Genomic DNA, 57128 nt, shown 5'->3' with positions numbered 1-57128 from the left:
CGCAAGCTGGCACGGATCGCGTTTTCACTCCTGAAAAATCAGAGTGAGTACAAGTCAAAAGCGGTTTTGGGGACTTCCCCTCAACCATAGAATCTCCCACATTTGTTCTGCATGCAATCAGATAGAACTTCTCAAGTCCTGCTTCCCTCCTAACTGATAAGCCCATCGCCCCAGGCACGCCCATGGACCTTGTCATCGCCCGTCCCGAAGGCCTCTACTGCCCCGCCGGCGACTTTTACATCGACCCCTGGCGCCCAGTGGAGCGCGCGGTGATCACCCACGCCCATGGCGATCACGCTCGCACCGGCAACCAGCACTACCTGGCCGCTGCCCCCGGCGAAGGCATCCTGCGCTCGCGCTTGGGCCAGGACATCAACCTGCAAACCCTGGCCTACGGCGAACGGTTGGAGCATCACGGCGTCACCCTGAGTTTCCATCCAGCCGGGCATGTCCTGGGCTCGGCCCAAGTGCGCCTGGAATACCAGGGCGAAGTCTGGGTGGCGTCCGGCGACTACAAGGTCGAACCCGATGGCACCTGTGCGCCCTTCGAGCCGGTGCGCTGCCACACCTTTATCACCGAATCCACCTTCGGCCTGCCGATCTACCGCTGGCAGCCCCAGGCGCAGATTTTTGCCGGGATCAACGCTTGGTGGCAGGCCAATATCGCCGCGGGCAAGGCCAGCGTGTTGTTCTGTTATTCCTTCGGCAAGGCCCAGCGCATCCTGCATGGCATTGATGCCAGTATCGGCCCGATCCTCAGCCATGGCGCAGTCGAGCCCTTGAACCGGGTATACCGCGAAGCGGGTATCTATATCCCCGAAACCCTTTACGCCGGGGACTTCCAAAAGACCGACCCACTGCTGCGCCAAGCCTTGATCATCGCCCCGCCCTCCGCCGGCGGCAGCAGTTGGATCAAGCGCTTCGGCGACTACAGCGATGCCTTTGCCAGCGGCTGGATGCGCCTGCGCGGGACTCGGCGACGGCGTGGCGTGGACCGCGGTTTCGTGCTGTCGGACCACGCCGACTGGCCAGGCCTGCTGTGGGCCATCGAGCAAACCGGCGCCGAACGAGTCATGGTTACCCACGGTTCTGTGGGTGTACTGGTGCGCCACCTGCGGGAAAAAGGCCTGGATGCCCAGGGTTTTACTACCGAATACGGCGATGACGAAGAAGAGGCCAACGTATGAAAGCTTTCGCCGAGCTGTACGCCAACCTCGACGCCACCACCTCCAGTAATGCCAAGCTTGCCGCGTTGCAGGCCTATTTCCGCCAGGCGCCGCCGCAAGATGCCGCGTGGGCGGTGTACTTCCTCTCCGGCGGACGACCTCGGCAACTGGTGCCTACGCGCTTGCTACGGGACATGGCCACCGAAGCGTCCGGTATCGAGCCGTGGTTGTTTGAAGAGAGCTATCAGTCGGTCGGTGACCTGGCAGAGACCATTTCACTGCTGTTGCCGGAATCCCCCTACACCTCAGACGACGGCCTGGCGGTGTGGCTGGAAGAAAAACTACTGCCCCTGCGCGGCCTGCCGCCCCTGGAATTGGCCGAGCGCCTGCCCGCGCTGTGGGCACAGCTGGATCAACCGAGCCTGATGGTGTGCATCAAATTGATCACCGGCAGCTTTCGCGTGGGCGTGTCCAAACTGCTGGTGACCCGCGCCCTCGCCGCCCTGGCCGACCTCGACAGCAAGCGCGTGGCCCAACGACTGGTGGGCTACACCGATTTGTCCAACCGCCCCACGGCTGAGGGTTACCTCAAGCTGATCGCCGCTGAATCGCCCGACGAGCATGCGCAACGGGGCGGGCAGCCTTATCCGTTTTTTCTTGCCCATGGGCTGGCCCAACCCGTGGAGCAGTTCGACACCCTGCTTGGCTCCCCCGCCGACTGGCAGGTGGAGTGGAAGTGGGACGGTATCCGTGCGCAGCTGGTCAAGCGCGAGGGCCGCCTATGGATCTGGTCCCGTGGCGAAGAACTGGTGACCGAACGCTTCCCCGAACTTCACAGCCTGGTCAGCGGCCTGCCGGATGGCACAGTGATCGACGGCGAAATCGTGGTGTGGAAAGACGCGGTGCAACCCTTCGCCCTGCTGCAACAGCGGATCGGGCGCAAGACGTTGAGCAAGAAAGTCCTCGAAGAAGCCCCGGTGATCGTCCTGGCCTATGACCTGTTGGAGCATCAAGGCGACGACTGGCGCAGCCATCCCCAGGCCGAACGTCGCACCCAGCTTGAACAGGTGATTGCCCAGTGCAAGCAACCGGTGCTGCAACCCTCGCCACTGTTGAGCGGCGCAACCTGGGACGATCTGGCCGAACAACGCGAAGCCTCCCGTAGCCTGGGCGTGGAAGGCATGATGCTCAAGGATCGCCAAGGCCTGTATGGCGTGGGCCGCACCAAGGACATGGGCCTGTGGTGGAAGTGGAAGGTCGACCCCTTCAGCGTCGATGCGGTGTTGATCTACGCCCAACGTGGCCACGGTCGGCGCGCCAGCCTCTACAGCGACTACACCTTTGCCGTATGGGACGGCCCACCCGGCAGCGAGCGGACATTGGTGCCGTTCGCCAAGGCGTATTCCGGGCTGACCGATGAAGAGATGCGCAAGGTCGACGCCATTGTGCGCAAGACCACCGTGGAAAAATTCGGCCCGGTGAGCAGTGTCACGCCAAGCATGGTGTTTGAACTGGGGTTTGAGGGGATTGCCCTGTCCAAGCGGCATAAGAGCGGGATTGCGGTGCGGTTTCCGAGGATGTTGCGCTGGCGGCAGGATAAGGCGGTGGAGGAAGCGGATAGCCTGGCCACACTGCAAGACCTACTGACCTGATATAGCCACCTCCCACAATTGATCTTCATATGATTCAGATTGGTGCACTGAATTTTCAGTGCCCGCTTTCGGGCATCTCCTACACTCAGCTTTCCTTATTCCCACCTTTTAAAACGCTTATTCGGAACTACTTTCGGAACTATGGTGCAGAAATTGCTACCTGTGTTGCGTCTGACACCGTTCAGTAACAGTCCTAAACGCGCCACAAGCGCATATCTTGGTTTTTAGGGATTACATAATGAAAAAAGCATTGCTGACCCTTTCTGCACTGGCTCTGTGCATGGCTGCTGGTGTTGCCACGGCCAAGGAATACAAGGAATTGCGTTTTGGTGTCGATCCGTCCTACGCGCCGTTTGAATCCAAAGCCGCCGATGGCAGCCTGGTGGGCTTCGATATCGACCTGGGCAATGCCATCTGTGCCGAGCTGAAAGTGAAGTGCAAGTGGGTCGAAAGTGACTTCGACGGCATGATTCCGGGCCTGAAAGCCAACAAGTTCGACGGTGTGATCTCGTCCATGACCGTGACCCCGGTGCGCGAAAAGGCCATCGACTTCTCCAGCGAATTGTTCTCCGGCCCAACGTCGCTGGTGTTCAAGAAAGGCGCCGGCTACTCGACGCCAGAGTCCCTCAAGGGCAAATCCGTGGGCTATGAGCAAGGCACCATCCAGGAAGCCTACGCCAAGGCCGTGCTGGATAAAGCCGGTGTGACCACCAAGGCCTACGCCAACCAGGACCAGGTGTACGCCGACCTGACCTCCGGCCGCCTCGACGCTTCCGTGCAAGACATGCTGCAAGCCGAACTGGGCTTTTTGAAGTCGCCAGCCGGCGCCGGCTACGAAGTCAGCGCTGCGATCGATGACCCATTGCTGCCGTCGAAAACCGCTATCGGTATCAAAAAAGGTAACACTGAACTGAAGGCACTTTTGGATAAAGGTATCAAAGCGTTACACGATGATGGCACCTACGCCACCATCCAGAAGAAACACTTTGGCGATCTGAACCTGTACAGCGGCAAGTAATGCCTGGGCGCCCTTCCTTGGAGGGGCGCTTTTTTATCGCCATAGGTCCTGATTTATGTTCGAAGAACTGTTGCAAACCCTCGGGTTGAGCGCGCTCAGCTTGAAGGGTTTCGGCCCGCTGTTGCTGCAAGGCACCTGGATGACCATCAAGTTGTCGGTGCTGTCGCTGGCCGTCAGCGTGTTGCTGGGCCTGCTTGGCGCCAGCGCCAAACTCTCCAGCCTGGCCCTCCTGCGCGTCCCCGCCCAGCTCTACACCACCTTGATCCGCGGTGTGCCCGACCTGGTGCTGATGCTGCTGATTTTCTACAGCCTGCAAACCTGGCTGACCGGCCTTACCGATTTTATGGAATGGGAGTACATCGAGATCGACCCATTCAGCGCCGGGGTGATCACCTTGGGCTTTATCTACGGTGCGTATTTCACCGAGACTTTTCGCGGCGCGATCCTCGCCGTGCCCCGTGGCCAATTGGAAGCCGCCACGGCCTACGGCCTCAAGCGTGGGCAACGGTTTCGCTACGTGACCTTCCCGCAGATGATGCGCTTTGCCCTGCCAGGCATTGGCAATAACTGGATGGTGATGCTCAAGGCCACGGCGCTGGTGTCGATCATCGGCCTGGCTGATCTGGTCAAAGCGGCCCAGGATGCGGGCAAAAGCACCTACCAACTGTTCTACTTCCTGGTGCTCGCCGCGTTGATCTACCTGTTGATCACCAGCGCCTCCAACTTTGTGTTGCGTCGTCTTGAACGCCGCTACGCCGCAGGCTCACGGGAGGCGGTGCGATGATCGAACTCTTGCAGGAATACTGGCGCCCGTTCCTTTACAGCGACGGCCAGCACATCACCGGCCTGGCCATGACCATGTGGCTGCTCAGTGCTGCCCTGGTCATCGGTTTTTTAGTGTCGATCCCGCTGTCCATCGCTCGTGTATCGCGCAATCGCGCCATACGTTGGCCGGTGCAGTTCTACACCTACCTGTTTCGTGGCACACCGCTCTATATCCAGTTGCTGATCTGCTACACCGGCATCTACAGCATCGCCGCCGTGCGCGAACAACCGCTGCTGGATGCGTTCTTTCGCGACGCGATGAACTGCACCATCCTGGCCTTTGCCCTCAACACCTGCGCCTACACCACGGAGATTTTCGCTGGGGCGATCCGCAGCATGGCCCACGGCGAAGTGGAAGCGGCCAAGGCCTATGGCTTGAGTGGCTGGAAGCTGTATGCCTACGTGATCATGCCGTCGGCGTTGCGCCGCTCGCTGCCCTACTACAGCAATGAAGTGATCCTGATGTTGCACTCGACCACGGTGGCCTTCACCGCGACGATCCCCGACATCCTCAAAGTGGCGCGGGACGCCAACTCGGCCACCTTCATGACCTTTCAATCATTTGGCATCGCCGCGTTGATCTACCTGACCGTGACCTTTGCGTTGGTCGGGCTGTTCCGCCTGGCGGAGCGCCGCTGGCTGGCCTTTCTCGGGCCGAGTCATTAAGGAGCGTGTATGCGTCATCAGGTCCATGAACTGATCGCGCCGGTGCCAGGTACGGCGCGGCAGATTCACAGTTTTCACTTCGGCCCGGAGCAGGCCACGGGCAAGATCTACATCCAGTCGTCGCTGCATGCCGATGAGCTGCCGGGCATGCTGGTGGCGTGGCACTTGAAGGTGCGCCTGGCCCAGTTGGCGGCGGCCGGGCGCCTGCGCAGCGAAATCGTGCTGGTGCCCATCGCCAACCCAGTGGGGCTGGAACAGGTGTTGATGGATATCCCGCTGGGGCGTTATGAGCTGGAGAGCGGGCAGAACTTCAATCGCCTGTTTGTCGACCTCAGTGAAGCGGTGGGCAATCAGGTCGAAGCCTTGCTCGGCGATGATCCCCAGCGCAACGTCGAGCTGATCCGCGACGCCCTCTGCACTGCACTTGCCGCGCAAACCGCCAGTACTCAATTGCAATCCCAACGCCTGGTGCTGCAACGTCTGGCCTGCGACGCCGATATGGTGCTGGACCTGCACTGCGACTTCGAAGCCGTGGCGCACCTGTACACCACGCCCGAAGCCTGGCCCCAGGTGGAACCGCTCGCGCGTTATATCGGCTCGGAGGCGAACTTGCTGGCCACCGATTCCGGCGGGCAATCCTTCGATGAGTGTTTCACCCTGGTGTGGTGGCAGTTGCAGCAGCGTTTCGGCGAGCGCTTCCCGATTCCCATGGGCAGCTTTTCGGTGACTGTCGAGCTGCGCGGCCAGGGCGATGTGAACCACGGCCTGGCCGCCCTGGATTGCCAGGCGATCATCGACTACCTGATTCACTTTGGCGCCATCGCTGGCGACGCCGCACCTTTGCCCGACCTGCCCTACCCGGCCACGCCGCTAGCAGGCGTTGAACCGGTTGCCACGCCAGTGGGCGGCCTATTGGTGTTCAGCGCCCTGCCCGGGGAATACCTGGAGGCCGGCCAACTGATCGCCGAAATCATCGACCCCATTACTGATCGCGTAACGCCCGTGCACTGCCAGAAGGCCGGCCTGCTTTACGCCCGTTCGCTACGCCGCATGGCCACTGCAGGGATGGTCATCGGCCATGTCGCGGGCAGCCAGGCCTACCGCAGCGGCTATCTACTTTCGCCTTGAGGATGCATGCCCCATGTACAAATTGACCGTTGAAGGCCTGCATAAGAGCTATGGCGACAATGAGGTGCTCAAAGGCGTCTCGCTCAAGGCCAAGACCGGTGATGTGATCAGCCTGATCGGTGCCAGCGGCTCGGGCAAAAGCACCTTCTTGCGCTGCATCAACTTCCTGGAAACCCCCAACGACGGCGCCATGACCCTCGACGGCCAGCCGATCCGCATGGTCAGCGACGGCAATGGCATGCGTGTGGCCGACGACGCCGAGTTGCAGCGCCTGCGCACTCGGCTGGCGATGGTGTTCCAACATTTCAACCTGTGGAGCCACATGAGCGTGCTGGAAAACATCACCATGGCCCCGCGCCGGGTGCTGGGTTGCAGCAAGAAGGACGCCGAAGACCGCGCCCGTCGCTACCTGGATAAAGTCGGCCTGCCGGCCCGCGTGGCCGATCAATACCCGGCGTTTCTCTCCGGCGGCCAGCAGCAACGAGTGGCCATCGCCCGTGCCCTGGCGATGGAGCCAGAGGTGATGCTGTTCGACGAACCCACCTCGGCCCTCGACCCGGAACTGGTGGGCGAAGTGCTGAAGGTGATCCAGGGTTTGGCCGAGGAAGGCCGCACCATGATCATGGTGACCCATGAGATGAGCTTTGCGCGCAAGGTGTCCAGCCAAGTGCTGTTCCTGCACCAGGGGCTGGTGGAGGAGCAAGGCGCGCCCGAGGATGTGTTGGGCAACCCGAAGAGCGAACGCTTGCAGCAGTTTCTCAGCGGGAACCTCAAGTAAAGGCAATACAGGCGCGAAAGGTGTGGCGCGTGCGCCGCGTCTCGAGCGTCCAGCCTGAATGAGCACAAGCGCGGGCGACGATCTCCAGGCCAAATCCGAAGCCTTGTGATGGGTGCGACTCTGCACGGTTGTTCATGATCACCAAGCGTTGCTCGGTGAGGACTACGCGGATCTTCCCGGCGCCATGCTGGGCGGCGTTACCGAGCAGGTTTTGCACCACGCTGCGTGCGATGGCTTCGTTGACTTGCCGCGCGCTTGCCCCTGCCTGCGCAAACACCAGGTTGCCTGCCGTGCGGGGATAGAGCAGTTGATGCTTTTCGATTTGCTCAACGACGATGGCGGCCAGTCCAACCCTTTGATCGTGTAACGGCCGGGGCTCACGGGCGAGGTACAGAAACAGTTCGATCGTCATCTTCATTCCGGCCAAAGCGCCTTCCATGCGCAGCAGGCTGCGAGCGTTTTTTTCGGCATTGCAACCCGGCAAACGCAGAATGGCCAAGCAGTTATGCAGGATGCTCAGGGGCGTTCGCAATTCATGGCTGACGTGTCGGGTAAATGCCTGCTCCCTAAGCAGCACCGCGTGTTGCTGCGCGACCAGCGATGAGAGCGTACGGCTCAACATTCCAATTTCATCCCTGCGGCCAGCGCCGCTGAACTTCGATGCCCTGCCCGTCGCCTGGGCCACCTCTGCCGCTAAGCGGCTGAGCGGCCGAGCGAGCGCCCGGGCAATCACAATGGCCAGGATCGCCCCCAGGATCAGGATCAAACCGGCAACCGCACAGAGCAGGCCGACAATCTGCGCGCCGTAGCCCTCGGTCTGGCTGAGTTCAGACTCGTTGAGTACCAGAATCAAACGTTGCGACGCCCCTGGCACCTGGCTCACCAGCACATGGACATCCTCGCCTTTGAGTTCGTGGTGACCTACGGGCAATTGGCGCATGGCCTCGGTCACGCCAACGTCCCCCGACCAGTGGCCTTGAAGGTAAATGCTGTTGGGCATCGGGGTCGTGGCTCCTTGCCGGGCGTACCGCTCCTCGAACGCCTGGGTTTCAAGCTTCAAATAGCTGGCAATGATGTAGTCCTCCGTTACGTTGACAGCGAGCCAGACCAGCACGCTGTAAAACAGAGTGATCGTTGCCATGAACGGCAGCAGCGCAGAAAGGATTCGCGCAAAGAAAGAATCAGTGGGGAATGGCAAGACGATAGCCCTTACCGTGGACAGTTCTTATCAAAACATTGCCTAAGGGTTTACCCAGGGCTTGTCGAAGGCGGTAGATATAGGTGCGCAATGCATCACTGTCTGGCGGGTCGCCATCGGGCCACAGCGCGGCCTCAAGTTTGCGTCGGCTGACCGGTTCCGGTGCCACATCGGCCAGCAGGTTCAGCAGCCTGAACTGAAGCGCAGGCAGCACCGTGAACGCACCGTTGCGACACAAGGACTGCGACGCCGGGTCGATCACCAGGTCCCCCAACTGCCTCGGGCTGCGTGGCAGGCGCCCCACACCCCGACGCATCAATGCCCGGATGCGCCACAGTAACTCTTGGGGTTCAAAGGGCTTGATCAGGTAGTCGTCACCGCCTGCGTCATACCCCTCTTGCTTGTCGGTGAGTGCATCGCGCGCAGTCAAGAATATGACTGGGGTTTGGTTCTGCTCGCACCGCAGCAGCCGACAGGTTTCAAAGCCATTGATACGAGGCATCGCGACATCCATGACGATGAGGTCGTACTCATGCTGGCGCACCCGTTCCAGACAACCTGGCCCATCGCGGGCGAAGTCTACGTCGTAGCCAAACTCGCCAAGATAGTCCCCCAGCGACCCTGCCAATTCACAATCATCTTCAACTAGTAAAATTTCAATCATGAATAACTCCACTTTCTTACATACGAAAGTAATTACTCCGCCAAACATTCAGAAAAGCCTTAAACATGTACCGTTACGCTATGTGACATTTGCTTCACGTTTCATCTTATACATTTCGGGCATGCCAAAAACACTCAGATTATTCGCTCGTTACTTGGGGGCTGGAACCTTCTCCACGCTGGTCCATTTCATGCTGTTTGCCTGCCTGCTGCCTTACCAAGGCCCGGCATTTTCAACACTGTATGCCGGCGTCGCGGGAGCGCTAACCGCCTATTACCTATCCCGACACTGGGTATTCGCCCAGCGCCGCTGTGCAACTTCACGCTTCGTCATCACCGTTGCCAGCCAACTTTGCTCCAACATTTTCATCGTCGCCGTGCTCACCAAGTGGGGTATGCATCCCTACCTCGCTCAAATGACGGCAACGGCAACTGTGACCGTTCAGGGGTTTACCATTAATCACTTCTGGGTATTTAAACATGACATGTAGCGCACGCCTGTCCGGGGAAACTTCGCAAACAACGGAACTTTCCATTCTGGTGCCTTGCTTCAACGAGCAATGTGTACTGGCTGAGTTTCATCGGCGCTTGATGGCCATCACCAGCCGTTTGGAATTACCCATCGAAGTGCTCTATATCAATGACGGCAGTCAGGACCGAACCGCGCAAATACTCGACACGTTTGCGCAAACCCCAGGCGTTCGCAGGTTGCATCTAAGTCGCAACTTCGGCAAAGAAGCCGCGATGCGTGCGGGTATCAACAGCGCAAAAGGGCGCGCAGTGATCATTCTGGATTGCGATTTGCAGGACCCACCCGAGCTGATCCCCTTGATGGTGCAGGAATGGCACAAGGGTTTTGAAATCGTCAACATGCAGCGCCGCTCACGGCACTGCGACCCCTGGGTAAAGCGCACGGCCGCCCGTTGCTTCTACGCCGCCATAGACCAGTTGATCGATGATTTTGATGTACCCAGCCAAGTCAGTGATTTCAGGCTGATCGGCCCCCATGCGCTGGCAGCTATTCGGTCCATGGACGATAACGCCGGCGTATTGAAAATACTGGTCAGTTGGCTCGGCTATCCCAGTACCGAAGTCAATTACGACCGCGGACCGCGCCAGGCAGGAGTGACCAAATGGACCTCACTCTCATTGCTGAACCTGTGTGTGGATTCAGTCCTGGCGTTCTCGACTCGCCCCTTGAGGATGTACAGCTACCTAAGCGCCGCCAGCTTTCTGGTCGGCTCAGTGTGGATCGTGGCCACTGCGATGTTCGGCGAGTTGACCCACCTGCACCTTCTCATCCAATCCATCTTGCTGTTGTGCCTGGGCACCGCAGGGGTCGGCGAGTACGTCGGCAGAGTGCTGACGGTGGTCAGCCCCCGGCCCAAGTCCCTGTGCATACGCGATCAACCTGAAGCCCGCTCATGAGGCAATCGGCATGAATACCTACACTAACACCCGCCTGCTTTGGGGCATTTTGCTGAGCGTGCTGCTCATTCGCCTGGTGACACTGGGACTCTATCCAATCATGGACACATCGGAGGCCCGCTACGCCGAAATCGCTCGCAAGATGTTGGTGTCCAATGATTGGATCACGCCGATGTTCGATCACGACACGCCGTTTTGGGGCAAACCGCCGCTGTCATTCTGGGCGCAGGCCCTGAGCATGAAAGTGTTCGGCATCGGTGAGTTCTCGAGCCGTTTTTCCAGTTGGCTGCTACATGTCGGCAGTTGCCTGCTGATTGTGCGTTTTGCCACTCAAGAGCGCAGCCTGCGGGTCGGATTGACCGCCGCGATCATTTACTCAACGTGCGCACTCGGGTTTTTCTCCAGTGGTGCGGTGCTGACTGACGGTGCCTTGGCGTTCGCCTTGTTGTTGGCACACCTGGGTTTCTGGCGCGCAATGATGCATGGCGACCGTAACTGGGCACTGGCCGGGTTTATCGGCTTGGGCCTGGGCTTGCTCGCCAAAGGCCCACTCGCGGTCGTGCTGATCGGCCTGCCAACCACGCTGTGGCTCGCGCTGACCGGCCATTGGCACCGATTGCGCGGCTTGCCATGGTTACGCGGTATAACGCTGATGCTCGCCATTGCCCTGCCTTGGTATTGGCTGGCAGAGCAAAAAACGCCGGGGTTCCTTGAGTACTTTCTGGTGGGTGAACATTTTAGTCGCTATGTCATCAGCAAATGGCAGGGCGACCTTTACGGCAGCGCGCACGCCGAACCCTTGATGATGATCTGGGGCCACTTGCTGGGGGCGCTCATGCCCTGGGCGTTGTTGTTACCGCTGTTGATCAGGCGGGGAACACGGTTTAAAGCCCCGCGCGAATACTTTTTCTTCGTGCTCGCGTGGGCTGTTTCAACGCCGCTGTTTTTTACCCTCTCCTCCAACATTCTGTGGACCTACGTGCTACCCGCCTTGCCTGCCTGGGCACTGTTGCTGGCCGACGCGATCTGCCGCAAGCCCCGCGATGCTCTCGTCGCCAGCGTGGCGATGGTCCTGCCGCTGGCGGGGTGCGTCATAATTTTGAGCGGCCAATTATCCGAACACCCCCAAAACCAAAAAGACATCGTTGCACTGTGGAAAGCGCAGCAAGCTGCCGCGCCGGGCGATCTGATCGTTCTGGGCTCGCGCTCGTATTCGGCAGAGTTCTATAGCGATGGCTGGGCGCAGCACACCAACAACCCGCAAGAGTTGCCACTTGCCGAGGACTTTTACCTGGTGCAGCGCCTGGATAAAGCGCAGCCCCTGCCGCCATCATTCAATTGTCGTGTCGTAGCCCTGGCCAATGCATGCCAATTGCAACGATGTCGCGTCGAGTTGCAATAGCTCAGGCATTAAACCTTTGGTAGGTCCGCAAGGTCTGTGAAGTAGGCCCTCCAGAGCATCAGTTGCCGCATGGCAAAACCCCTCGACTTCGCCCGACAATGGTTTGCCGTCAAAGGCTGGAAGCCGTTCGCTTTTCAAAAAGACGTTTGGCGGGCGGTCAAGGAAGGCCGCTCAGGCCTGCTCCACGCCAGCACCGGCGCGGGCAAAACCTATGCGTTGTGGTTTGCGGCGCTCAATCACTTCGCGATTACGCGAGCACCTGCCACGGGCAAACGCAAACCGCCCGCCGAACCACTGACCGTGCTGTGGATCACACCCATGCGTGCCTTGGCCGCCGACACTGCCCGAGCCCTGGAGGCCCCGCTGGAGGCGTTACAGATTCCCTGGAGTGTCGGCCTGCGCACCGGCGACACCAGCAGCAGCGAGCGCGCACGCCAAACCCGACGCCAGCCCACGGCATTGGTCACCACCCCCGAAAGCCTGACCCTGATGCTCGCCCGCGCTGACAGCGAAGTGAGCCTGGCGCACCTGCGCATGGTGGTGGTGGATGAATGGCACGAGCTAATCGGCAACAAGCGCGGTGTGCAATTGCAACTGGCGTTGGCGCGGCTGCGGCGTTGGCATCCGCACCTGATGGTGTGGGGGATTTCGGCGACACTGGGCAACCCATCCCATGCTCTGCAAGTGTTGGTCCCGCAAGGCGGTGGGATCAATGTGCAGGGGCAAACAGCCAAGGAGCTACGCGTCGACACATTGCTGCCAACGGTTGCCGAACGGTTTCCCTGGGCGGGGCATCTGGGCTTGAAGATGCTGGCGCAAGTCGTGGCCGAAGTGGACGCCAGCAGCAGCTGCCTGGTGTTTACAAATACCCGCGCGCAATCGGAAATCTGGTATCAGGCATTGCTCGAAGCGCGCCCCGATTGGGCTGGGTTGATTGCCCTGCACCACGGCTCACTTTCGCGGGAAACCCGTGATTGGGTAGAACGGGCGCTCAAAGACGGCCAGCTCAAGGCTGTGGTGTGCACGTCGAGCCTGGACCTGGGGGTGGATTTCCTACCGGTGGAACGGGTGCTGCAGATTGGCTCGGCCAAAGGCGTGGCGCGCCTGATGCAACGCGCCGGGCGCTCGGGCCACGCACCCGGCAGGCCATCCCGGGTGACGCTGGTGCCGACCCACAGCCTGGAATTGGTGGAGGCCGCAGCCATTCAGGACGCGATTGCCCAGCGACGCATCGAAGCTCGGGAATCACCGTACAAACCGTTGGATGTTCTCGTTCAGCATCTAGTCAGCATGGCGTTGGGCGGCGGTTTTACGCCGGATGTACTGCTGGCGGAGGTGCGCGGCGCCTGGGCTTACCACGACCTTACCGATCAAGAATGGGCCTGGGCCCTGGGTTTTGTGCGTCATGGCGGTTTATCCCTGACCGCCTATCCCGACTACCGTCGCGTGGAGCCGGACGAACAGGGTGTGTGGCGTGTCCCCGATGCGCGGCTGGCACGTCGTCATCGCATGAGTGTGGGCACCATCGTCAGCGATGCCAGTATCCAGCTGAAATTCTGGAGCAAAGGCGGTGGTGGCAAGAACCTGGGCAGTGTCGAGGAAGGTTTTATTGCGCGACTCAAGCCCGGTGATGGTTTTCTGTTTGCCGGGCGTCTTTTGGAATTGGTGCGCGTGGAAAACATGACCGCCTATGTACGCCGCAGCACCGCGAAAAAAGCCGCAGTGCCCCGCTGGAATGGCGGGCGCATGCCACTTTCCAACGAACTGGCCCAGGCGGTGGTGCAGCGTTTGGATGCGGCCGCCCGTGGGCACTATGACGGCCCGGAGATGCGGGCGGTGCAACCCTTGTTGCAGACACAGTTGCGTTGGTCGGGCCTGCCGACGTGCGAGCAATTGTTGGCCGAGGTATTAAAGTCACGGGAGGGGTGGCACCTATTCCTCTACCCCTTCGCCGGGCGCCAGGTGCATTTGGGACTGGCAAGCTTGCTGGCATGGCGAGTCAGCCGCCAGCAAGCCGTGACCTTCTCGATTGCGGTCAATGATTACGGCCTGGAGTTGTTGAGCGCGACCGAGGTGGACTGGCCAGCCGTGCTGGGCAATGCATTGCTGAGCCCCAACAACCTGCTGCATGACGTCGCGGCCAGCCTGAATGCCGGGGAGTTGGCCCTGCGCCGCTTTCGCGAAATCGCACGCATCGCCGGGCTGGTGTTTGCCGGCTACCCCGGCGCACCAAAAAGTACACGACAGGTGCAGGCATCCAGCGGTTTGTTCTTTGAGGTGTTCAAACAATATGACCCGCAAAACCTGTTGCTGACCCAAGCTGGGGAAGAAGTCCTGCGAGACGAGTTGGATATACGTCGCCTCGAAGAAACATTGCGACATCTGTCGACACTGAAACTGGACCTGCACCTGATCGAACGGCCTACACCCCTGGCCTTCCCCTTGCTGGTGGAGCGGATGCGCGAAAGCATGAGCTCGGAAAAACTCTCGGAGCGCATTGCGCGGATGGTCAACGACCTGGAAAAAGTCGCGGATAACAGGAAACGCTGATGCATTGCTCACTGACGCTTGAGGGCGAGGACTTGTGGTTACTGGCGGACAAGGCCATCTACTGGCCGGCGCGCCGCTGCCTGCTGGTTGCCGATGCGCATTTTGGCAAGGCGTCGGCCTATCGCAGCCTGGGGCAACCGGTGCCACAGGGCACGACCAGCGCCAATCTGCAGCGGCTGGATAAGGTGCTGTCTGTCTACCTGTGCGAACAGGTGATCTTTCTTGGGGATTTTCTGCATGGCCCTGGCTCACATGCCTGCGGCACCTTGAGCGCCTTGCGGGCCTGGCGTGAGCATCATTTGGGCCTGCGCATGACCTTGATTCGCGGTAATCACGATAAACGCGCGGGCGACCCACCGTTGGACTTGAGGATTGAAGTGATCCCCGAGCCGTTGCTGATGGGCCCTTTTTCCCTGCAACATGAACCTGACGCACACCCCAGCCACCACGTACTGGCGGGGCATGTGCATCCGGTGTATCACTTGCGTGGCAAGGGTCGCCAGAGCTTGCGCCTGCCGTGCTTCCAGATCGGTACGCGGGTCAGCCTGCTGCCGGCGTTTGGTGCATTTACCGGGGGGTACGCGGTGCAAAAAGGCAATGACCGCCAAATCTATGTGATTGGCGATCATGAGGTCTGGCCGTTGGGCTAGGTATCACGCGACAGGCGCGGGAGGTGGCTCGTCCGGCAGGGTCGGTTCACCCGGTTCGGTAGGCTGTGGGTAATCTGTACCGGGTTGGCCGGGGATGTCGCCCGCGTAAGCGGGATCGGCCATCANTATCACGCGACAGGCGCGGGAGGTGGCTCGTCCGGCAGGGTCGGTTCACCCGGTTCGGTAGGCTGTGGGTAATCTGTACCGGGTTGGCCGGGGATGTCGCCCGCGTAAGCGGGATCGGCCATCAGGGACCAGGCCAGAACGCCAATCTGGTTGGGTTCAAGCCGGGCAAGTTCTGCGCTGATTCGCGGGTCGATCTTCATAAGGTACTCCTCAAGCGTGGCTCGGCGCGTTTTGCACGCGCCGAGGCAGTACACCCAATAGAGTCACTTACCGCAGACAAATTCCCTTTACGTGTAAGACCTTTCGATCAAGCGCGTGGCAGGGTGACGCCGCGCTGGCCCTGGTACTTGCCTGCACGGTCTTTATAGGACACTTCGCAAGCCTCGTCGGACTGCAGGAACAGCATCTGCGCAACGCCCTCGTTGGCATAGATCTTCGCCGGCAAGGTGGTGGTGTTGGAGAACTCCAGGGTCACGTGGCCTTCCCACTCCGGCTCAAGCGGCGTCACGTTGACGATGATGCCGCAGCGCGCGTAGGTGCTTTTACCCAGGCAGATGGTCAGCACGTCGCGTGGAATACGGAAGAATTCCACGGTGCGCGCCAGGGCGAAGGAGTTGGGTGGAATGATGCACACGTCGCTCTTGACGTCGACGAAGCTCTTTTCATCGAAGTTCTTGGGGTCGACGATCGCCGAGTTGATGTTGGTGAACACCTTGAATTCGTCGGCGCAGCGTACGTCGTAACCGTAGCTGGAAACACCGTAAGAGATCACGGGGGCATCGCCTTGGCCGCGGATCTGGCGCTCGACGAACGGTTCGATCATGCCGTGCTCTTGCGCCATGCGGCGAATCCACTTGTCCGATTTGATGCTCATGGCGGGTGTCCTGAATAGCGAGGTGGAAAAATTCTGTGGGGCATCTTACCGGGGCCGGCGTTGTGGTTCAAAGGCTGCCGGGCTTTTCTTGACGAATGCGACGCTGCCTTTAAGCCGCAGCCAGCGGGGCCGGCCCCCATATTGCCGCGCCGGGTGACTGTAAATACCACCGCCAGTCACGAAAATGGAGAAACCTTCGGAAATACCATTGGCACGTTCCGGAAAAAGGGTTAAGGTGGCGCCACTGTGCTGCTTGTGTCACTGAGAATCTCTACACGATATGTTGAATTTCGATCCAACCATCTCCAAGAATTTTTCCTGCTCTTTGCACTCAGTCTCGGCCAGGGCTTTTCCTGAGTCGCAGTTAACTTTGTCCAAGGAGATACACCATGTCTAATCGCCAAACTGGTACCGTTAAGTGGTTCAACGATGAAAAAGGCTTCGGCTTCATCACTCCACAATCCGGTGACGACCTGTTCGTTCACTTCAAAGCTATCCAATCCGACGGCTTCAAAAGCCTGAAAGAAGGCCAACAGGTTTCTTTCATCGCTACCCGCGGTCAGAAAGGCATGCAAGCTGAAGAAGTTCAAGTTATCTAACTTGTACTGACTTAGTCGAAAAAACCCCGCCTTTAAAAGCGGGGTTTTTTTATGCCTGGGATTTGGCTTTGTGCCAAAGATTCCATGGCATAAAACAATGTGGGAGGGGGCAAGCCCCCTCCCACATGTTTTAGTGCGTCGTTCTATTGGAACAACGACTCACTCGACAAGCCATTCTTCTCCAGGATCTCACGCAAGCGCTTGAGCCCCTCTACCTGGATCTGCCGCACCCGCTCACGGGTCAGACCAATCTCCAGGCCTACGTCTTCCAGGGTGCTGCTCTCATGGCCGCGCAGGCCGAAGCGGCGAATCACCACCTCGCGCTGTTTATCCGTGAGCTCTGACAACCACTGGTCAATACTTTGGGAAAGATCATCATCCTGCAACAGCTCACAAGGATCTGTAGGCCGATCATCTGTCAGGGTGTCCAGCAGGGTTTTATCCGAATCCGGACCCAGCGAGACATCGACCGAAGACACGCGCTCGTTCAGGCCGAGCATGCGCTTGACCTCCCCCACCGGTTTTTCCAGCAGGTTGGCGATTTCTTCAGGCGAAGGTTCATGATCGAGTTTTTGGGTAAGCTCACGTGCTGCCCGCAGGTAGACGTTGAGCTCCTTGACCACATGGATCGGCAACCGGATCGTTCGGGTCTGATTCATGATCGCCCGTTCGATGGTCTGGCGAATCCACCAGGTTGCGTACGTCGAAAAGCGGAAGCCCCGCTCCGGGTCGAACTTCTCCACCGCCCGGATCAAGCCCAGGTTGCCTTCCTCGATCAAGTCCAGCAGAGAGAGCCCACGATTGACGTAGCGTCGGGCGATTTTCACCACCAGGCGCAGGTTGCTTTCAATCATGCGCTTGCGCCCAGCCGGGTCGCCCTTCTGCGACAAACGCGCAAAGTGGACTTCTTCTTCAGGGGTAAGCAAAGGGGAAAAGCCGATTTCATTGAGGTACAGCTGGGTCGCATCGAGCGCCCGTGTGTAGTCAATGTATTTGTGTTGCTTTAACGCGGTGGAGTTCTTGGATTTGGTGCGAACTGAAGGTACAGCAGGTCCCTCATTCGACATCGATTCCGTAGCGATACCGGTCTCCATAAGGAGAACCTCATCGTCGATGTCAAACTCCGGCGCTTCTTTACTGAGAGCCATTGTTATAGTCCTTTGGTGAGTTCGACCTCAAGCTCTAGCGACGCCTTTATCCTTGGCAACGCTTGAGCCTGTTCCTTCTACGTGAGGGAACAGGCTGGCAACACATCAACGACGGGGTAGGAATTGCAGCGGATCTACAGGCTTCCCTTGACGGCGAATCTCAAAGTGCAGTTTCACCCGGTCTGTACCAGTTGACCCCATTTCGGCAATTGTCTGTCCGACTTTGACCTGCTGCCCCTCCCGAACCAAAAGCCTACGGTTATGACCGTAGGCACTGACGTAGGTATCGCTGTGTTTGATGATGACCAGCTCGCCGTAGCCCCGTAAACCACTCCCGGCGTACACCACTGTCCCATCAGACGCAGCTAAAACAGGCTGTCCCAAATCTCCGGCGATATCAATGCCTTTATTCAAACTACCGTTTGAAGAGAATTTTCCAATTAACACTCCGTTTGAGGGCCAACCCCAACCCGTCGGAGCGGGTCCTGCAGGGGGTAATGGCGCCGCTGCCGGCTTGCTCGCAATCGTTGGCGAGGCAGTGCCTGCGGGCCTGGTGATGATCGTCGTTTTACTTGAGGACGACGGCGAAGACGCGGTGTTTGTCACCACCGTGGTGGGCGTTGAACCGGTACGTCCGTCGAAGCGAATCGTCTGACCCGGATGTATCGTGTACGGCACGGGAATATTGTTACGGGCTGCGAGCGCCTTGTAATCCCAACCATAGCGGAAGGCAATCGAGAACAGTGTGTCGCCCTTGCGCACCACGTATTGCCCGGTGGTCACCGTTGGTTTTTGCGGCACAGCGTTATTGCGGTCAACCACCCGTGCACCGCTGCTGGGTGAACTGGAACACCCAACCAACACGGAACTGAAGACAAGGCCAAGCACCAGTCGCTGAAAGCTTGTTTTACTCATACGCTGCGCAAGACCTGTGAGACTCACCCGCCGCTCCCTTTGTGGTGGCTGAACATGAACGCCTGTATCAGGCTTGAAATATGACGCAAGTATAACTGGGCATTGGAGTTTTACCGGCACACGACTGAAACGAAAAATTCATCGCGTGTAAACCCGCCCCCGATCATGTTGACTCCATGAACCCCGCCGTAAGACACATCCCCATCAACAGAATTCACTGCCCGCAAACAAATGATCAGGCCAGGGGGCCATTGAGCAACGGTACGAAGCGCACGGCGCCGAGCACATGCCGTGAAAAGCCTTCGTCTTCACGGATGATGAGCATCAATTGTTGTACTTCGCCGGAGCCTACCGGGATGACCAGCCGCCCGCCAGGGGCTAGTTGGTCGAGCAACGCTTGCGGCACATCGGTAGCCACAGCGGTGACGATAATGCCGTTGTAAGGCGCCAGCGCCGGCCAACCCTCCCAGCCGTCACCCCAACGAAATACCACGTTGCGCAGGTTCAATTCTGTCAGACGTTCCTTAGCGCGGTCCTGCAGGACCTTGATGCGCTCCACCGAGAACACCCGCTCCACCAGTTGCGACAGCACGGCCGTCTGGTAGCCGGAGCCGGTACCAATCTCCAGCACCTTGTCCAGCGGGCCCGCCGCCAACAGCAGCTCGCTCATGCGCGCCACCATGTAAGGCTGGGAGATGGTCTGGTTATGGCCGATAGGCAGCGCCGTGTCTTCATAGGCACGGTGGGCCAGGGCTTCATCGACAAACAGATGCCGAGGCGTGCGCCGGATCACTTCCAGCACCTGGGCGTTGGACAAGCCTTCTTCGTACAGGCGCTGGATCAAACGCTCGCGGGTACGCTGGGAGGTCATGCCGATACCACGGCGCAGCAGGTCGTCTTGTTCACGGGCCATCAGTTCAGCGCCTCCAGCCAGCCATCGAGACTACTGAAGGCATCACTGAAGGTGCGATCAAGCTGCAGCGGGGTAATCGAGATATAGCCTTGCATCACTGCGTGAAAGTCGGTGCCGGGGCCACCGTCTTCGGCATCGCCCGCCGCAGCGATCCAGTAGCCTTCTTTGCCGCGCGGGTCCACCACCTTCAATGGCGCCGCCGCCCGGGAACGATGCCCCAGCCGTGTCAGTTGAAACCCGCGAATATGCTCAAAAGGCAAATTTGGGAAATTGACGTTGAGCACCGTGCGCGGCGGCAGGTCCAGGGAACCATGGGCCTCTACCAGTTTGCGGGCGAAGTAGGCGGCGGTGGGCAGGTTGTCCAACTGGCGCGAAGCCAACGAGAAGGCGAACGAGGTTCGCCCCAGAAAACGCCCTTCAAGCGCCGCCGCAACGGTACCGGAATACAACACGTCATCGCCCAGGTTCGCCCCCAGGTTGATGCCCGACACCACCAGGTCCGGCTCCTGGTCCAACAAACTGTTGATTGCCAGGTGCACGCAATCGGTAGGAGTACCGTTCACGCTGATAAAGCCATTGGCCAGAACCTGCGGGTGCAGGGGACGGTCGAGCGTCAGCGAACTGCTGGCGCCGCTCTTGTCCTGGTCGGGGGCAACCACCACGCACTCGGCGTAATCTTCCAGCGCAGCATAGAGCGCGGCAAGACCGGGTGCGGTGGCACCGTCATCGTTTGATATCAGAATACGCATGGGCTGTCCGTCTGCCCCACCGGCACCAGATCAACAAGCTCGCGCACCAGTACAGTGGCGAAGCATCCGGCCGGCAGGACGAATTCCAATTGCAGAATGTCAGGACCGGGATAATGCCACGTCAACCCGCCAATGGGCAGTCGCAGAATGCGACGTTCCTGGCTCATGCCGGCATTCACCAGCCAATCGCGCAGGTCGGCCTCACCCGCGGCAATCGCTTGTTCCAAGGCATGGGTTGCCCCACTGGCAGGCGAGTCACCCTCGCCCCACTGCGGGCCGGTCGGGTGCAGGTCCAGAATCGCCAGGCGCGGGTCGCTGCATTCAGCCTCCCCCGCCGGGAAAAAACTGCGGCTGTCGGTAAAGGCAAGCAGGTCACCAACCTGGGCGCGCTGCCAGGAACCATCGGCAACCCGCGCCGCCAACACCTTGTTGAACAAAAAACTGCGGGCGGTGGACAGCAACCGCGAACGCACATTGCGCTGCTCCGGCAAGGCCTTGCGGGCAGCCCAATCGCGAGCATCGACGACATTGCCACCATTGTGGCCAAAGCGCTGCGCACCGAAATAGTTGGGAATGCCGTGTTGTGCAATCAGTTGCAAGCGCGCATCAATGGCAGCGGTATCACCGGCCAGTTGGGTCAGCCGCAAGGTAAAACCGTTGGCCGAATGCGCGCCGCGTTGCAGTTTGCGCTTGTGGCGAGCGGTCTTGAGGATCTTGAGGGTGTCGTTTTCTGCCGCACTCATGTCCGGGTCGGCCTTGCCTGGCAGCTGTACGCTGAACCACTGGCGGGTCAACGCCTGGCGATCCTTGAGCCCGGCATAGCTGACGGTGCGCAACGGCACGCCAGCGGCCTTGGCGATACGCCGCGCGGCCTCCTCGGTGTTGAGGCCACGTTTCTCGACCCACAACCACAGGTGCTCACCCTCGCCGGTCAGCGGGATATCGAGCACTTCGTCGACCTGGAAATCTTCCGCCGTGGCTTTGAGTACCGCGCTGCCCAAGGCCTCGCCATAGGCGCGCGGGCCTAACAGTTGCAGGTCGTTCATGCGCGCAGCAACAAGGCGACGGAGTGCACCGCAATGCCCTCTTCACGCCCGGTAAACCCGAGCTTTTCAGTGGTGGTGGCTTTCACGTTCACTTGATCCAGTTCTATTTGCAGATCCGCGGCAATCAGCGCGCGCATCGATTCGATATGGGGCGCCATTTTCGGTGCCTGGGCCACGATGGTGTTGTCGACGTTGCCGACCTTCCAGCCTTTGGCGTGGATCAGGCCGACCACATGGCGCAGCAATACCCGGCTGTCCGCGCCTTTGAAGGTCGGATCAGTGTCCGGAAAGTGCTTGCCGATATCACCCAACGCCGCCGCGCCGAGCAAGGCATCGCTCAAGGCATGCAACACAACGTCGCCGTCGGAATGAGCCAGCAACCCATGGTGGTGCGCAATGCGCACGCCGCCCAGGGTGATGAAGTCGCCTTCGGCGAAACGGTGCACATCGTAGCCGTGGCCAATACGCATAAAAAAACGCCCCGATTTAATTCAGGGCGTGATTCTACCTACTTTTGCCCGACATTAACCGAGCAAAGCACGGCCATGGTGTCGCAAATGGTCTTCGATGAAGCTGGCGATAAAGAAGTAGCTGTGGTCGTAGCCAGGTTGCAGGCGCAGTTCCAGCGGGTGGTTGGCCGCCTTCGCGGCTTGCTGCAAGGCTTCGGGCTTGAGCTGCACGGCGAGGAAGTCGTCGCGGTCGCCCTGGTCCACCAGCAATGGCAGCTTTTGCGAGGCCTCGCTGATCAGCACGCAAGCGTCCCATTCACGCCATTTAGAGCGTTCTTCGCCCAGGTAGCGGGAGAAGGCTTTCTGCCCCCACGGGCAATCCATCGGATTGTTGATCGGCGAAAACGCCGACACCGACAGGTAGCGCCCAGGATTGCGCAGCGCACACACCAACGCACCGTGCCCGCCCATGGAATGACCACTAATACCGCGCTTGTCCGAAGCCGGGAAATGCGCCTCAACCAATGCAGGCAATTCCTGCACCACGTAGTCATGCATCCGATAGTGCTTGGCCCAAGGTTCCTGGGTGGCATTCAGATAAAACCCTGCGCCGAGGCCGAAGTCCCAGGCATTGTCCGGGTCACCCGGCACACCCGGGCCACGGGGGCTAGTGTCCGGCGCCACGATGATCAACCCCAGTTCGGCGGCCATGCGCTGGGCGCCGGCCTTCTGCATGAAGTTCTCATCGGTGCAGGTCAGGCCAGACAGCCAGTACAACACCGGCAACTTGCCGCCCTGCTCCGCTTGCGGCGGCAGGTAAACGGCGAAGGTCATGTCGCAACCGAGCACATCGGAATGATGCTTGTAGCGTTTGTGCCAGCCACCGAAGCTCTTCTGGCACGACAGGTTTTCCAGACTCATGGCCGACCTCAGAAGTGGATGACGGTACGAATGCTCTTGCCTTCATGCATCAGGTCAAACGCTTTGTTGATGTCTTCCAGGCCCATGGTGTGGGTGATGAAGGTGCCCAGCGGGATCTCGCCGGTCTGGGCCATTTCCACGTAGCTTGGCAATTCGCTGCGACCGCGCACGCCACCGAACGCCGAACCGCGCCAGACGCGACCGGTCACCAATTGGAATGGGCGAGTGGAAATTTCCTGGCCAGCACCGGCCACGCCGATGATCACCGACTCGCCCCAACCTTTGTGGCAGCACTCAAGGGCAGCGCGCATCAGTTGCACATTGCCGATGCACTCGAAGGAAAAGTCCACGCCGCCGTCGGTCAAATCGACAATCACGTCCTGGATTGGGCGGTCGTAGTCTTTCGGGTTGATGCAGTCGGTAGCGCCCAGTTGCTTGGCGATTTCAAACTTTGCCGGGTTGATATCGATGGCGATGATGCGACCCGCCTTGGCTTTAACCGCACCGATAACAGCCGACAGGCCGATACCGCCCAGGCCGAAGATGGCCACGGTGTCGCCCGGTTTGACCTTGGCAGTGTTGATCACCGCACCAATGCCGGTAGTGACGCCACAACCCAGCAGGCAGACTTTTTCCAGCGGGGCTTCTTTAGGAATCTTGGCCACGGAAATTTCCGGCAGCACGGTGTACTCGGAGAAGGTCGAGGTGCCCATGTAGTGGAAGATCGGCTGGCCCTTGTAGGAGAAACGCGTGGTGCCGTCCGGCATCAGGCCTTTGCCCTGGGTGGAACGGATGGCCTGGCACAGGTTGGTCTTGCCCGACAGGCAGAATTTGCACTTGCCGCATTCCGGGGTGTAAAGCGGGATCACGTGATCGCCCACCGCAACCGAGGTCACGCCCTCGCCAATGGCTTCAACCACCGCACCACCTTCGTGGCCGAGGATCGACGGGAAGATGCCTTCCGGGTCAGCGCCCGACAGGGTGTAGGCGTCGGTGTGGCACACGCCGGATGCGACCACGCGCAACAGCACTTCGCCAGCCTTGGGCATGGCGACATCCACTTCAACGATTTCCAGGGGCTTCTTGGCTTCGAAGGCTACGGCGGCGCGGGACTTGATCATCCGGGTTTCTCCAGGAGGTTAAAAACTGAGGAGGTGAGTGTAAAACATGGCCCATTGATTAATAATCCGGACAAAAGCAAAACTTTATTGCTGTACAGGGATAATCACCATGCTGGAAAACCGCTGGGAAGGCATCGATGAGTTTGTCGCAGTGGCCGAATGCAGCCAATTCACGGCCGCCGCGGAGCGCCTGGGCGTGTCGTCATCCCATATCAGCCGGCAGGTGGCGCGCCTGGAAGAACGCTTGCAAACCAGGTTGCTGTATCGCAGTACACGCAAGGTGACGCTGACCGAGGCAGGGCAAACCTTTCTGCAACATTGCCAGCGCTTGCAAGACGGTCGCGAAGAAGCCCTGCGCGCAGTGGGCGACCTCACCAGCGAGCCTAAGGGCATGTTGCGCATGACCTGCGCCGTGGCCTACGGCGAGCGATTTATCGTGCCCTTGGTCACGCGATTCATGGGGTTGTATCCGCAATTGCGGGTGGATATCGAGCTGAGCAATCGCCAGTTGGACCTGGTGCATGAAGGCCTTGACCTCGCGATTCGCCTCGGACGCCTGCAGGACTCGCGTATGGTCGCCAGCCGCCTGGCCCCTCGGCGCATGTACCTGTGCGCGTCGCCGTCCTACCTGGCGCGGTATGGACGGCCCCATAGCTTGTCGGAATTGAGCCGGCATAACTGCCTGATTGGCGGCTCGGATATCTGGCAGCTGGCCCAGGACGGGCGTGAATTTTCCCAGCGGGTGCAGGGAAACTGGCGCTGCAACAGTGGGCAGGCAGTATTGGATGCGGCGTTGCAGGGGGTTGGGTTGTGCCAGCTGCCGGACTATTACGTGCTGGAGCATTTGCACAGTGGCGCGCTGGTGTCATTGCTGGAGTCGCATCAGCCGCCGAATACGGCGGTGTGGGCCCTATATCCGCAGCAGCGGCATTTGTCGCCGAAGGTGCGCAAGTTGGTGGACTTTTTGAAGGAGGGGTTGGCTGGGAGGCCGGAGTACAGCGGGTGATTTTTGGGTGCTTGTACTGGCCTCTTCGCGAGCAAGCCCGCTCCCACATTTGACCGCGTTTATCCAGGATGTACGCGGTCAAATGTGGGAGCGGGCTTGCTCGCGAAAGGGTCAACTCGGAATCACTGGCTACCTGCGATTAGCCCACCGCAACCGCAACCACTCAAGGTCCTCCGGCCGAGTGACCTTGATATTGTCCGAGCGCCCCTCAATCAAACGCGGCGCCTGGCCAGCCCACTCCATCGCCGAAGCTTCATCGGTAATCACCGCATCCGCCACCAGGCTGTCGGCCAACGCGCGGTGCAAGGCTCCCAGACGAAACATCTGCGGCGTATAGGCTTGCCAGATCAAACTGCGATCAACGGTTTCAACCACCCGCCCGTATTTGTCGGCACGCTTGAGCGTATCGCGGGCCGGCACGCCCAACAGGCCTCCAACGGGGTCATCCGCCAGTTCCATCAGTAACTTATCGAGATCATCGCGACTCAGGTTAGGTCGCGCCGCATCGTGCACCAACACCCAATCATCATCACTGGCGCCCAAGGCATTCAATTGCAGCAACGCATTGAGCACCGACCCCGAGCGTTCAATACCGCCTTCGGCACGCTGGATGCGCGGGTCGGTAGCACAGGCCAAGCCAGGCCAGTAAGGATCATCAGCAGCAAGACTGACCACCAGCCCCTTGAGGGAAGGATGGTCGAGAAAACAGCCAAGGCTGTGTTCGAGAATTGTGCGCCCGCCCAGTTGCAGATATTGCTTGGGACGGTCCGCAGCCATACGGGCACCGACGCCCGCGGCAGGAATCACGGCCCAGAAGGCCGGCAAACGCGTGTTCATTGGGCCAACTGGTAGAGGGTCTCGCCCTCCTTGACCATGCCCAGTTCATGGCGAGCCCGTTCTTCGACGGTCTCCGTACCTTTTTTCAGCTCAAGCACTTCGGCATCGAGGACGCGGTTGCGCTCCAGCAGGATTTCATTTTCGGCGTGCTGTGCAGCAATTTGCTCGGTCAGGTCTTTTACCTGCGCAAAGCTGCCATTCCCCACCCACAGGCGGTACTGCAGGCCAGCCAGCAGCAAGAGCAAGACGAGGAACAACCAATTGGGACTGCGCATCGAATATCGGGTATCCAGTGAAAAAAGACAGCCATGCAAAAACTTTTAAAGCAACTGATAGCACGAAGCCTGGAAAAACCAGGCTTGTGCTTGTTAGCCATCAGATTAGCGTCGAAATTCACTCTATCGTGAATTTTCCGACGCAATCCGCCGACTTTTTACCATTTGCCGATCAGCCGCGAAACTCGCCACGACCGTTGTACTTCGCTTTGCCAGCCAGTTGCTCTTCGATACGCAGCAATTGGTTGTACTTGGAAACGCGGTCGGAACGGCACAGGGAACCGGTCTTGATCTGGCCCGCCGAAGTGCCCACGGCCAGGTCGGCAATGGTCGAGTCTTCGGTTTCGCCGGAGCGGTGGGAGATCACGGCGGTGTAGCCCGCAGCCTTGGCCATCTGGATGGCTTCCAGGGTTTCGGTCAGGGTGCCGATCTGGTTGAACTTGATCAGGATCGAGTTGGCGATCGACTTATCGATGCCTTCTTTCAGGATCTTGGTGTTGGTCACGAACAGGTCGTCGCCCACCAGTTGGATTTTCTCGCCGATTTTGTCGGTAAGGATTTTCCAGCCGTCCCAGTCGGACTCGTCCAGGCCGTCTTCGATCGAGATGATCGGGTAGCGCTCGGTCAGGCCCTTCAGGTAGTCAGCGAAACCTTCGGAGTTGAACACCTGGCCTTCGCCGGACAGGTTGTACTTGCCATCTTCGTAGAACTCGCTGGCCGCGCAGTCCAGGGCCAGGGTCACGTCGGTGCCCAGCTTGTAGCCAGCGTTGGCCACGGCTTCGGAGATCACTTTGAGTGCGTCTTCGTTGGACGCCAGGTTCGGTGCGAAACCACCTTCGTCACCCACCGCAGTGCTCAAGCCACGGGCCTTCAGCACAGCCTTGAGGTGATGGAAAATCTCGGTGCCCATGCGCAGGCCTTCGGAGAAGGACTTGGCGCCAACTGGCTGAACCATGAATTCCTGGATGTCGACGTTGTTATCGGCGTGCTCGCCACCGTTGATGATATTCATCATCGGAACCGGCATCGAGTAAACACCCGGGGTGCCGTTCAGGTTGGCGATGTGGGCGTACAGCGGCAGGTCCTGGTCCTGGGCAGCAGCCTTGGCCGCAGCCAGGGATACGGCGAGGATAGCGTTGGCGCCCAGGCTGCCTTTGTTTTCGGTGGCGTCGAGCTTGATCATCGCCAGGTCAAGGGCTTTCTGGTCAACCGGGTCTTTGCCCAGCAGCAGGTCGCGGATCGGGCCGTTGATGTTGGCTACGGCCTTGAGTACACCTTTGCCCAGGTAACGGCTCTTGTCGCCATCACGCAGTTCCAGCGCTTCGCGCGAACCGGTAGACGCACCCGACGGCGCGCAGGCGCTGCCAATGATGCCGTTATCGAGAAGCACGTCGGCTTCGACGGTGGGGTTGCCACGGGAGTCGAGAACTTCACGACCTTTGATGTCGACGATTTTTGCCATTGTTGTAAACACTCCAAAGTTGACGAAAACGACGCAGCTGAAGGGAAACTTTTGACCGACCGCAAGGGTGGAACAACGGGGCAGGCTTGCAGGCGACAAGGCTCAGGCCCGGGGGCCTGAGCGTAAAGCGTGGGAAAGTCTACCGGAGAAACGACGCTTACGCGGTTTCTACCGTCGGAAAACTCTTGACCAGTTCGTCCAACTGCTTGAGCTGGGCCAGGAATGGCTCCAACTTGTCCAGGCGCAGGGCGCATGGGCCGTCGCACTTGGCGTTGTCCGGGTCCGGGTGGGCTTCCAGGAACAGGCCCGCCAGCGACTGGCTGATGCCGGCCTTGGCCAGGTCCAGCACCTGGGCACGGCGCCCACCGGCAGAATCGGCGCGACCACCAGGCATTTGCAGCGCGTGGGTCACGTCGAAGAATACCGGGTATTCGAACTGTTTCATGATGCCGAAACCGAGCATGTCCACCACGAGGTTGTTGTAGCCGAAGCTCGAACCACGCTCGCAGAGGATCAACTGGTCGTTACCCGCTTCGACGCACTTGTTCAGGATGTGTTTCATCTCCTGGGGTGCGAGGAACTGGGCTTTCTTGATATTGATCACAGCGCCGGTCTTGGCCATCGCGACGACCAGGTCGGTCTGGCGCGACAGGAAGGCCGGCAACTGGATGATGTCGCACACCTCGGCGACCACGGCAGCCTGTTCAGGCTCGTGGACGTCGGTGATGATCGGCACGCCGAAGGCTTGCTTGATGTCCTGGAAGATCCGCATGCCTTCTTCAAGGCCCGGGCCGCGATAGGACGTCACGGACGAACGGTTGGCCTTGTCGAAGCTGGCCTTGAACACGTAAGGGATACCCAGTTTCTGGGTGACCTTTACGTACTCTTCACAGACCTGCATCGCCATGTCGCGGCTTTCCAGCACGTTCATGCCGCCAAACAGCACCATGGGCTTGTCGTTGGCAATCTCGATATCGCCGACGCGAATGATCTTCTGGGCCATCAGGGTTACGCCTTCTTCTGGTGTTGCGTCAGTGCTGCCTTGACGAAACCGCTGAACAACGGGTGACCGTCGCGCGGCGTGGAGGTGAACTCCGGGTGGAACTGGCAAGCCACGAACCATGGATGATCCGGTGCCTCGACCACTTCAACCAGCGCGCCATCACCGGAGCGACCGGAAATTTTCAGGCCAGCCTCTTTGATTTGCGGCAGCAGGTTGTTGTTCACTTCGTAGCGGTGACGGTGACGCTCGACGATCACGTCCTTGCCGTAGCAATCGTGAACCAGCGAGCCCGCTTCGAGCAGGCAGTCCTGCGCGCCAAGGCGCATGGTACCGCCCAGGTCGGAGGCTTCGGTACGGGTCTCGACCGCGCCGGTGGCATCTTCCCACTCGGTGATCAGGCCCACGACCGGGTGACCGCTCTTGCTGTCGAACTCGGTGGAGTTGGCGTCTTTCCAGCCCAGCACGTTACGGGCGAACTCGATAACGGCCACTTGCATACCCAGGCAGATACCCAGGTACGGCACCTTGTTTTCACGGGCGTACTGCACGGCAGTGATCTTGCCTTCCACGCCACGCAGGCCGAAACCACCTGGTACCAAGATCGCATCAACGCCTTCTAGCAGCGCAGTGCCTTGGTTCTCGATGTCTTCGGAATCGATATAGCGCAGGTTGACCTTGGTACGGTTGCTGATACCGGCGTGGCTCATCGCTTCGATCAGCGACTTGTACGCGTCCAGCAGCTCCATGTACTTGCCGACCATGGCGATGGTGACTTCATGCTCAGGATTGAGCTTGGCGTCAACCACGGCTTCCCACTCGGAGAGGTCCGCACCGTTGCATTGCAGGCCGAAACGCTCAACCACAAAATCGTCCAGGCCTTGCGAATGCAGGATGCCCGGGATCTTGTAGATGGTGTCGGCGTCTTCCAGCGCGATCACCGCACGTTCTTCAACGTTGGTGAATTGCGCGATCTTGCGACGCGAGGAAATGTCGATCGGGTGATCGGAACGGCACACCAGCACGTCCGGCTGCAGGCCGATGGAACGCAGTTCCTTGACCGAGTGCTGGGTTGGCTTGGTTTTGGTCTCGCCGGCAGTGGCGATGTACGGCACCAAGGTCAGGTGCATCAGCATCGCGCGCTTGGCGCCGACTTCGAAACGCAACTGGCGGATGGCTTCGAGGAACGGTTGGGATTCGATGTCACCCACGGTGCCACCGATCTCGACCATCGCCACGTCGGCATCGCCTGCACCCTTGATGATGCGGCGCTTGATTTCGTCGGTGATGTGCGGGATCACCTGGATGGTTGCACCCAGGTAGTCACCACGGCGCTCTTTGCGCAGCACGTGCTCGTAGACACGGCCAGTGGTGAAGTTGTTGTTCTGGGTCATGGTCGTGCGGATAAACCGCTCGTAGTGGCCCAGGTCCAGGTCGGTTTCGGCGCCGTCGTGGGTGACGAACACTTCACCGTGCTGGAACGGGCTCATGGTGCCCGGGTCAACGTTGATGTACGGGTCCAGCTTGAGCATGGTGACCTTAAGTCCCCGCGCCTCCAGGATGGCCGCCAATGAAGCCGATGCAATGCCTTTCCCCAATGAAGAAACAACACCGCCCGTGACGAATATGTAGCGCGTCATGAAAAACCCTAGAAGTCTGCGTTAAAGCGGTCCGAGCCGCCGGGGAAAGCGAAGGAAGGCCGAAGCCCCCGATCACCTGCATTAATCACAGTGCACCTTTCAAAAAAACCGCCGCGTGGTGACAGACCAGCAATGAAACACCGGTACGTTGATCGCTACACATTTTTTGGAATCGCCCAGCAAAGACTGCTTGGTAATCGGCAACTGCTGCGATTCAGGAGAATCCACAGAAGTTGTATCAAGAAGGGAGCGTAGTCTACCGGAAAGGCTCTATCAGCTCAAACCTTGATCGCACCTCTGTGGCATCCAATGTAATTGCCAGCCACCTACTGGGCCGGGCCATAACCCGGCAAGGGCTGGGACAGCCAGCAATTGCTCGCCCTGATACAGCAGCGGCAATCTGCCACGCATGAAGCCCGGCATCCCCCATTCATTGAGCAAGCGCTTCAAGTCACGCCGACCTCGGCCCGGTACTTCGAGGGTTTCGCCGCCCTGGCGATAACGGACCGCCAAAGGGCCTTCGGGGGTCTTGCCAATAAATTCGAGCCGGCCATTGCCGGGTAACTCTAGTGGGTTTTGCGGATCGAGCCAGCTCACCGTTGCGTGGGAACATTCCGACCAAGTAGCAGGCAACCACCAGATACGCTCGCCGCAGCGGTGCAATTCGCCGTCAGCCAGGCGCCATAGCGGCTGTGCGTCGGCCTTGGCATCACGTAAAGAACACCAACCGGCCCAGTGGTCGCTGTCGGGTAACCGGGTGAGCGGAGTCAGCCAATGCCGCAAGGCGTTGCGCTGACGGGCGTCAGAAAGCTCACGCAGTGGTGCCAAAGCCAGGGACGGCAACTCAAGCCAGGGAAATGGCGAAGGTTGATCCGCACCCTGCAAGTCCATGTGAGCCAGCTCATCAAGCAGGCCTTGGGCTTCGCTCAGATGCCCGGCGGTGCGGGCCAGGCTTGAAACAGCCTGGGGCCAGCGCTCCGCGAGGATAGGGAATACGCGATGGCGCAGGTAATTACGGGCAAACCCTGGATCGGCATTGGACGGATCTTCGATCCACTTCAATTGATACGCGTGGGCGTAGGCCTCCAGCTCCGCACGGGAGACATCCAGCAACGGGCGCACCAGATGACCACCCGCCAATGGGCGATGCAGCGGCATGCCCGCCAAACCGCGCACCCCGGCCCCACGCAAGAGGCGAAACAGCAGGGTTTCAGCCTGATCATCACGATGCTGGCCCGTCAGCACGACCTCCCCTGCCCCGGCCGCCTCGGCAAACGCCTGGTAACGCGCCTCACGAGCAGCACGCTCAAGGCTGGCGCCGGGCTGCACCTGCACGCGCATGACGCGCAGGGGCATGCCCAGGCTGTCACAAACTAACTGGCAATGACTTGGCCAGGCGTCAGCGGCGGCCTGCAGGCCATGATGGACGTGGATGGCGCTCAACGGCGGGAGGTGTTCGGTATTCGCAAGGAGATGTAGCAGGACCGTGGAGTCCAGGCCGCCGGAGAAAGCGATATGCCAGGCGGGGGCGTTGCGCCAGGGTGACAGGACTTGTAAGAGTTTGGCGGTTAAAGAGGGCTTCATAGAAAGTACCGCCATCTATCTGGAATGCGATAACTCAGCATACACAAAGCAAATGTGGGAGCGGGCTTGCTCGCGAATGCGGTGTATCAGTCGACCTTTCCAGTGACTGACACTCTGCATTCGCGAGCAAGCCCGCTCCCACATTTAGTCCTGCGTAAATCTTACAGGCCGTAGCTCATCAGACGCTCATAACGGCGCTTCAACAGCGCTTCGTTATCCAGCTTCTTGAGCATCGCCAATTGCGAGCCCAGCTCAGCGCGGATAGTCGCAGCGGCAGCCGCCGGATCACGATGAGCACCACCCAATGGCTCGGCGATGACCTTGTCCACGATACCCAGGCCTTTGAGACGATCAGCGGTGATGCCCATGGCTTCAGCGGCGTCCGGTGCCTTTTCTGCGGTTTTCCACAGGATCGAGGCGCAACCTTCCGGCGAGATCACCGCGTAGGTCGAATATTGCAGCATGTTCAACTGATCGCATACGCCAATGGCCAGTGCACCACCGGAACCACCTTCACCAATTACGGTGGCGATGATCGGGGTTTTCAGGCGGGACATCACACGCAGGTTCCAGGCAATCGCTTCGCTCTGGTTGCGTTCTTCTGCGTCGATACCCGGGTAAGCACCCGGCGTATCGATGAAAGTCAGGATCGGCATCTTGAAGCGTTCAGCCATTTCCATCAGGCGGCACGCCTTGCGGTAGCCTTCCGGGCGCGGCATGCCGAAGTTGCGACGGACTTTCTCGCGCACTTCACGGCCTTTCTGGTGACCGATCACCATCACCGGTTGATCGTCCAGGCGAGCGATACCGCCCACGATGGCCGCGTCGTCGGAGAAGTGGCGATCGCCATGCAGCTCGTCGAACTCGGTGAAGATGTGCTGGATGTAGTCCAGGGTGTACGGGCGGCGCGGGTGGCGGGCCAGGCGCGCGATCTGCCAGCTGGTCAGCTTGCCGAAGATGTCTTCGGTGAGCGTCTTGCTCTTGTCTTGCAGGCGGGAGATTTCATCGCCGATATTCAGCGAATTGTCATTGCCGACCAGGCGCAGCTCTTCGATCTTGGCTTGCAGGTCAGCGATCGGCTGTTCGAAATCAAGAAAATTCGGGTTCATAAGCGTCCGTCTTGGGTCGACGGCCAGGGCGTGCCTGGCCAGCCGGTTGTCTATTCGCGCCCTACCTTAAGGGAGAGGCGCGTCTAGGTCGAGATTAAATATTCAGTCGAGATCAGGCGATTCGATATCACTTGACCGTCAACGGTATTGGAGGAAGACGTTGTCTCGCCCGAACTGGTCACGCAAAGCTTGAATCAAGCCATCGGCGGGATCAATTCGCCAGGTCTCGCCAAACTGCAACATGGCCTTGGCGTCGCTGCCGGTGTATTCCATGGTCACCGGGCACGCGCCACGGTGGCGTTTGAGCAAGTCACCCAGCCAGCGTAGCTGATCGCCCTTGAGCGCCTCGGTTTTCACCTTCAGGCGCAGGCTTTCAGCCAAGTTGGTTCGCGCATCTTCCATGCTCATCACCCGCTTGATCCGCAGGCGCAGGCCGCCGGAGAAGTCATCATTGCTGACCTCCCCTTCGACCACCACCATCGCGTCGGTCTGCAACAACGACTGCGCGGAGTGGAAAGCATCGGCAAATAGCGACGCTTCGATCCGGCCCGAGCGGTCGTCGAGGGTGACAAAGCCCATCTTGTCGCCCTTCTTATTTTTCATCACCCGCAGAGCGATGATCATGCCGGCAACGGTCTGGGTGTCCCGCGCCGGTTTCAGGTCGATGATGCGCTGACGGGCGAAACGACGGATTTCACCTTCGTATTCGTCAATCGGGTGGCCGGTCAGGTACAGCCCCAAGGTGTCTTTCTCACCCTTGAGACGTTCCTTGAGGGTCAGCTCCTTGGCCTTGCGGTGGTTAGCGTACACATCCGCATCTTCTTCGACGAACAACCCGCCAAACAGGTCGGCGTGGCCGCTGTCGTGGGTGCGGGCGGTCTGTTCGGCGGCCTTGATCGCTTCTTCCATGGCGGTGAGCAACACCGCACGGTTACGGTCGATATTGGCCTGGTAGGCCTTTGGCTCATCATGAAAATAAGGCCCGAGACGGTCGAGCGCGCCGCTGCGGATCAAGCCATCGAGGGTACGCTTATTGATGCGTTTGAGGTCGACCCTCGCGCAGAAGTCGAACAGATCCGCGAACGGCCCACTCAGACGCGCTTCGACAATCGCCTCCACCGGGCTTTCGCCCACGCCTTTGATCGCGCCCAGGCCATAAATAATGCGGCCTTCGTCGTTCACCGTGAACTTGAACTCCGAGGCATTCACGTCCGGCGCGTCGAGGCGCAGCTTCATGGTGCGCACTTCCTCGATCAAGGTCACGACCTTGTCGGTGTTGTGCATATCCGCCGAGAGTACCGCCGCCATGAACGGCGCCGGGTAGTGGGCTTTGAGCCAGGCGGTCTGGTACGACACCAGGCCGTAGGCAGCGGAGTGGGATTTGTTGAAGCCGTAACCGGCGAATTTTTCCACCAGGTCGAAGATGTTGCCCGCCAGGTCGGCGTCAATATTGTTGGTGGCACAACCTTCAATGAAACCGCCGCGCTGCTTGGCCATCTCCTCAGGCTTTTTCTTACCCATGGCCCGACGCAGCATGTCCGCACCACCCAGGGTGTAGCCGGCCATGACCTGGGCAATCTGCATCACCTGTTCTTGATACAGGATGATGCCGTAGGTCGGCGCCAATACGGGCTTGAGGCCTTCGTACTGGTAGTCGGAGTGCGGGTACGCCAGCTCGGCGCGACCGTGCTTACGGTTGATGAAGTCATCCACCATGCCCGATTGCAGCGGGCCCGGACGGAACAGGGCCACCAGTGCGATCAAGTCTTCCAGGCAGTCGGGCTTGAGCTTTTTGATCAGCTCTTTCATACCACGGGATTCAAGCTGGAACACGGCTGTGGTTTCAGCTTTTTGCAGCAACTGGTAAGTCGGCTTGTCGTCCAGCGGAATAAACGCGATATCCAGCGGTTCTTCGTCGACCTTGGCGCGCTCGCGGTTGATGGTCTTGAGCGCCCAGTCGATGATCGTCAGGGTCCGCAGGCCCAGGAAGTCGAACTTCACCAGGCCGGCAGCCTCTACGTCGTCTTTGTCGAACTGGGTAACCAGGCCGTCACCGGCTTCGTCGCAATAGATCGGCGAAAAGTCGGTGAGTTTGGTAGGCGCAATAACCACACCACCGGCGTGTTTACCGACGTTACGCACCACCCCTTCGAGTTTGCGGGCCATGTCCCAGATTTCGGCGGCTTCTTCATCGATCTTGATAAAGTCGCGCAGGATCTCTTCCTGCTCATAGGCCTTTTCCAGGGTCATGCCGACTTCGAACGGGATCATCTTCGACAGGCGATCGGCCAGGCCGTAGGACTTGCCCTGCACCCGGGCCACATCGCGGATTACAGCCTTGGCCGCCATGGAACCGAAGGTGATGATCTGGCTTACCGCGTTGCGACCGTATTTCTCGGCCACGTATTCGATCACGCGGTCACGACCATCCATGCAGAAGTCGACGTCGAAGTCGGGCATGGAAACCCGTTCCGGGTTCAGGAACCGTTCGAACAGCAGGTCATATTCCAGCGGATCAAGGTCGGTAATCTTCTGTACGTAGGCCACCAGCGAGCCAGCACCCGACCCCCGACCCGGCCCTACCGGTACGCCGTTGCTTTTGGCCCACTGGATAAAGTCCATTACGATCAGGAAGTAACCGGGGAACCCCATCTGGATAATGATATCCAGCTCGAAATTCAGCCGGTCGACATACACCTGGCGCTTGGCGTCGTAGTCTTCGGTGGTGTCCTTGGGCAGCAACACGGTCAACCGCTCTTCCAGACCGTCGAATGACACCTTGCGGAAATACTCGTCGATGGTCATGCCATCAGGGATCGGGAAGTTGGGCAAAAAGTGCTTGCCCAGCTTCACTTCGATATTGCAGCGCTTGGCGATTTCGACGGAGTTTTCCAGGGCCTCGGGCAGGTCGCTAAACAGCTCGGCCATTTCATCGGCGCTTTTGAGGTACTGCTCTTCGCTGTAGTTCTTCGAACGGCGCGGGTCATCCAGGGCTCGGCCTTCGCCGATGCACACGCGGGTTTCGTGGGCTTCGAAATCTTCCTTCTTGATGAAGCGCACATCGTTGGTCGCCACCAACGGCGCCCCCAGCTTGTCGGCTAGGGCGACAGCGGCGTGCAGGTGCTCTTCATCGTGGGGGCGGTTGGTGCGCTGCACTTCCAGGTAGAAACGGTCGGGGAAGACCTGCATCCACTCGCTGGCCAGCACTTCGGCTTCGTGGGGGTTGCCGCCCAGCAGCGCGAGACCGATCTCGCCTTCTTTGGCGGCCGACAGCATGATCAGGCCTTCGCTGGCCTCGGCGACCCATTCGCGCTCGATGATGATCGAGCCATTGCGCTGACCGTCGATAAAACCACGGGAAATCAATTCGGTGAGGTTGCGATAACCCACGCCGTTCATCGCCAGCAGGCTGATGCGGCTCAGGGCGTTGTCCGGGTCTTTGTTGGACAGCCACAGGTCGGCGCCACAGATCGGCTTGATCCCGGCGCCCATGGCGTTTTTGTAGAACTTGACCAGGGAACACATGTTGTTCTGATCGGTTACCGCTACCGCAGGCATGTTCATGCCCACCAGGGTTTTGACCAGCGGTTTGATCCGTACCAGGCCGTCGACCAGGGAGTATTCAGTGTGCAGGCGTAGGTGAACGAATGAAGCCGGCATAGTGATCTCTTATACGTGGAAAACAACAAGGCCCGGATTGTACCGGGCCTTGAGCAAAACATCAGCCTTGCGACTATACGACGCTCAGACTCTCCCGCGCCTCGTAGGCCAGGCGAACCGGGGCGAACGAGCGACGGTGGATCGGCGTTGGCCCCAGGCGCGCCAGGGCTTCCAGATGAACGGGTGTCGGGTAACCCTTGTGGCCACCGATGCCGTAGCCGGGGTAGATCAATTCGAACGCAGCCATTTCACGGTCGCGGCTGACTTTGGCCAGGATTGAGGCAGCGGCAATGGCGGGCACCTTGCTATCACCCTTGACCACCGCTTCCGACGGCATCGCCAGCTTGGGGCAGCGGTTGCCGTCGATCATCGCCATTTTTGGCGTGATGTGCAGGCCTTCGACCGCGCGCTGCATGGCGAGCATGGTGGCGTGGAGGATGTTCAGTTCGTCGATTTCTTCGACTTCTGCCCGGGCGATATGCCAGCTCAGGGCCTTTTCACAGATCTCGTCGAAGAGCTTTTCGCGACGGGCTTCGGTGAGTTTCTTCGAATCGTTGAGGCCAAGAATCGGGCGGTTCGGGTCGAGAATCACCGCCGCCGTAACCACTGCGCCACACAGCGGGCCACGACCCACTTCGTCGACGCCGGCCACCAACTCGTGAGCTTGCGCGACCAGGCTGAAATCGAGGCCCATTTGCGTCGTCATAGGGACTCCTGTTTTTGGCCGATCAAGGTCAGCACGGCATCCGCCGCCTGATTGGATGCATCACGGCGCAGGGTGCGGTGAATGTCGTCAAAACCACGGGTCTGCTCTTCGCCGCCATCGATCAGGGGCAATACGGTTTGCGCCAGGGCTTCGGGGGTTGCATCGTCCTGCAGCAACTCCGGCACCAACAGGCGCTGGGCCAACAGGTTGGGCAAGGAGATGTAGGGACTTTTCACCATGCGCTTGAGAATCCAGAACGTCAGCGGCGCCAGAAGATAGGCCACGACCATTGGGCGCTTGTACAACAAGGCCTCCAGGGTGGCGGTGCCCGAAGCGATCAGCACCGCATCACAGGCCGCCAGGGCCAAGTGCGATTGACCGTCAAGCAGGGTCAACGGCAGGCTGCGGCCCTCAAGCAAGGTTTCGATCTGCGCACGGCGCTGCGGGCTGGCACACGGCAGCACAAAACGTACGCCGGGCTTCAAGGCCATCAAACGCTCGGCCGCGTCGAAAAACACGCTGGCCAAGCGGCCCACTTCACCGCCACGGCTACCCGGCATCAGCGCCACCAACGGACCATCGGGCAAGCCCAATGCAGCCCGGGCGGCTGCGCGATCGGCCTGCAGAGGGATAGTGTCGGCCAAGGTATGCCCGACAAACCGCACCGGCACGCCCTTCTCTTCGTAGAACCTGGCCTCGAACGGCAACAGGGTCAGCATCAGGTCGCAGCCTTCGCGGATCTTGAGCACGCGCTTCTGCCGCCACGCCCACACGGATGGGCTGACGTAGTGCACGGTCTTGATCCCGGCCTGGCGCAACTTGAGTTCGATATTGAGGGTGAAGTCCGGCGCGTCGATGCCGATGAAGACATCAGGCCTCTCTTCGATCAGGGTCTGGATCAGCAGCTTGCGCCGAGCCAGCAGCTCGCGCAGGCGACCCAGTACTTCCACCAAGCCCATGACCGACAGGCGCTCCATGGGGAAGTAGGAGGTGAGCCCCTCGGCCTGCATCAGCGGGCCGCCGACGCCAATAAACTCGACCGCCGGATGCTGGGTCTTAAGAGCCCGCATAAGACCTGCGCCCAGAATATCGCCGGAAGCTTCTCCGGCCACCAGCGCGATACGCAGATTGGCCATGATTAGCGGGTGATGCCGCGGGTCGATGCCTGGATAGAATCACGGAACACCGCGACTTCCGGGAACAACGCGGCCGGCTCGGCCAGTTGGGTCAACGCCTGGTCGACCGTCAGGCCCTGGCGGTAAACCACCTTGTAGGCGCGGCGCAGGGCGTGGATCGCTTCTTCGCTGAACCCACGACGACGCATGCCTTCGAAGTTCATGCTGCGAGCCTCGGCCGGGTTTCCGAACACCGTGACGAACGCCGGGACGTCCTTGCCGATGGCGGTGCCCATGCCAGAAAAGCTGTGGGCGCCGATATGGCAGTACTGATGCACCAACGTGAAGCCGGACAGGATCGCCCAGTCGTCAACATGCACGTGGCCGGCCAACGCGGTGTTGTTGACCAGGATGCAGTGATTGCCGATCACGCTGTCATGGCCAATGTGGGCATAGGCCATGATCAGGTTGTGGTCACCCAGGGTGGTCTCGGCACGATCCTGCACAGTGCCACGGTGAATGGTCACGCCTTCACGGATGATGTTGTGATCACCGATTACCAGGCGTGTTTCTTCACCCTTGTACTTCATGTCCGGGGTGTCTTCGCCTACCGAGGAGAACTGGTAGATGCGATTGTGTTTGCCAATGCGGGTCGGACCTTTGAGGATCACGTGCGGCCCGATGACAGTCCCCTCGCCGATTTCAACACCTGCGCCGATGATCGACCAAGGGCCGACCTCAACGTCGGCGGCCAGAACGGCCGACGGATCGATGATTGCGCGAGGGTCAATCAAACTCATAGTTTGCGTTCCGCACAGATGATTTCGGCAGAGCACACCGGCTTGCCATCCACCGACGCCTGGCATTCGAATTTCCAGATCTGGCGTTTGCAACTGATGAACTTGGCTTCCAGGATCAGCTGGTCACCCGGGGTAACCGGGTTGCGGAAACGCAACTTATCGGAGCCCACGAAATAGTAAAGCGTGCCGTCGGCAGGCTTGAGGTCGAGCATTTTGAAACCAAGGATACCGGCAGCCTGGGCCATCGCTTCGATGATCAACACACCCGGCATGATTGGATGCGCGGGAAAGTGACCGTTGAAGAACGGTTCGTTGATGCTGACATTCTTGTAGGCACGAATGCGCTTTTCCTCGACATTGAGGTCCACTACACGGTCCACCAGCAGGAACGGGTAACGGTGAGGCAGGTATTCGCGAATCTCGTTGATGTCCATCATTTCGGGGGGAAGCCTGTAATAAAGATTGGGGGCGGGCGAACTAAACGCACGCCCCGCTAGCAAATCAAGGAGGCAAGTCTAGCGGCTGTGCACACTTGATATGGAAATGGTATCAGCCTTCTGATGAAGCATTACCGCCAGGGGTCACGTCCGCAACACGCTTTTCCAGCTGTTTGAGACGTCGAGCCATGTCGTCGAGCTGCCTCAACCGTGCTGCACTCTTGCGCCATTCAGCCGCCGGCTGCATGGCGGTACCGGAAGAATAGGCACCGGGCTCGGTAATCGAGTGGGTAACCATGGTCATGCCGGTGATGAAGACGTTGTCGCAAATATCGATGTGCCCCACCAGCCCAACGCCACCGGCGAGCATGCAATGCTTGCCGATCTTGGTACTGCCGGAGATGCCGACACAGGCCGCCATGGCGGTGTGATCGCCAATCTGCACGTTGTGGGCGATCTGGATCTGGTTGTCGAGCTTTACGCCGTTACCGATCACGGTATCGGCCAGGGCCCCGCGATCAACAGCGGTGTTCACACCGATTTCCACATCGTCGCCGATCAATACACCGCCGACCTGGGCAATCTTGTTCCAGATCCCCTTGGAATTGGCAAAGCCGAAGCCTTCGCCACCGATCACGGCACCCGACTGAATGACCACACGCTCGCCAATACGCACATCGTGGTAAAGGGTTACGCGGGGTGCCAGCCAGCCATCGGCACCAATGACGCAACGCGCGCCGACAAAGCACTGCGCGCCAACCGTTACACCTGCGGCGATGCGCGCGCCACTCTCGATCACCGCAAAGGGGCCAATGCTGGCCGCAGGGTCAACCTGGGCATCATCGGCGATCACCGCTGACGGATGAATCCCGACAGCGGCCTTGGGTTTTGGATCGAACAGGTGCGATGCCTTCGCATACGCAAGGTAAGGGTCAGCCACCACCAGCGCATCCCCGGTAAACCCTTCGGCATCAGCGGCTTTGAGCAACACGGCTGCGGCTTGGCTGTCGACGAGGTATTTACGGTATTGGGGGTTTGCGAGGAAGCTCAACTGAGCTGGGCCAGCCTCCTGCAAGGTGGCTAGCCCAGTGATTTCCTTCTCCGGGGAGCCGCGCAAAGCGGCCCCCAGGAACTCGGCCAACTCGCCGAGTTTGATAGTCGCGGTCATGGCTTACTTCAGCTGGTTCATGCGCTCGATCACCTGACGGGTGATGTCGTATTGAGGCTTGACGTCGATCACAGCGCCACGCTCGAACACCAGGTCAAAGGCACCTTTCTTGATGACTTCTTCCACCGCGCTGTCGAGTTTCGGCTTGAGCTGTTTCAGCATTTCACGGTCAGCAACAGCCTTGGCTTCGTTCAGCTCCTTGGATTGGAACTGGTAGTCACGGGCCTTTTGCTTGAATTCAAGCTCCAGACGCTCGCGCTCGCCTTGCTGCATCTTGTCGCCACCGGCTACCAGACGATCCTGGATGCCCTTAGCGCTGCTTTCCAGGGTCTTGAGCTTGGTCAGTTGCGGACCGAATTTTTTCTCGGCATCCACGGCGTATTTCTTGGCCGCATCGGATTCCAGCAGAGCCATCTGATAGTTCAGGACGGCGATTTTCATTTCGGCGAAGGCCGGGGTCGTTACCAGCACGGTGGCCAGCAGAACCAATTGAGTCAACTTACGCACGATGTACTCCTACAGAATCCGTTGTCGTTTGGGTCAGACGCTTAGAACGTCTGGCCGAGGGAGAATTGGAAAATCTGGGTTTCAGCGTTATCCGGTTTCTTGATCGGCATGGCCAGAGCAAAGCTCAATGGGCCAAGCGCAGTTACCCAAGTCACCCCCACACCCACGGAGCTTGCCAGGTTAGTCAGGCTCACGTCGTTGCATTGGGTGTTGGATTTCACGCCGCTCGGGTTACGGATCTGCTCGCACTTGGAGTCGAACACGTTACCCACGTCCCAGAATACCGAAGTACGCAGGGAGCGCTGATCCTTGACGAATGGCAGCGGGAACAGAATCTCCGCACCACCCTGGATCAACACGTTACCACCGAACGGCAGTGGGTCGTTGTCGGAGTCAGCCACGGTGCCCTGGTTACCGGTTACACCCACACCACGGCTTGGGGTACCACGCGGGCCCAAGGTGCTGTCTTTGAAGCCACGTACGGAGTTGAAACCACCCGCGTAGTAGTTCTCATAGAACGGTAGGCCATTGGTGGAACCATAACCATCGCCATAACCCAACTCAGTGTGCAGGCGCATGGTGTAGTTATCGCTCAACGGCTGGAACAGTTGGCCGCGGTAGTCGAGCTTGAAGAACGACAGGTCGCTGCCCGGCGTGGTGGTTTCCAGGGTCAGGCTCTGGGAATGACCACGGGTCGCCAGTACGCCTTTGTTCAGGGTCGACTCGGACCAGCCGGCCGACGCCTTGAAGTTCAGGAACTTGTCGCCTTCACGACGGGTGAAGTCGAAGATCTCGTCCACGGTGTAGACGCCGGTCTTGATCTCATCCTGTTGCGCAGTCAGGCCGAAGGTCAGACGCGAGGTCTCACTGATCGGGTAGCCGATGTTCACGCCAGCACCCAGGCTGTCGATCGCATAGCTTGCAACGTCAACGTCGAGGTCTTTGTAGTCGGTAGTGCGGTAGAAGGCGTTGTAGCCCAGGCTCACACCGTCAGCAGTCCAGTAGGGGTCGACATAACCGAAGTTATAGCGGCTCTGGTATTCGCTTCGGGTCAGGCCGATGGAAACCTTGTTACCGGTACCCAGGAAGTTGTTCTGGGTGATCGAGCCACCGAGGATCAGGCCGGCGCTCTGCGCGAAGCCGACGCTGGCGGTGATGGAACCCGACGCTTGCTCTTCCACGGCATAGTTCACGTCAACCTGGTCGTCCACACCCGGTACGGCCGGAGTTTCGACGTTCACTTCCTTGAAGAAGCCCAGGCGCTCAAGACGGGTCTTGGACTGGTCGATCAGGTAAGTCGACGCCCAGCCACCTTCCATCTGACGCATTTCACGACGCAGCACTTCGTCCGCAGACTTGGTGTTGCCACGGAAGTTGATGCGGTTCACGTAGGCACGCTTGCCTGGATCGACGACGAAGGTGATGTCCACGGTGTGGTCATCATCGTGCGGGGTCGGTACGCCGTTGACGTTGGCGAAGGTATAGCCTTCGTTGCCCAGACGACGGGTGATCAGTTCGGAGGTAGTGGTCATCAGCTTGCGCGAGAACACCTGGTCTTTCTGCACCAGCAGCAAGGCCTTGACCTGGTCTTCCGGAACTTTCAGGTCGCCGCTGAGCTTGACGTCACGAACCTTGTACTTCTCGCCTTCGTTGACGTTGACGGTGATGTAGACGTGCTTCTTGTCCGGGGTGATGGACACCTGGGTCGAAGCGATATCCATGTTGATATAGCCACGGTCCAGGTAGTAGGAACGCAGGCGCTCCAGGTCACCGGAGAGCTTTTCACGGGCGTACTTGTCATCGTTCTTGAAGAACGACAACCAGTTGGTGGTCTTGAGTTCGAACAGGTCGATCAGGTCTTCATCAGCGAACTTGGTGTTGCCCACCACGTTGATGTGCTGAATCGCCGCCACGGTGCCTTCGTTGATATTGACCTTGAGGCCAACACGGTTACGAGGCTGTGGCACCACTTCCGTTTCCACGGTCGCGGAGTAGCGGCCCTGGGCAACGTACTGGCGTTGCAGCTCGTTACGCACACCTTCAAGGGTGGCGCGCTGGAAGATCTCGCCTTCGGCCAGGCCGGATTGCTTCAGACCCTTCATCAAGTCTTCAGTAGAGATCGCCTTGTTGCCTTCGATCTCGATACTGGCGACGGATGGTCGCTCGACGACGGTGATGACCAGGACGTTGCCTTCGCGACCCAGTTGGATGTCTTGAAAGAAACCGGTTTTGAACAGCGCACGAGTGGACTCCACCAGGCGACGGTCATCAGCCTGTTCACCGACGTTCAACGGTAAGGCACCAAAGACGCTACCGGCGGAAACCCGCTGGAGGCCGTTGACACGAATATCGGAGATGGTGAAGGACTCGGCGTGAACTTCGGCGATCATCAATACGGTGAGAACCGCAGTTAGCAGCAGACGTTTCATGAAGTCCTTTCTTATTCCAACTGGCAATAAACAAACTGCCGCAAAATGCGGCAGATTCGCAATTCAGCGAAGCGTTACAGACGTCCCAGATCGTTGACCAAGGCTAACAACATCACCCCGACCACCAAACTGATACCGATCTGTATCCCCCAACCCTGCACCCGATCTGACAAGGGGCGACCACGCACCCACTCGACCAGATAAAACAACAGATGCCCCCCATCCAATACTGGAATGGGCAGCAAATTCAGAACACCCAGGCTAATACTCAGATAAGCCAGGAAATTCAGGAAATCCGCGACACCCGACTGGGCAGAAGCGCCCGCCACTTTAGCAATGGTTATCGGTCCACTCAAGTTTTTTACCGAGAGCTCGCCGAACAACATTTTCTTGAGGGATTCGAGGGTCAGCACACTCATGGTCCAAGTGCGTTTTGCACCCTCGCCAATCGCCGCCAACGGCCCGTAACTGACCTCACGCAACATCGATGGCGGCCACTCCGGGCTCTTGACGCCAGCACCCAGGTAACCCCCGGCCGCCTTGGCTTCCCCACGTACCGCCAGGGTCACCGGGACATCGATTTGAGCCCCTTCGCGCTCAACCTTCAGCACAACTTTGGTATCCGGGCGTACACGCACCCAATCGACCACTTGTTGCCATTCGTTTACCGCCTGGCCATCGAGGGCCAACAAACGGTCGCCGGTTTTCAGGCCTGCGGCCTGGGCCGGACCTTTCGGATCCAGCTCGGCGAGTACCGGCGGCAGCGCCGGACGCCACGGACGAATCCCCAGGGACTTGATTGGATCAGGCTCATCAGCCCCCTTGAGCCAATGGTCAAGCGCCAGCGCTCGCGGGGTTTCGGCGGTGGAGTCCTGGTCGCGCACCACGACATTTACGGTGCCGCTTTCACCCAGACGACGAACCAGTTGCAAATTGACAGCACCCCAACCCGCAGTGGGCTCGCCATCAATGGAAACAATTTCCTGACCAGCGACCAAGCCGGCCTTTTCAGCCATGCTGCCCGCCTCGACCGCGCCAATCACCGGACGCATCTGCTGGCTGCCCATCATGGCCAGGACCCAGAAGAACACCATCGCCAAGAGGAAGTTGGCGATCGGGCCGGCAGCCACAATGGCGATACGTTGACGAACGGTCTTGCGATTGAACGACTGATCCAGCTGGTCTGCCGGCACTTCGCCTTCGCGCTCATCGAGCATCTTGACGTAGCCGCCCAGCGGAATGGCCGCGATCACAAACTCGGTGCCACGGCGATCGTGCCAACGCAGCAACGGCATGCCGAAACCGACGGAAAAGCGCAGTACCTTGACGCCGCAACGACGCGCCACCCAAAAGTGGCCGAATTCGTGAAAGGTCACCAATACACCCAGAGCAACCAGGGTGCCGACAATCATGTAAAGCGCACTCATCTAATTTCTCCGCATTCCAATCCAGTGCCTGCCAGGCTCAAACCTGCCGACAGACTAACGCGCGTTGCGGCCCAACCACTGTTCAGCCAAGGCCCGGGCCTTGGTATCTGCCTCAAACACCGCCCCGAGGTCATTCACCGCGACGACAGGCTCAAGCCCCAGGACGTCTTCGATGATACTCGCGATCTGCGGAAAACGGATGCGCCCCTCAAGAAACGCCGCCACCGCCACCTCATTGGCCGCGTTGAGCATGGCCGGCGCACTGTTACCGGCCTCTGCCGCTTGCCGCGCCAGGCGCAGACAAGGAAAACGCTGCTCATCCGGCGCTTCGAAATCCAGCCGGGCAATGGCGAACAGATCCAAGGGTGCCACACCGGAATCAATGCGCTCCGGCCAGGCCAACGCATTGGCGATAGGCGTGCGCATGTCGGGATTACCCAACTGGGCCAATACCGAGCCGTCCACGTAGTCGACCAAGGAATGAATCACACTTTGGGGGTGGATCACCACCTCGACTTGATCGGGGCGCGCATCGAACAGCCAGCAAGCCTCGATCAACTCGAGCCCCTTGTTCATCATGCTCGCCGAATCCACAGAGATTTTGCGCCCCATGGACCAGTTGGGGTGAGCGCATGCCTGGTCAGGCGAAACCTGCGCAAGGTCTGCCAGCGGCGTCTGCCGGAACGGACCACCGGAAGCGGTCAACAGGATACGCCGCACGCCGACCTGGCTCAGGCCGCGGGCGTAGTCACCAGGCATGCATTGGAAAATTGCATTGTGTTCGCTATCGAGGGGCAACAGCACGGCGCCGCTTTTGCGCACCGCCTGCATAAAGAGTGCGCCGGACATCACCAGCGCTTCCTTATTGGCCAACAAGATCTTTTTACCAGCATCCACAGCCGCCAAGGTCGGGCGCAGGCCCGCAGCGCCGACGATCGCAGCCACGACGGTATCCACGTCGGCGTCCGCCGAGACCTGGCAAAGCCCCTCCTCTCCCACCAACACCTGAGTGGCGAGCCCGGCAGCCCGCAGGTCATCCTGCAAGCCTCGCGCAGCATCAGCGCCAGGCACTACGGCATAACGCGGCGTGTGGCGCACACACAAGGCCAGCAGTTCACTCAGACGGGTAAAGCCAGTGAGGGCGAAGACCTGGTAGCGGTCCGGGTGACGAGCGATCACATCCAGGGTACTCAAGCCTACCGAGCCGGTCGCGCCCAGCACGGTCACTTGTTGCAGGCGGCTCACGAAGCGGTCATCCACAACAGCACGGCGAAGATCGGGATTGCGGCGGTCAGGCTGTCAATACGGTCCAACACGCCACCGTGGCCCGGCAGCAGGTTGCTGCTGTCCTTGATCCCGGCCTGGCGCTTGAACATGCTTTCGGTGAGATCACCCACCACCGAGATAAAGACGACGATGGCCGTGCCCAGCAAGGCCAGGAGAATCTCCTTCACCGACCAGTCACGTACAACACCCACAACCAGCGTGATCACCAGCGTCAATGCCAGGCCACCGTACACACCTTCCCAGCTTTTGCCCGGGCTGACCGCCGGCGCCAGCTTACGCTTGCCGAAGGCTCGGCCAGAGAAGTAGGCACCAATGTCAGCGCCCCACACCAACACCATCACGGCCATGATCAACCAGTTGCCCATCGGCGAATTCTTGATCTCCACCAGCCCCTGCCAGGCAGGCAGCAGGATCAACAAGCCGATCACCAATTTGCTGGCAACGCTGGACCAATGGCCGCTGGTACGCGGAAAAGTCAGCACCAGGAACGTCGCCAACGCCCACCACAACACTGCCGCCCCCAACACCCAGGGCACGACGATACTCGACAGGGTATGCATCAGGAACAGCAACAGCGCGACCACGGCGGCATACACCACACACGGCAACTGCGCACTAAACCCCGCCAGGCGCGCCCATTCCCAGGCGCCCAGGGTCACGACCAGGCCAATAAACAGCGCAAAGCCTGAACCATCGAGCAGGAAAAACCCGCACAAGGCAATCGGCAACAGGATCAGTGCTGTGATGATTCGTTGTTTAAGCATTTAAACCCGGGCTCCAGCTTCGATCTGCTCGCTCGTTTTACCGAAACGACGCTGACGGGAAGCGAAATCGGCCAGCGCGTTACGCATGGCATCGTGTTTGAAGTCCGGCCAGAACAGGTCGGAGAAATACAGCTCGGTGTAGGCCAACTGCCACAGCAGGAAATTGCTGATGCGGTGCTCGCCACCGGTTCGGATACACAAGTCTGGCAACGGCAGATCGCCGGTGACCAGGCAGGTCTGGAGCAGTTCAGGGGTGATGTCGTCCGGACGCAAATGACCGGCCTGCACTTCGCGGGCCAACCGTTGCGCAGCCTGGGCGATATCCCACTGGCCGCCGTAATTGGCTGCGATCTGCAGCACAAAACGGTTGGTGCCGGCTGTAATGGCCTCGGCCTCACGCATGGCCGCCTGCAATTCCGGGTGAAACCGCGAGCGATCACCAATGATGCGCAGGCTGATGTTGTTGTCGTTGAGGCGCTTGGCCTCACGGCGCAACGCCTTGAAGAACAGGTCCATCAAGGCACTGACTTCTTCGGCTGGCCGCTGCCAGTTCTCACTGGAGAACGCGAACAAGGTCAACACTTCGACCTTGGCCTCGGCGCACACTTCAATCACCGCCCGCACCGCATCGACACCCGCTTTATGCCCGGCAACACCCGGCATAAAGCGTTTCTTCGCCCAGCGATTATTCCCATCCATGATGATCGCGACATGGCGCGGCACCGCGGAGGGTACAGTCTGCTTGGTCTTTTCCATGAAGGCGTCCTGATCCCTTATACGGCCATCAGGTCCTTTTCTTTTTCTTCCGTGGCTTTGGTGATCTGGGCCTCGGCATCTTTGGTCAGCTTGTCGATATCAGCGACGGCACGGCGCTCTTCGTCTTCGCTGATTTCCTTGTCCTTGACCAGTTTCTTCAGGTCACCCAAGGCATCGCGACGGATGTTGCGTACGGCAACACGGGCGTCTTCGGCTGCGCTGCGGGCCTGCTTGGTGAAGCCCTTACGGGTTTCTTCGGTCAGGGCCGGCATGGAGATCAGCAGCAACTCACCCAGGTTGGTCGGGTTGAGGTTCAAGCCGGCGCTCTGGATGGCCTTATCGACAGCACCCAGCATGTTGCGCTCAAACGCTACGACTTGCAGGGTGCGCGAGTCTTTGACGGTAATGTTGGCGACGCTGCTGATAGGCGTATCGGAACCGTAGTAGGGCACCATCACGCTGCCCAGGATGCTCGGGTGCGCCTTGCCGGTACGGATCTGGCCGAATGCGTGGCTCAGGGATTCCAGGGATTTTTGCATACGCGCCTGGGCGTCTTTCTTGATTTCGTTGATCATTGTTGGCCTTCCTCGATCAGAGTCCCTTCTGCGCCGCCGTGTACGATATTCAGCAGGGCGCCGGGCTTGTTCATGTTAAATACGCGCAGCGGCATCTTGTGGTCGCGGCACAGGCAAATAGCCGTCAGGTCCATCACGCCCAGCTTGCGATCCAGCACTTCATCGTAGGTCAGATGATCGAACTTCTCGGCATGCGGGTCTTTGAATGGGTCTGCGGTGTACACACCGTCTACCTTGGTGGCCTTCAACACGACATCAGCATCGATCTCGATAGCGCGCAGGCACGCAGCCGAATCGGTAGTGAAGAACGGGTTGCCGGTACCGGCAGCGAAGATCACCACCTCTTTGGAGTTCAGGTGGCGCATGGCTTTGCGACGATCATAGTGATCGGTCACGCCCACCATGGAAATAGCCGACATCACGATAGCCGAGATATTGGCACGCTCAAGGGCGTCGCGCATGGCCAGGGCATTCATCACAGTGGCCAGCATGCCCATGTGGTCGCCGGTGACACGGTCCATGCCCGCTGCACTCAATGCCGCGCCGCGGAACAGATTGCCGCCGCCGATCACCAGGCCGACTTGTACGCCGATGCCGACCAATTGGCCGACTTCCAGCGCCATGCGGTCGAGTACCTTGGGATCGATCCCGAACTCTTCCGAGCCCATCAGGGCCTCGCCGCTAAGCTTGAGTAGAATGCGTTTATAGCGAGCCTGATAACCACTGCCCTGCTGAGCCATTGCGAATCTCTCCTGCGGCGTATTTTTAAAAAATTCTTGGCGAGCCGTTTACGGCTTGCGTTCACTCTAGCTGGACGCTGCTACAGCGCCATCGGAACACGGCTTTGTAAGCCAGTTCCGAAGGCAAGCCAAATAAAATCGGCCTACCCATTTGAAAAGAGGCTGCGCGCGTGAGCGGGCAGCCTCTTTCGGGCGACAGTTGAAAACTGTCTTATTGCTTGGCGGCAGCCAGCTGGGCAGCAACTTCTTCAGCGAAGTTGTCGACCGGCTTCTCGATGCCTTCGCCTACTTTGAAGTAGGTGAAGGAAACGATTTCAGCACCGGCTTTCTTAGCCAGTTCGCCAACCTTGATTTCAGGGTTCTTAACGAACGCCTGCTCAACCAGGCTTGCTTCGGCCAGGAACTTGCTGATACGGCCTTTGACCATGTTCTCAACAATGTTTTCTGGCTTGCCTTTGATTTTCTCTTCGTTCAGCTGCAGGAACACAGCTTTTTCACGCTCGATCGCTTCGGCAGACACTTCCGAAGGCAGCAGGAACTCAGGGTTGCTTGCAGCAACGTGCATAGCGATGTCTTTGGCCAGCTCGACGTTGCCGCCTTTCAGGACAACGGCAACACCGATCTTGTTACCGTGCAGGTAACCACCAACAACATCACCTTCAACGCGAACCAGGCGACGGATGTTGACGTTTTCGCCAACCTTGCCGACCAGTACCAGGCGATCAGCTTCTTGAGCTTCGATCAGCGGAGCGACGTCAGTCAGCTTGTCGGCGAACGCTTTTTCAACGCTGGCAGCAACGAAAGCTTTGAAGTCGTCTTGCAGGGCCAGGAAGTCGGTCTGCGAGTTCACTTCCAGCAGAACAGCAGATTTGCCGTCTTCTTTCAGAGCGATCGCGCCTTCAGCAGCTACGTTGCCTGCTTTTTTGGCAGCCTTGATGGCGCCGGAAGCACGCATGTCATCAATGGCTTTTTCGATGTCGCCGTCAGCCTTTTCCAGGGCTTTCTTGCAATCCATCATGCCTTCGCCGGTACGCTCACGCAGTTCTTTAACCAACGCTGCAGTAATTGCTGCCATTTTCAAATTCCTCTTGGATAGGTTTTCAACCATTCCACCCGATCGAACGGGGGATCAATTCTTCCCGAATCACCCTTGTAGGCTGCTGCACGTTACAGATGTTGTAGCTGCGCTGCCGACAAACGGTTTTCGAGGTGGCAAAAAGGGGGCCAAGCCCCCTTTTTGCTTACTGAGTCAACGCCAGGGCGCTAATTACTCAGCGGCAGCTACCGGAGCTTCTTCAACGAACTGCTCGGTACCACCAGCAACGTGGTTGCGACCACGGATTACAGCGTCAGCCATCGAACCCATGTACAGCTGGATAGCGCGGATTGCGTCATCGTTGCCTGGGATGATGTAGTCAACGCCTTCCGGGCTGCTGTTGGTATCGACTACGCCGATAACAGGGATGCCCAGCTTGTTGGCTTCGGTGATCGCGATGCGCTCGTGATCAACGTCGATAACGAACAGTGCGTCAGGCAGACCGCCCATGTCCTTGATACCACCCAGGGAACGATCGAGCTTTTCCAGGTCGCGGGAGCGCATCAGCGCTTCTTTCTTGGTCAGCTTGGCGAAAGTACCGTCTTCGGCTTGCACTTCAAGGTCACGCAGACGCTTGATGGAAGCACGGATGGTTTTGAAGTTGGTCAGCATACCGCCCAACCAGCGGTGATCGACGTACGGCGAACCGCAACGTGCTGCTTCTTCAGCAACGATCTTGCCAGCGGAACGCTTGGTGCCGACGAACAGGATCTTGTTTTTGCCCTGGGCCAGACGCTCTACGAAAGTCAGAGCTTCGTTGAACATTGGCAGGGTTTTTTCAAGGTTGATGATGTGGATCTTGTTACGCGCGCCGAAAATGTACTTACCCATTTTCGGGTTCCAGTAACGGGTCTGGTGACCGAAGTGCACACCGGCCTTCAGCATATCGCGCATGTTGACTTGGGACATGATAGTTCCTTAATAAGTCGGGTTTGGCCTCCACGTATCCCAATGACCAACCAGCGGCATCAAGGCCTCCGGCACCCAGGTCATCGTGTCGACACGTGTGTGGATTTAAGCTTTGCGGGGTATCCCCGGAAAGCGGCGCATTTTATACCACAGCATCGATGAAAACGAAACCCGCAATCACATTTGCCGCTGGCCACTTTCGTGTAACCCCTTGAATAGAGCCCACTTGCCCCTACCCTATAGAGAGAAGCGATCATCAGAGGCTCATGATTTGACGCCATCGTCTGATAGAATCGCGTTTTTTGTGGCTTGTGCGAATTCTGTAACCTTTTGTCGCGCGCCCGTAAACCGTATTGATTTCAGCGCGTCGCGCTAGAGAGAGCCTGTATGACCGTTAGTTTGAAAACCGCCGAAGACATCGCTGGCATGCGCATCGCCGGCAAACTGGCTGCCGACGTACTGGAAATGATCGCCGAGCACGTCAAGCCCGGCGTCACCACCGAGACCCTGAACCAGATCTGCCACGACTATATAGTCAATGTGCAAGGCGCCATCCCTGCGCCACTGAACTACAAGGGCTTCCCCAAGTCGATCTGCACCTCGGTCAACCACGTGGTCTGCCACGGCATTCCCGGCGACAAGCCGTTGAAGGACGGTGACACCCTGAACATCGACGTCACCGTGATCAAGGACCGTTACTTCGGCGACACCAGCCGCATGTTCCACGTCGGCACCGTACCGGTCTGGGCCGAGCGCCTGTCCCAGGTGACCCAGGAATGCATGTACAAGGCCATCGAGATCGTAAAACCCGGCTGCCGCCTGGGTGACATCGGTGAAGTGATCCAGAAGCACGCGGAAAAGAACGGTTTCTCCGTCGTCCGCGAGTTCTGCGGCCACGGCATCGGCACCGTGTTCCACGAAGAACCTCAGATCTTGCACTACGGCCGTGCTGGCACCGGCATGGAGCTGAAAGCCGGCATGACCTTCACCATCGAACCCATGATCAACCAAGGCAAAGCCGACACCAAGGTACTGGGCGACGGTTGGACCGCCATCACCAAGGACCGCAAGCTCTCGGCGCAGTGGGAACACACCTTGCTGGTGACCGAGACTGGCTACGAGATCTTCACCCTGCGCGCCGACGACACGATTCCACGCGTTTCGGCCTAAAGGTTGTTTCAGGTTTTCCCACGCTGTGTAGTGACCGACTGAATAGATAGAAAGGAAAACCGATCGATGCCCCAGGTGGATCCCGAACTCTTCGACCGTGGCCAGTTCCAGGCCGAGCTGGCCCTGAAGGCGAGCCCCATCGCCGCTTTCAAGAAGGCGATCCGCCAGGCCCGCGAGGTGCTCGACGAGCGCTTTCGCAGTGGCCGCGACATCCGCCGACTGATCGAGGACCGCGCCTGGTTTGTCGATAACATCCTGCAAAAGGCCTGGGAACAGTTCAGTTGGAGCGAAGACGCCGATATCGCCCTGGTGGCGGTCGGCGGCTATGGGCGTGGCGAGTTGCACCCCTACTCCGACATCGACCTGCTGATCCTGCTGGACAACGCCGATCATGAGATCTTTCGCGATTCCATCGAGCGGTTTCTCACACTGCTGTGGGACATCGGCCTGGAAGTCGGCCAAAGCGTGCGTTCTGTGGACGAATGCGCCGAAGAAGCCCGCGCCGACCTCACCATCATCACCAACCTGATGGAAAGCCGCACCATCGCTGGCCCCGAGCGCCTGCGCCAACGCATGCTCGAAGTCACCAGTACTGCACACATGTGGCCGAGCAAGGAGTTCTTCCTGGCCAAGCGCGCCGAACAGAAGGCCCGCCACCACAAGTACAACGACACCGAATACAACCTGGAACCCAACGTCAAAGGCTCACCGGGGGGCTTGCGGGATATCCAAACAATCCTGTGGGTTGCACGTCGCCAGTACGGCACCTTGAACCTGCGCGCTCTGGCCGGTGAAGGTTTTTTGGTGGAAAGCGAAAACGCGCTACTGGCCTCGTCCCAGGAATTCCTATGGAAAGTGCGTTACGCCCTGCACATGCTTGCCGGGCGCTCCGAAGACCGCCTGCTGTTCGATCACCAGCGCTCCATCGCCACCCTGTTGGGGTTTGAAGGCGAAGACGCGAAGACCAGCATTGAAAGTTTCATGCAGCAGTACTACCGGGTGGTCATGAGCATTGCCCAGCTCAGCGACCTGATCATCCAACACTTCGAAGAAGTGATCCTGGCGCCGGACGACGAAGCGCCACCGCAGCCGATCAACGCCCGCTTCCAGTTGCACGATGGCTATATCGAAGCACGCAACGACAACGTGTTCCGCCGCACGCCGTTCGCCATGCTGGAGATCTTCGTGCTGATGGCGCAACAGCCAGAAATCAAAGGCGTACGCGCCGACACCATCCGCCTGTTGCGGGAAAACCGTCACTTGATTGACGACGAGTTCCGCAATGACATCCGCAACACCAGCCTGTTTATCGAGCTGTTCAAATGCAAGATCGGCATCCACCGCAACCTGCGACGGATGAACCGTTACGGCATCCTCGGACGCTACCTGCCGGAGTTCGGCTTTATCGTCGGGCAGATGCAGCACGACCTGTTCCACATCTATACCGTGGACGCCCACACCCTGAACCTGATCAAGCACCTGCGTAAGTTGCAGTACACCCAGGTGTCAGAGAAATTCCCGCTGGCCAGCAAGCTCATGGCCAAGCTACCCAAGCCTGAACTGATCTACCTGGCTGGGCTGTACCACGATATCGGCAAGGGCCGGCATGGCGACCACTCGGAAGTCGGCGCGGTTGACGCCGAAGCCTTCTGCCAGCGCCACCAGTTGCCCGTGTGGGACAGCCGCCTGATCGTCTGGCTGGTGCAGAACCACCTGGTGATGTCCACCACCGCCCAGCGCAAGGACTTGTCCGACCCGCAAGTTATCCATGACTTCGCGGGCATCGTCGGCGACGAGACCCGCCTCGACTACCTGTACGTATTGACCGTCTCCGACATCAACGCCACCAACCCGACGCTGTGGAATTCCTGGCGTGCCAGCCTGTTGCGCCAGCTCTACACCGAGACCAAGCGCGCGCTGCGCCGTGGCTTGGAAAACCCGGTGGACCGCGAAGAGCAAATCCGCCGCACCCAAAGCGCGGCCCTGGATATTCTGGTACGCGGCGGCAACGATCCGGATGACGTCGAGCAACTGTGGTCGCAACTGGGCGATGATTACTTCCTGCGCCACACCGCCGGCGATGTCGCCTGGCACAGCGACGCGATCCTGCAGCAACCGGCCGATGGCGGCCCGCTGGTGCTGATCAAGGAAACCACCCAGCGCGAGTTCGAAGGCGGCACGCAGATCTTCATCTACGCGCCCGACCAGCACGACTTCTTCGCCGTGACCGTGGCGGCCATGGACCAGCTCAACCTGAACATCCATGACGCACGGGTGATTACCTCCAGCAGCCAGTTCACCCTCGACACCTACATCGTGCTCGATACCGAAGGCGAGTCGATTGGCGATAACCCTGCGCGGGTGAAAAAGATCCGCGAAGGCCTGACCGAGGCCCTGCGCAACCCTGACGACTACCCGACCATCATCCAGCGCCGGGTACCACGCCAGCTCAAGCATTTTGCGTTTGCGCCCCAGGTGACCATCTCCAACGACGCCCAGCGCCCGGTGACGGTACTGGAGCTCAGCGCGCCGGATCGCCCAGGCCTGCTGGCACGTATTGGCGGGATTTTCCTGGAGTTCGACCTGTCGCTGCAAAACGCCAAGATCGCAACCCTGGGCGAGCGCGTAGAAGACGTGTTCTTCATCACCGATGCCGACAACCAGCCGCTGTCCGATCCGGAACTGTGCCTGCGCTTGCAGGAGGCCATTGTCGAGCAGTTGAGTGTGACCCAGGAACCGGGCGTTGAACTCACGCGCCTGACTATTTGAATTGTTAACTTTGTGAACACGATCCCTGTGGGAGCTGGCTTGCCTGCGATGCGGGCGCCGCGGTGCAACAGGTGACCTGCGGTGATGCCATCGCAGGCAAGCCAGCTCCCACAAGGTCCGCGTACCCCGTGATTGAGGCTTACATGAACAACGCCCTGAACCAACTCCAGCCCTACCCGTTCGAGAAACTGCGCGCCCTGCTGGGCAGCGTCACGCCAAACCCGGACAAACGCCCGATCGCCCTGTCCATCGGCGAACCCAAGCACAAATCCCCAACCTTCGTGGCCGAGGCGCTGAGCAATAACCTCGATCAGATGGCGGTTTACCCCACCACCTTGGGCATCCCGGCTTTGCGCGAGGCCATCGGCGCCTGGTGCGAACGCCGTTTCAGCGTGCCCAAGGGCTGGCTCGACCCGGCGCGCAATATTCTGCCGGTCAACGGCACCCGTGAAGCGCTGTTCGCCTTCACCCAAACCGTGGTCAATCGCGGCGACGACGCGCTGGTAATAAGCCCGAACCCGTTCTACCAAATCTACGAAGGCGCCGCGTTCCTGGCCGGAGCCAAGCCGCACTACCTGCCATGCCTGGACAGCAATGGCTTCAACCCGGACTTCGATGCCGTAACGCCGGATATCTGGAAGCGCTGCCAGATCCTGTTCCTGTGCTCCCCCGGCAACCCGACCGGCGCATTGATCCCGGTCGAAACCCTGAAAAAGCTCATCGCCCTGGCCGACGAATACGACTTCGTGATCGCCGCCGACGAGTGCTACAGCGAACTGTACTTCGACGAGCAAACCCCGCCGCCAGGCCTGCTGAGTGCCTGCGTCGAACTGGGCCGCCAAGACTTCAAGCGTTGCGTGGTGTTCCACAGCCTGTCCAAGCGCTCCAACCTGCCGGGCCTGCGCTCCGGTTTCGTCGCGGGCGATGCCGATATCCTCAAGGCCTTCCTGCTGTACCGCACCTACCACGGCTGCGCGATGCCGGTACAAACTCAACTGGCGAGCATCGCCGCCTGGCAGGACGAAGCCCACGTACTGGCCAACCGTGACCTGTACCGCGAGAAATTCGACGCCGTGCTGGCAATCCTCAAGCCGGTGCTGGACGTGCAGAGCCCGGACGGTGGTTTCTACCTGTGGCCGAATGTGAAGGGCGACGACGCCGCGTTCTGCCGCGACCTGTTCGTGGAGGAACATGTGACCGTGGTGCCGGGTTCGTACCTGTCCCGTGAAGTGGACGGCTTCAACCCGGGCACCGGGCGTGTGCGCCTGGCACTGGTTGCGCCGCTGGCGGAGTGTGTGGAAGCAGCGGAGCGGATTCGCGATTTCATTCAGCGCAACAAGTAACTGCATCAAACCCGCACTGCGCAACGCAGTGCGGGCAGCCCCCGAGGGAAGAACAGCACCGCTGTTGCCGCCATCAACCCTCGAGAATGACCCAGCCACTCCCGCCATAAAAAATAATACCTATCACCGGAACCTGTAAGCCGCACGGACCACATAACGTACGAATCAGTATCTTCCAGACTGAAGACTCATTCATCACGTTATCTTCGCCAGTTGGCCATCTCAGAGGTTGCCAGCCAACGCGTAGCGCTCGCCAAAGCACTTACACAGGCCCAATATCATATGAACACAATAGGTCGCCCTTATATCCACCAAAGCGCCACACCCACAACTTCAAACTATTCCAACGATAACCAAGCACACACAATCGACTCCGCACCGGGCATTAGAACTAAACGTGGTATCGGTGCGACTGGCCGAAAATGGCCGCAGCACTCAACCGTCACTATTGCGCTTAACGGGATGACCAAAGACCAACAGAAACTTGTAAAACAAGGTTTGGGCAAGATCACTCCGCACATCAACCTGAATTTCAAATACGTTCCAGGCCCCGATGCGGATATCCGTATAAG

53 protein-coding genes (1 of these 53 only partly in view) are annotated in these 57128 nt (G+C 59.4%); 18 read left to right on the top strand and 35 right to left on the bottom strand.

Annotation, left to right across the window (positions count from 1 at the left end; translation table 11 throughout):
- Nucleotides 1-182 precede the first annotated feature (182 nt).
- From ACLD1Y_RS24900 to ACLD1Y_RS24870, 7 genes are all read left to right on the top strand, one after another.
- Nucleotides 183-1187: a ligase-associated DNA damage response exonuclease gene (locus ACLD1Y_RS24900; RefSeq protein ID WP_429480417.1), complete on the top strand. Its 1005-nt coding sequence runs from the start codon at nucleotides 183-185 to the stop codon at nucleotides 1185-1187.
- Nucleotides 1184-2818 (top strand): ATP-dependent DNA ligase, encoded by a 1635-nt coding sequence (locus tag ACLD1Y_RS24895; RefSeq protein ID WP_429480416.1) that lies wholly within the window; start codon nucleotides 1184-1186, stop codon nucleotides 2816-2818. The genes ACLD1Y_RS24900 and ACLD1Y_RS24895 overlap by 4 nt, the downstream gene beginning before the upstream one ends.
- Before the next feature lie 238 nt (nucleotides 2819-3056).
- Entirely contained in the window at nucleotides 3057-3836 is a 780-nt protein-coding gene (locus tag ACLD1Y_RS24890; RefSeq protein WP_014717255.1) for a transporter substrate-binding domain-containing protein, read from the top strand.
- 55 nt (nucleotides 3837-3891) lie between these two features.
- Nucleotides 3892-4620 (top strand): ABC transporter permease, encoded by a 729-nt coding sequence (locus tag ACLD1Y_RS24885; RefSeq protein WP_429480415.1) that lies wholly within the window; start codon nucleotides 3892-3894, stop codon nucleotides 4618-4620.
- Nucleotides 4617-5327, top strand: a complete 711-nt coding sequence (locus ACLD1Y_RS24880; RefSeq protein ID WP_429480414.1) for an ABC transporter permease — start codon at nucleotides 4617-4619, stop codon at nucleotides 5325-5327. The genes ACLD1Y_RS24885 and ACLD1Y_RS24880 overlap by 4 nt, the downstream gene beginning before the upstream one ends.
- 9 nt (nucleotides 5328-5336) lie before the next feature.
- Nucleotides 5337-6455: a succinylglutamate desuccinylase/aspartoacylase family protein gene (locus ACLD1Y_RS24875; protein WP_429480413.1), complete on the top strand. Its 1119-nt coding sequence runs from the start codon at nucleotides 5337-5339 to the stop codon at nucleotides 6453-6455.
- Between the two features lie 13 nt (nucleotides 6456-6468).
- Complete coding sequence (locus tag ACLD1Y_RS24870; RefSeq protein ID WP_429480412.1) at nucleotides 6469-7233, top strand: ABC transporter ATP-binding protein; 765 nt, start codon at nucleotides 6469-6471, stop codon at nucleotides 7231-7233.
- Here the strand turns inward: ACLD1Y_RS24870 and ACLD1Y_RS24865 are convergent.
- Nucleotides 7226-8431 (bottom strand): sensor histidine kinase, encoded by a 1206-nt coding sequence (locus ACLD1Y_RS24865; protein ID WP_429480411.1) that lies wholly within the window; start codon nucleotides 8429-8431, stop codon nucleotides 7226-7228. The two genes, ACLD1Y_RS24870 and ACLD1Y_RS24865, sit on opposite strands and share 8 nt — an antisense overlap.
- Nucleotides 8415-9095 (bottom strand): response regulator transcription factor, encoded by a 681-nt coding sequence (locus tag ACLD1Y_RS24860; RefSeq protein WP_429480410.1) that lies wholly within the window; start codon nucleotides 9093-9095, stop codon nucleotides 8415-8417. The genes ACLD1Y_RS24865 and ACLD1Y_RS24860 overlap by 17 nt, the downstream gene beginning before the upstream one ends.
- Between ACLD1Y_RS24860 and ACLD1Y_RS24855 the strand changes: the two genes are divergently transcribed.
- The 5 genes from ACLD1Y_RS24855 (at nucleotide 9094) to pdeM (ending at nucleotide 15124) form a co-directional block, all read left to right on the top strand.
- Complete coding sequence (locus tag ACLD1Y_RS24855; RefSeq protein ID WP_429480409.1) at nucleotides 9094-9585, top strand: GtrA family protein; 492 nt, start codon at nucleotides 9094-9096, stop codon at nucleotides 9583-9585. The genes ACLD1Y_RS24860 and ACLD1Y_RS24855 overlap by 2 nt on opposite strands.
- A 49-nt stretch (nucleotides 9586-9634) precedes the next feature.
- Nucleotides 9635-10522 carry a glycosyltransferase family 2 protein gene (locus ACLD1Y_RS24850; protein ID WP_429480408.1) on the top strand — a complete coding sequence of 296 codons (888 nt, stop codon included), beginning with the start codon at nucleotides 9635-9637 and terminating at the stop codon, nucleotides 10520-10522.
- Nucleotides 10523-10532: 10 nt separating this feature from the next.
- Nucleotides 10533-11924: an ArnT family glycosyltransferase gene (locus ACLD1Y_RS24845; RefSeq protein WP_429480407.1), complete on the top strand. Its 1392-nt coding sequence runs from the start codon at nucleotides 10533-10535 to the stop codon at nucleotides 11922-11924.
- A gap of 69 nt (nucleotides 11925-11993) precedes the next feature.
- Nucleotides 11994-14474, top strand: a complete 2481-nt coding sequence (locus tag ACLD1Y_RS24840) for a ligase-associated DNA damage response DEXH box helicase (protein WP_429480406.1) — start codon at nucleotides 11994-11996, stop codon at nucleotides 14472-14474.
- Nucleotides 14474-15124, top strand: coding sequence for a ligase-associated DNA damage response endonuclease PdeM (pdeM, locus tag ACLD1Y_RS24835; protein ID WP_429480405.1), 651 nt, complete (start codon nucleotides 14474-14476; stop codon nucleotides 15122-15124). Before ACLD1Y_RS24840 ends, pdeM begins: the two co-directional genes overlap by 1 nt.
- Nucleotides 15125-15252: 128 nt before the next feature.
- Here the strand turns inward: pdeM and ACLD1Y_RS24830 are convergent, their stop codons facing one another.
- Complete coding sequence (locus tag ACLD1Y_RS24830; RefSeq protein ID WP_429480404.1) at nucleotides 15253-15450, bottom strand: hypothetical protein; 198 nt, start codon at nucleotides 15448-15450, stop codon at nucleotides 15253-15255.
- A gap of 107 nt (nucleotides 15451-15557) precedes the next feature.
- The gene (dcd, locus tag ACLD1Y_RS24825) at nucleotides 15558-16124 is read right to left on the bottom strand and encodes a dCTP deaminase (RefSeq protein WP_010212421.1); all 567 of its coding nucleotides are present in this window, start codon (nucleotides 16122-16124) and stop codon (nucleotides 15558-15560) included.
- 389 nt (nucleotides 16125-16513) lie between these two features.
- On the opposite strand from dcd, the gene ACLD1Y_RS24820 reads away from it, so the two are divergent.
- The gene (locus tag ACLD1Y_RS24820; RefSeq protein ID WP_002554837.1) at nucleotides 16514-16723 is read left to right on the top strand and encodes a cold-shock protein; all 210 of its coding nucleotides are present in this window, start codon (nucleotides 16514-16516) and stop codon (nucleotides 16721-16723) included.
- 143 nt (nucleotides 16724-16866) lie between these two features.
- On the opposite strand, the gene rpoS is transcribed toward ACLD1Y_RS24820, so the two are convergent.
- The 8 genes from rpoS to ACLD1Y_RS24780 form a co-directional block, all read right to left on the bottom strand.
- Complete coding sequence (gene rpoS, locus ACLD1Y_RS24815) at nucleotides 16867-17871, bottom strand: RNA polymerase sigma factor RpoS (RefSeq protein ID WP_025855149.1); 1005 nt, start codon at nucleotides 17869-17871, stop codon at nucleotides 16867-16869.
- Nucleotides 17872-17976: 105 nt separating this feature from the next.
- Nucleotides 17977-18813, bottom strand: coding sequence for a peptidoglycan DD-metalloendopeptidase family protein (locus tag ACLD1Y_RS24810; protein ID WP_429480403.1), 837 nt, complete (start codon nucleotides 18811-18813; stop codon nucleotides 17977-17979).
- Nucleotides 18814-19021: 208 nt separating this feature from the next.
- Complete coding sequence (locus tag ACLD1Y_RS24805) at nucleotides 19022-19657, bottom strand: protein-L-isoaspartate(D-aspartate) O-methyltransferase (protein ID WP_193557532.1); 636 nt, start codon at nucleotides 19655-19657, stop codon at nucleotides 19022-19024.
- A gap of 41 nt (nucleotides 19658-19698) precedes the next feature.
- Entirely contained in the window at nucleotides 19699-20448 is a 750-nt protein-coding gene (gene surE / locus ACLD1Y_RS24800; protein ID WP_429480402.1) for a 5'/3'-nucleotidase SurE, read from the bottom strand.
- Entirely contained in the window at nucleotides 20436-21494 is a 1059-nt protein-coding gene (gene truD / locus ACLD1Y_RS24795) for a tRNA pseudouridine(13) synthase TruD (RefSeq protein ID WP_429480401.1), read from the bottom strand. Before truD ends, surE begins: the two co-directional genes overlap by 13 nt.
- The gene (ispF, locus tag ACLD1Y_RS24790) at nucleotides 21491-21964 is read right to left on the bottom strand and encodes a 2-C-methyl-D-erythritol 2,4-cyclodiphosphate synthase (RefSeq protein ID WP_012722614.1); all 474 of its coding nucleotides are present in this window, start codon (nucleotides 21962-21964) and stop codon (nucleotides 21491-21493) included. The genes truD and ispF overlap by 4 nt, the downstream gene beginning before the upstream one ends.
- 54 nt (nucleotides 21965-22018) lie before the next feature.
- Nucleotides 22019-22864, bottom strand: coding sequence for an S-formylglutathione hydrolase (gene fghA / locus ACLD1Y_RS24785; RefSeq protein ID WP_429480400.1), 846 nt, complete (start codon nucleotides 22862-22864; stop codon nucleotides 22019-22021).
- A gap of 8 nt (nucleotides 22865-22872) precedes the next feature.
- A complete protein-coding gene (locus ACLD1Y_RS24780; RefSeq protein WP_429480399.1) occupies nucleotides 22873-23985 on the bottom strand; it encodes an S-(hydroxymethyl)glutathione dehydrogenase/class III alcohol dehydrogenase in 1113 nt (370 codons plus the stop codon).
- 109 nt (nucleotides 23986-24094) lie between these two features.
- Here ACLD1Y_RS24780 and ACLD1Y_RS24775 point away from each other — a divergent pair, with 109 nt between their 5' ends.
- The gene (locus tag ACLD1Y_RS24775; protein WP_429480398.1) at nucleotides 24095-24991 is read left to right on the top strand and encodes a LysR substrate-binding domain-containing protein; all 897 of its coding nucleotides are present in this window, start codon (nucleotides 24095-24097) and stop codon (nucleotides 24989-24991) included.
- Nucleotides 24992-25120: 129 nt separating this feature from the next.
- Here ACLD1Y_RS24775 and ispD read toward each other — a convergent pair whose 3' ends face one another.
- The 23 genes from ispD to rpsB all read right to left on the bottom strand — a co-directional run bounded on the left by ispD (nucleotide 25121) and on the right by rpsB (nucleotide 51274).
- The gene (gene ispD / locus ACLD1Y_RS24770) at nucleotides 25121-25828 is read right to left on the bottom strand and encodes a 2-C-methyl-D-erythritol 4-phosphate cytidylyltransferase (RefSeq protein WP_429480397.1); all 708 of its coding nucleotides are present in this window, start codon (nucleotides 25826-25828) and stop codon (nucleotides 25121-25123) included.
- The gene (gene ftsB, locus ACLD1Y_RS24765; RefSeq protein ID WP_003231201.1) at nucleotides 25825-26103 is read right to left on the bottom strand and encodes a cell division protein FtsB; all 279 of its coding nucleotides are present in this window, start codon (nucleotides 26101-26103) and stop codon (nucleotides 25825-25827) included. The genes ispD and ftsB overlap by 4 nt, the downstream gene beginning before the upstream one ends.
- Nucleotides 26104-26275: 172 nt before the next feature.
- Complete coding sequence (gene eno, locus ACLD1Y_RS24760; RefSeq protein ID WP_429480396.1) at nucleotides 26276-27565, bottom strand: phosphopyruvate hydratase; 1290 nt, start codon at nucleotides 27563-27565, stop codon at nucleotides 26276-26278.
- A gap of 157 nt (nucleotides 27566-27722) precedes the next feature.
- Nucleotides 27723-28568: a 3-deoxy-8-phosphooctulonate synthase gene (kdsA, locus tag ACLD1Y_RS24755; RefSeq protein WP_010563535.1), complete on the bottom strand. Its 846-nt coding sequence runs from the start codon at nucleotides 28566-28568 to the stop codon at nucleotides 27723-27725.
- A 5-nt stretch (nucleotides 28569-28573) separates the two neighbouring features.
- Nucleotides 28574-30205: a CTP synthase gene (locus ACLD1Y_RS24750; protein ID WP_226455865.1), complete on the bottom strand. Its 1632-nt coding sequence runs from the start codon at nucleotides 30203-30205 to the stop codon at nucleotides 28574-28576.
- A gap of 273 nt (nucleotides 30206-30478) precedes the next feature.
- Entirely contained in the window at nucleotides 30479-31789 is a 1311-nt protein-coding gene (gene tilS / locus ACLD1Y_RS24745; protein ID WP_429480395.1) for a tRNA lysidine(34) synthetase TilS, read from the bottom strand.
- A gap of 161 nt (nucleotides 31790-31950) precedes the next feature.
- On the bottom strand, nucleotides 31951-32898 hold the full coding sequence (locus ACLD1Y_RS24740; RefSeq protein WP_429480394.1) for an acetyl-CoA carboxylase carboxyltransferase subunit alpha: 948 nt from the start codon (nucleotides 32896-32898) through the stop codon (nucleotides 31951-31953).
- 138 nt (nucleotides 32899-33036) lie between these two features.
- Complete coding sequence (dnaE, locus tag ACLD1Y_RS24735; RefSeq protein ID WP_429480393.1) at nucleotides 33037-36558, bottom strand: DNA polymerase III subunit alpha; 3522 nt, start codon at nucleotides 36556-36558, stop codon at nucleotides 33037-33039.
- Between the two features lie 73 nt (nucleotides 36559-36631).
- Nucleotides 36632-37264 (bottom strand): ribonuclease HII, encoded by a 633-nt coding sequence (gene rnhB, locus ACLD1Y_RS24730; protein ID WP_429480392.1) that lies wholly within the window; start codon nucleotides 37262-37264, stop codon nucleotides 36632-36634.
- The gene (gene lpxB / locus ACLD1Y_RS24725) at nucleotides 37261-38400 is read right to left on the bottom strand and encodes a lipid-A-disaccharide synthase (protein WP_429480391.1); all 1140 of its coding nucleotides are present in this window, start codon (nucleotides 38398-38400) and stop codon (nucleotides 37261-37263) included. Before lpxB ends, rnhB begins: the two co-directional genes overlap by 4 nt.
- A gap of 2 nt (nucleotides 38401-38402) precedes the next feature.
- The gene (gene lpxA, locus ACLD1Y_RS24720; protein ID WP_159956570.1) at nucleotides 38403-39179 is read right to left on the bottom strand and encodes an acyl-ACP--UDP-N-acetylglucosamine O-acyltransferase; all 777 of its coding nucleotides are present in this window, start codon (nucleotides 39177-39179) and stop codon (nucleotides 38403-38405) included.
- Nucleotides 39176-39616 carry a 3-hydroxyacyl-ACP dehydratase FabZ gene (gene fabZ / locus ACLD1Y_RS24715; RefSeq protein WP_003172281.1) on the bottom strand — a complete coding sequence of 147 codons (441 nt, stop codon included), beginning with the start codon at nucleotides 39614-39616 and terminating at the stop codon, nucleotides 39176-39178. Before fabZ ends, lpxA begins: the two co-directional genes overlap by 4 nt.
- 112 nt (nucleotides 39617-39728) lie before the next feature.
- Nucleotides 39729-40784, bottom strand: a complete 1056-nt coding sequence (lpxD, locus tag ACLD1Y_RS24710; protein WP_429480390.1) for a UDP-3-O-(3-hydroxymyristoyl)glucosamine N-acyltransferase — start codon at nucleotides 40782-40784, stop codon at nucleotides 39729-39731.
- A gap of 3 nt (nucleotides 40785-40787) precedes the next feature.
- Entirely contained in the window at nucleotides 40788-41291 is a 504-nt protein-coding gene (locus ACLD1Y_RS24705) for an OmpH family outer membrane protein (protein ID WP_003172279.1), read from the bottom strand.
- A 41-nt stretch (nucleotides 41292-41332) separates the two neighbouring features.
- On the bottom strand, nucleotides 41333-43720 hold the full coding sequence (bamA, locus tag ACLD1Y_RS24700) for an outer membrane protein assembly factor BamA (RefSeq protein WP_429480389.1): 2388 nt from the start codon (nucleotides 43718-43720) through the stop codon (nucleotides 41333-41335).
- 74 nt (nucleotides 43721-43794) lie between these two features.
- Nucleotides 43795-45147 (bottom strand): sigma E protease regulator RseP, encoded by a 1353-nt coding sequence (gene rseP / locus ACLD1Y_RS24695; protein WP_429480388.1) that lies wholly within the window; start codon nucleotides 45145-45147, stop codon nucleotides 43795-43797.
- Between the two features lie 54 nt (nucleotides 45148-45201).
- Nucleotides 45202-46392 carry a 1-deoxy-D-xylulose-5-phosphate reductoisomerase gene (gene ispC, locus ACLD1Y_RS24690; protein WP_429480387.1) on the bottom strand — a complete coding sequence of 397 codons (1191 nt, stop codon included), beginning with the start codon at nucleotides 46390-46392 and terminating at the stop codon, nucleotides 45202-45204.
- Entirely contained in the window at nucleotides 46389-47198 is an 810-nt protein-coding gene (locus ACLD1Y_RS24685; RefSeq protein ID WP_429480386.1) for a phosphatidate cytidylyltransferase, read from the bottom strand. The genes ispC and ACLD1Y_RS24685 overlap by 4 nt, the downstream gene beginning before the upstream one ends.
- Entirely contained in the window at nucleotides 47199-47954 is a 756-nt protein-coding gene (gene uppS, locus ACLD1Y_RS24680) for a polyprenyl diphosphate synthase (protein ID WP_429480385.1), read from the bottom strand.
- A 17-nt stretch (nucleotides 47955-47971) separates the two neighbouring features.
- Complete coding sequence (gene frr, locus ACLD1Y_RS24675; protein ID WP_122487867.1) at nucleotides 47972-48529, bottom strand: ribosome recycling factor; 558 nt, start codon at nucleotides 48527-48529, stop codon at nucleotides 47972-47974.
- Nucleotides 48526-49269 carry a UMP kinase gene (pyrH, locus tag ACLD1Y_RS24670; protein WP_003189161.1) on the bottom strand — a complete coding sequence of 248 codons (744 nt, stop codon included), beginning with the start codon at nucleotides 49267-49269 and terminating at the stop codon, nucleotides 48526-48528. The genes frr and pyrH overlap by 4 nt, the downstream gene beginning before the upstream one ends.
- A gap of 211 nt (nucleotides 49270-49480) precedes the next feature.
- Nucleotides 49481-50344 (bottom strand): translation elongation factor Ts, encoded by an 864-nt coding sequence (gene tsf / locus ACLD1Y_RS24665; protein WP_003231235.1) that lies wholly within the window; start codon nucleotides 50342-50344, stop codon nucleotides 49481-49483.
- 192 nt (nucleotides 50345-50536) lie between these two features.
- The gene (rpsB, locus tag ACLD1Y_RS24660) at nucleotides 50537-51274 is read right to left on the bottom strand and encodes a 30S ribosomal protein S2 (protein ID WP_003189158.1); all 738 of its coding nucleotides are present in this window, start codon (nucleotides 51272-51274) and stop codon (nucleotides 50537-50539) included.
- Nucleotides 51275-51661: 387 nt separating this feature from the next.
- On the opposite strand from rpsB, the gene map reads away from it, so the two are divergent.
- The 4 genes from map to ACLD1Y_RS24640 form a co-directional block, all read left to right on the top strand.
- On the top strand, nucleotides 51662-52444 hold the full coding sequence (gene map, locus ACLD1Y_RS24655) for a type I methionyl aminopeptidase (RefSeq protein ID WP_012722594.1): 783 nt from the start codon (nucleotides 51662-51664) through the stop codon (nucleotides 52442-52444).
- Nucleotides 52445-52510: 66 nt separating this feature from the next.
- Nucleotides 52511-55213, top strand: coding sequence for a [protein-PII] uridylyltransferase (locus ACLD1Y_RS24650; RefSeq protein ID WP_429480384.1), 2703 nt, complete (start codon nucleotides 52511-52513; stop codon nucleotides 55211-55213).
- Between the two features lie 143 nt (nucleotides 55214-55356).
- A complete protein-coding gene (gene dapC / locus ACLD1Y_RS24645; RefSeq protein WP_429480383.1) occupies nucleotides 55357-56556 on the top strand; it encodes a succinyldiaminopimelate transaminase in 1200 nt (399 codons plus the stop codon).
- A 282-nt stretch (nucleotides 56557-56838) separates the two neighbouring features.
- Nucleotides 56839-57128: the 5' portion of a M12 family metallopeptidase gene (locus tag ACLD1Y_RS24640; RefSeq protein ID WP_429480382.1), read on the top strand. Its footprint extends 835 nt past the window's final position; the window shows 290 of its 1125 coding nt (coding positions 1-290); it begins with the start codon at nucleotides 56839-56841; its stop codon lies off the right edge, out of view.

It is taken from the genome of Pseudomonas sp. 18175 (genome assembly GCF_050432925.1).
GTDB lineage: Bacteria > Pseudomonadota > Gammaproteobacteria > Pseudomonadales > Pseudomonadaceae > Aquipseudomonas.
Note: the sequence above shows the minus strand (reverse complement) of the source record. Positions and strands in the feature narration are given on the sequence as shown.

Excerpts from the sequence above, each read along its gene's own strand:
- lpxA (WP_159956570.1), bottom strand. The coding sequence starts at position 39,179 with ATGAGTTTGATTGACCCTCGCGCAATCATCGATCCGTCGGCCGTTCTG.
- ACLD1Y_RS24685 (WP_429480386.1), bottom strand. The coding sequence starts at position 47,198 with ATGCTTAAACAACGAATCATCACAGCACTGATCCTGTTGCCGATTGCC.
- dnaE (WP_429480393.1), bottom strand. The coding sequence starts at position 36,558 with ATGCCGGCTTCATTCGTTCACCTACGCCTGCACACTGAATACTCCCTG.
- map (WP_012722594.1), top strand. The coding sequence starts at position 51,662 with ATGACCGTTAGTTTGAAAACCGCCGAAGACATCGCTGGCATGCGCATC.
- ftsB (WP_003231201.1), bottom strand. The coding sequence starts at position 26,103 with ATGCGCAGTCCCAATTGGTTGTTCCTCGTCTTGCTCTTGCTGCTGGCT.
- dcd (WP_010212421.1), bottom strand. The coding sequence starts at position 16,124 with ATGAGCATCAAATCGGACAAGTGGATTCGCCGCATGGCGCAAGAGCAC.
- ACLD1Y_RS24895 (WP_429480416.1), top strand. The coding sequence starts at position 1,184 with ATGAAAGCTTTCGCCGAGCTGTACGCCAACCTCGACGCCACCACCTCC.
- lpxD (WP_429480390.1), bottom strand. The coding sequence starts at position 40,784 with ATGACCGCGACTATCAAACTCGGCGAGTTGGCCGAGTTCCTGGGGGCC.
- kdsA (WP_010563535.1), bottom strand. The coding sequence starts at position 28,568 with ATGGCCCAGAAGATCATTCGCGTCGGCGATATCGAGATTGCCAACGAC.
- pyrH (WP_003189161.1), bottom strand. The coding sequence starts at position 49,269 with ATGGCTCAGCAGGGCAGTGGTTATCAGGCTCGCTATAAACGCATTCTA.
- uppS (WP_429480385.1), bottom strand. The coding sequence starts at position 47,954 with ATGGAAAAGACCAAGCAGACTGTACCCTCCGCGGTGCCGCGCCATGTC.
- ACLD1Y_RS24890 (WP_014717255.1), top strand. The coding sequence starts at position 3,057 with ATGAAAAAAGCATTGCTGACCCTTTCTGCACTGGCTCTGTGCATGGCT.
- ACLD1Y_RS24740 (WP_429480394.1), bottom strand. The coding sequence starts at position 32,898 with ATGAACCCGAATTTTCTTGATTTCGAACAGCCGATCGCTGACCTGCAA.
- ispF (WP_012722614.1), bottom strand. The coding sequence starts at position 21,964 with ATGCGTATTGGCCACGGCTACGATGTGCACCGTTTCGCCGAAGGCGAC.
- fghA (WP_429480400.1), bottom strand. The coding sequence starts at position 22,864 with ATGAGTCTGGAAAACCTGTCGTGCCAGAAGAGCTTCGGTGGCTGGCAC.
- tilS (WP_429480395.1), bottom strand. The coding sequence starts at position 31,789 with ATGAAGCCCTCTTTAACCGCCAAACTCTTACAAGTCCTGTCACCCTGG.
- ACLD1Y_RS24805 (WP_193557532.1), bottom strand. The coding sequence starts at position 19,657 with ATGACCTCCCAGCGTACCCGCGAGCGTTTGATCCAGCGCCTGTACGAA.
- rseP (WP_429480388.1), bottom strand. The coding sequence starts at position 45,147 with ATGAGTGCGCTTTACATGATTGTCGGCACCCTGGTTGCTCTGGGTGTA.
- ACLD1Y_RS24650 (WP_429480384.1), top strand. The coding sequence starts at position 52,511 with ATGCCCCAGGTGGATCCCGAACTCTTCGACCGTGGCCAGTTCCAGGCC.
- ACLD1Y_RS24870 (WP_429480412.1), top strand. The coding sequence starts at position 6,469 with ATGTACAAATTGACCGTTGAAGGCCTGCATAAGAGCTATGGCGACAAT.
- tsf (WP_003231235.1), bottom strand. The coding sequence starts at position 50,344 with ATGGCAGCAATTACTGCAGCGTTGGTTAAAGAACTGCGTGAGCGTACC.
- ACLD1Y_RS24820 (WP_002554837.1), top strand. The coding sequence starts at position 16,514 with ATGTCTAATCGCCAAACTGGTACCGTTAAGTGGTTCAACGATGAAAAA.
- ACLD1Y_RS24775 (WP_429480398.1), top strand. The coding sequence starts at position 24,095 with ATGCTGGAAAACCGCTGGGAAGGCATCGATGAGTTTGTCGCAGTGGCC.
- truD (WP_429480401.1), bottom strand. The coding sequence starts at position 21,494 with ATGAACGACCTGCAACTGTTAGGCCCGCGCGCCTATGGCGAGGCCTTG.
- rpsB (WP_003189158.1), bottom strand. The coding sequence starts at position 51,274 with ATGTCCCAAGTCAACATGCGCGATATGCTGAAGGCCGGTGTGCACTTC.
- ACLD1Y_RS24900 (WP_429480417.1), top strand. The coding sequence starts at position 183 with ATGGACCTTGTCATCGCCCGTCCCGAAGGCCTCTACTGCCCCGCCGGC.
- ACLD1Y_RS24830 (WP_429480404.1), bottom strand. The coding sequence starts at position 15,450 with ATGAAGATCGACCCGCGAATCAGCGCAGAACTTGCCCGGCTTGAACCC.
- pdeM (WP_429480405.1), top strand. The coding sequence starts at position 14,474 with ATGCATTGCTCACTGACGCTTGAGGGCGAGGACTTGTGGTTACTGGCG.
- frr (WP_122487867.1), bottom strand. The coding sequence starts at position 48,529 with ATGATCAACGAAATCAAGAAAGACGCCCAGGCGCGTATGCAAAAATCC.
- ispD (WP_429480397.1), bottom strand. The coding sequence starts at position 25,828 with ATGAACACGCGTTTGCCGGCCTTCTGGGCCGTGATTCCTGCCGCGGGC.
- ACLD1Y_RS24880 (WP_429480414.1), top strand. The coding sequence starts at position 4,617 with ATGATCGAACTCTTGCAGGAATACTGGCGCCCGTTCCTTTACAGCGAC.
- rpoS (WP_025855149.1), bottom strand. The coding sequence starts at position 17,871 with ATGGCTCTCAGTAAAGAAGCGCCGGAGTTTGACATCGACGATGAGGTT.
- ACLD1Y_RS24845 (WP_429480407.1), top strand. The coding sequence starts at position 10,533 with ATGAATACCTACACTAACACCCGCCTGCTTTGGGGCATTTTGCTGAGC.
- surE (WP_429480402.1), bottom strand. The coding sequence starts at position 20,448 with ATGCGTATTCTGATATCAAACGATGACGGTGCCACCGCACCCGGTCTT.
- ACLD1Y_RS24855 (WP_429480409.1), top strand. The coding sequence starts at position 9,094 with ATGAATAACTCCACTTTCTTACATACGAAAGTAATTACTCCGCCAAAC.
- bamA (WP_429480389.1), bottom strand. The coding sequence starts at position 43,720 with ATGAAACGTCTGCTGCTAACTGCGGTTCTCACCGTATTGATGATCGCC.
- ACLD1Y_RS24840 (WP_429480406.1), top strand. The coding sequence starts at position 11,994 with ATGGCAAAACCCCTCGACTTCGCCCGACAATGGTTTGCCGTCAAAGGC.
- rnhB (WP_429480392.1), bottom strand. The coding sequence starts at position 37,264 with ATGACGACGCAAATGGGCCTCGATTTCAGCCTGGTCGCGCAAGCTCAC.
- ACLD1Y_RS24860 (WP_429480410.1), bottom strand. The coding sequence starts at position 9,095 with ATGATTGAAATTTTACTAGTTGAAGATGATTGTGAATTGGCAGGGTCG.
- ACLD1Y_RS24750 (WP_226455865.1), bottom strand. The coding sequence starts at position 30,205 with ATGACGCGCTACATATTCGTCACGGGCGGTGTTGTTTCTTCATTGGGG.
- lpxB (WP_429480391.1), bottom strand. The coding sequence starts at position 38,400 with ATGGCCAATCTGCGTATCGCGCTGGTGGCCGGAGAAGCTTCCGGCGAT.
- ACLD1Y_RS24780 (WP_429480399.1), bottom strand. The coding sequence starts at position 23,985 with ATGATCAAGTCCCGCGCCGCCGTAGCCTTCGAAGCCAAGAAGCCCCTG.
- eno (WP_429480396.1), bottom strand. The coding sequence starts at position 27,565 with ATGGCAAAAATCGTCGACATCAAAGGTCGTGAAGTTCTCGACTCCCGT.
- ACLD1Y_RS24875 (WP_429480413.1), top strand. The coding sequence starts at position 5,337 with ATGCGTCATCAGGTCCATGAACTGATCGCGCCGGTGCCAGGTACGGCG.
- ACLD1Y_RS24885 (WP_429480415.1), top strand. The coding sequence starts at position 3,892 with ATGTTCGAAGAACTGTTGCAAACCCTCGGGTTGAGCGCGCTCAGCTTG.
- fabZ (WP_003172281.1), bottom strand. The coding sequence starts at position 39,616 with ATGATGGACATCAACGAGATTCGCGAATACCTGCCTCACCGTTACCCG.
- dapC (WP_429480383.1), top strand. The coding sequence starts at position 55,357 with ATGAACAACGCCCTGAACCAACTCCAGCCCTACCCGTTCGAGAAACTG.